At 60.8% G+C, this 57,671-nt stretch carries 50 protein-coding genes and 1 tRNA gene (2 of these 51 running past the window's edge); 24 read left to right on the top strand and 27 right to left on the bottom strand.

The annotated features are described in order from the left end of the window. From J2Z75_RS08825 to J2Z75_RS08800, 6 genes are all read right to left on the bottom strand, one after another. Nucleotides 1-138, bottom strand: the beginning of a protein-coding gene (locus tag J2Z75_RS08825; RefSeq protein ID WP_209850594.1) for an arsenate-mycothiol transferase ArsC. The gene continues 351 nt to the left of window position 1, outside the view; only the first 138 of its 489 coding nucleotides appear in the window; its start codon is at nt 136-138; its stop codon lies off the left edge, out of view. Continuing rightward, entirely contained in the window at nt 135-605 is a 471-nt protein-coding gene (locus tag J2Z75_RS08820) for a UPF0262 family protein (RefSeq protein WP_209850590.1), read from the bottom strand. The genes J2Z75_RS08825 and J2Z75_RS08820 overlap by 4 nt, the downstream gene beginning before the upstream one ends. After that, nucleotides 602-1,906, bottom strand: a complete 1,305-nt coding sequence (gene hisD, locus J2Z75_RS08815) for a histidinol dehydrogenase (protein ID WP_209850587.1) — start codon at nt 1,904-1,906, stop codon at nt 602-604. The genes J2Z75_RS08820 and hisD overlap by 4 nt, the downstream gene beginning before the upstream one ends. Nucleotides 1,907-1,968: 62 nt before the next feature. Then, complete coding sequence (locus J2Z75_RS08810; protein ID WP_209850584.1) at nt 1,969-2,409, bottom strand: DUF2948 family protein; 441 nt, start codon at nt 2,407-2,409, stop codon at nt 1,969-1,971. A gap of 107 nt (nt 2,410-2,516) precedes the next feature. Then, nucleotides 2,517-3,809: a UDP-N-acetylglucosamine 1-carboxyvinyltransferase gene (murA, locus tag J2Z75_RS08805; protein WP_209850581.1), complete on the bottom strand. Its 1,293-nt coding sequence runs from the start codon at nt 3,807-3,809 to the stop codon at nt 2,517-2,519. A 273-nt stretch (nt 3,810-4,082) separates the two neighbouring features. Further along, nucleotides 4,083-4,316: a hypothetical protein gene (locus tag J2Z75_RS08800; RefSeq protein ID WP_209850712.1), complete on the bottom strand. Its 234-nt coding sequence runs from the start codon at nt 4,314-4,316 to the stop codon at nt 4,083-4,085. Between the two features lie 154 nt (nt 4,317-4,470). On the opposite strand from J2Z75_RS08800, the gene J2Z75_RS08795 reads away from it, so the two are divergent. The 4 genes from J2Z75_RS08795 to J2Z75_RS08780 all read left to right on the top strand — a co-directional run bounded on the left by J2Z75_RS08795 (nt 4,471) and on the right by J2Z75_RS08780 (nt 6,078). Beyond that, nucleotides 4,471-4,545: transfer RNA gene (locus tag J2Z75_RS08795), tRNA-Thr, on the top strand. A gap of 210 nt (nt 4,546-4,755) precedes the next feature. Then, nucleotides 4,756-4,938, top strand: coding sequence for a hypothetical protein (locus J2Z75_RS08790; protein WP_209850578.1), 183 nt, complete (start codon nt 4,756-4,758; stop codon nt 4,936-4,938). Nucleotides 4,939-5,153: 215 nt separating this feature from the next. Further along, nucleotides 5,154-5,546, top strand: coding sequence for a hypothetical protein (locus J2Z75_RS08785; RefSeq protein ID WP_209850575.1), 393 nt, complete (start codon nt 5,154-5,156; stop codon nt 5,544-5,546). A 271-nt stretch (nt 5,547-5,817) separates the two neighbouring features. Next, complete coding sequence (locus tag J2Z75_RS08780) at nt 5,818-6,078, top strand: hypothetical protein (RefSeq protein WP_209850572.1); 261 nt, start codon at nt 5,818-5,820, stop codon at nt 6,076-6,078. Between the two features lie 15 nt (nt 6,079-6,093). Here the strand turns inward: J2Z75_RS08780 and pdxA are convergent, their stop codons facing one another. From pdxA to J2Z75_RS08760, 4 genes are all read right to left on the bottom strand, one after another. Beyond that, nucleotides 6,094-7,074 (bottom strand): 4-hydroxythreonine-4-phosphate dehydrogenase PdxA, encoded by a 981-nt coding sequence (gene pdxA / locus J2Z75_RS08775; protein WP_209850569.1) that lies wholly within the window; start codon nt 7,072-7,074, stop codon nt 6,094-6,096. Nucleotides 7,075-7,146: 72 nt separating this feature from the next. Further along, nucleotides 7,147-8,280, bottom strand: coding sequence for an iron-containing alcohol dehydrogenase (locus tag J2Z75_RS08770; RefSeq protein ID WP_209850566.1), 1,134 nt, complete (start codon nt 8,278-8,280; stop codon nt 7,147-7,149). Nucleotides 8,281-8,706: 426 nt separating this feature from the next. Continuing rightward, nucleotides 8,707-9,912 carry a sialidase family protein gene (locus tag J2Z75_RS08765; RefSeq protein WP_209850563.1) on the bottom strand — a complete coding sequence of 402 codons (1,206 nt, stop codon included), beginning with the start codon at nt 9,910-9,912 and terminating at the stop codon, nt 8,707-8,709. An 11-nt stretch (nt 9,913-9,923) separates the two neighbouring features. Continuing rightward, entirely contained in the window at nt 9,924-10,829 is a 906-nt protein-coding gene (locus J2Z75_RS08760; RefSeq protein WP_209850560.1) for a dihydrodipicolinate synthase family protein, read from the bottom strand. A 292-nt stretch (nt 10,830-11,121) separates the two neighbouring features. On the opposite strand from J2Z75_RS08760, the gene J2Z75_RS08755 reads away from it, so the two are divergent. From J2Z75_RS08755 to J2Z75_RS08725, 7 genes are all read left to right on the top strand, one after another. Continuing rightward, nucleotides 11,122-12,774 (top strand): ABC transporter substrate-binding protein, encoded by a 1,653-nt coding sequence (locus J2Z75_RS08755; protein ID WP_209850557.1) that lies wholly within the window; start codon nt 11,122-11,124, stop codon nt 12,772-12,774. A gap of 136 nt (nt 12,775-12,910) precedes the next feature. After that, nucleotides 12,911-13,867 (top strand): ABC transporter permease, encoded by a 957-nt coding sequence (locus J2Z75_RS08750; RefSeq protein ID WP_209850555.1) that lies wholly within the window; start codon nt 12,911-12,913, stop codon nt 13,865-13,867. Nucleotides 13,868-13,869: 2 nt separating this feature from the next. Continuing rightward, nucleotides 13,870-14,829: an ABC transporter permease gene (locus J2Z75_RS08745; protein WP_209850552.1), complete on the top strand. Its 960-nt coding sequence runs from the start codon at nt 13,870-13,872 to the stop codon at nt 14,827-14,829. Then, a complete protein-coding gene (locus tag J2Z75_RS08740; RefSeq protein WP_209850549.1) occupies nt 14,829-15,863 on the top strand; it encodes an ABC transporter ATP-binding protein in 1,035 nt (344 codons plus the stop codon). The genes J2Z75_RS08745 and J2Z75_RS08740 overlap by 1 nt, the downstream gene beginning before the upstream one ends. Continuing rightward, nucleotides 15,863-16,855 (top strand): ABC transporter ATP-binding protein, encoded by a 993-nt coding sequence (locus J2Z75_RS08735; protein WP_209850546.1) that lies wholly within the window; start codon nt 15,863-15,865, stop codon nt 16,853-16,855. Before J2Z75_RS08740 ends, J2Z75_RS08735 begins: the two co-directional genes overlap by 1 nt. Then, nucleotides 16,852-17,955 carry a four-carbon acid sugar kinase family protein gene (locus J2Z75_RS08730; protein WP_209850543.1) on the top strand — a complete coding sequence of 368 codons (1,104 nt, stop codon included), beginning with the start codon at nt 16,852-16,854 and terminating at the stop codon, nt 17,953-17,955. Before J2Z75_RS08735 ends, J2Z75_RS08730 begins: the two co-directional genes overlap by 4 nt. A gap of 5 nt (nt 17,956-17,960) precedes the next feature. Beyond that, on the top strand, nt 17,961-18,719 hold the full coding sequence (locus tag J2Z75_RS08725; RefSeq protein ID WP_209850540.1) for a FadR/GntR family transcriptional regulator: 759 nt from the start codon (nt 17,961-17,963) through the stop codon (nt 18,717-18,719). Between the two features lie 91 nt (nt 18,720-18,810). On the opposite strand, the gene J2Z75_RS08720 is transcribed toward J2Z75_RS08725, so the two are convergent. Next, on the bottom strand, nt 18,811-19,998 hold the full coding sequence (locus tag J2Z75_RS08720; protein ID WP_209850538.1) for a polysaccharide biosynthesis/export family protein: 1,188 nt from the start codon (nt 19,996-19,998) through the stop codon (nt 18,811-18,813). Between the two features lie 413 nt (nt 19,999-20,411). Between J2Z75_RS08720 and J2Z75_RS08715 the strand changes: the two genes are divergently transcribed. From J2Z75_RS08715 to J2Z75_RS08700, 4 genes are all read left to right on the top strand, one after another. Continuing rightward, nucleotides 20,412-27,998 (top strand): type I polyketide synthase, encoded by a 7,587-nt coding sequence (locus tag J2Z75_RS08715; protein WP_209850536.1) that lies wholly within the window; start codon nt 20,412-20,414, stop codon nt 27,996-27,998. After that, nucleotides 27,995-29,410, top strand: a complete 1,416-nt coding sequence (locus J2Z75_RS08710) for an aminotransferase class I/II-fold pyridoxal phosphate-dependent enzyme (RefSeq protein WP_209850534.1) — start codon at nt 27,995-27,997, stop codon at nt 29,408-29,410. The genes J2Z75_RS08715 and J2Z75_RS08710 overlap by 4 nt, the downstream gene beginning before the upstream one ends. Before the next feature lie 57 nt (nt 29,411-29,467). After that, entirely contained in the window at nt 29,468-30,268 is an 801-nt protein-coding gene (locus J2Z75_RS08705; protein WP_209850532.1) for an SDR family oxidoreductase, read from the top strand. A 126-nt stretch (nt 30,269-30,394) separates the two neighbouring features. Continuing rightward, the gene (locus J2Z75_RS08700) at nt 30,395-31,975 is read left to right on the top strand and encodes an LTA synthase family protein (protein ID WP_209850529.1); all 1,581 of its coding nucleotides are present in this window, start codon (nt 30,395-30,397) and stop codon (nt 31,973-31,975) included. On the opposite strand, the gene J2Z75_RS29190 is transcribed toward J2Z75_RS08700, so the two are convergent. After that, entirely contained in the window at nt 31,938-32,213 is a 276-nt protein-coding gene (locus J2Z75_RS29190) for a hypothetical protein (RefSeq protein WP_234937221.1), read from the bottom strand. The genes J2Z75_RS08700 and J2Z75_RS29190 overlap by 38 nt on opposite strands. A gap of 12 nt (nt 32,214-32,225) precedes the next feature. Here J2Z75_RS29190 and J2Z75_RS08695 point away from each other — a divergent pair, with 12 nt between their 5' ends. Next, nucleotides 32,226-33,305 carry a capsular biosynthesis protein gene (locus J2Z75_RS08695; RefSeq protein ID WP_234937220.1) on the top strand — a complete coding sequence of 360 codons (1,080 nt, stop codon included), beginning with the start codon at nt 32,226-32,228 and terminating at the stop codon, nt 33,303-33,305. A gap of 335 nt (nt 33,306-33,640) precedes the next feature. Here the strand turns inward: J2Z75_RS08695 and J2Z75_RS08690 are convergent, their stop codons facing one another. From J2Z75_RS08690 to J2Z75_RS08625, 14 genes are all read right to left on the bottom strand, one after another. Beyond that, nucleotides 33,641-34,015 (bottom strand): hypothetical protein, encoded by a 375-nt coding sequence (locus J2Z75_RS08690; RefSeq protein ID WP_209850521.1) that lies wholly within the window; start codon nt 34,013-34,015, stop codon nt 33,641-33,643. Nucleotides 34,016-34,080: 65 nt separating this feature from the next. Next, the gene (locus J2Z75_RS08685; protein WP_209850518.1) at nt 34,081-35,421 is read right to left on the bottom strand and encodes an RkpR, polysaccharide export protein; all 1,341 of its coding nucleotides are present in this window, start codon (nt 35,419-35,421) and stop codon (nt 34,081-34,083) included. Next, nucleotides 35,422-36,081 (bottom strand): ABC transporter ATP-binding protein, encoded by a 660-nt coding sequence (locus J2Z75_RS08680; protein ID WP_209850515.1) that lies wholly within the window; start codon nt 36,079-36,081, stop codon nt 35,422-35,424. It abuts the gene before it with no gap. Then, complete coding sequence (locus J2Z75_RS08675) at nt 36,078-36,848, bottom strand: ABC transporter permease (RefSeq protein ID WP_209850512.1); 771 nt, start codon at nt 36,846-36,848, stop codon at nt 36,078-36,080. The genes J2Z75_RS08680 and J2Z75_RS08675 overlap by 4 nt, the downstream gene beginning before the upstream one ends. A gap of 164 nt (nt 36,849-37,012) precedes the next feature. Next, complete coding sequence (locus J2Z75_RS08670; protein ID WP_407692747.1) at nt 37,013-38,284, bottom strand: capsular polysaccharide export protein, LipB/KpsS family; 1,272 nt, start codon at nt 38,282-38,284, stop codon at nt 37,013-37,015. Nucleotides 38,285-38,477: 193 nt separating this feature from the next. Next, entirely contained in the window at nt 38,478-39,491 is a 1,014-nt protein-coding gene (locus J2Z75_RS08665) for a KpsF/GutQ family sugar-phosphate isomerase (RefSeq protein WP_209850510.1), read from the bottom strand. Nucleotides 39,492-39,618: 127 nt separating this feature from the next. Continuing rightward, entirely contained in the window at nt 39,619-40,083 is a 465-nt protein-coding gene (locus J2Z75_RS08660) for an RrF2 family transcriptional regulator (protein WP_209850507.1), read from the bottom strand. Between the two features lie 150 nt (nt 40,084-40,233). Then, nucleotides 40,234-40,464 carry a hypothetical protein gene (locus tag J2Z75_RS08655; RefSeq protein ID WP_209850505.1) on the bottom strand — a complete coding sequence of 77 codons (231 nt, stop codon included), beginning with the start codon at nt 40,462-40,464 and terminating at the stop codon, nt 40,234-40,236. Nucleotides 40,465-40,963: 499 nt separating this feature from the next. Further along, a complete protein-coding gene (secD, locus tag J2Z75_RS08650; protein ID WP_209850503.1) occupies nt 40,964-43,495 on the bottom strand; it encodes a protein translocase subunit SecD in 2,532 nt (843 codons plus the stop codon). A 109-nt stretch (nt 43,496-43,604) separates the two neighbouring features. Then, nucleotides 43,605-44,033, bottom strand: coding sequence for a hypothetical protein (locus tag J2Z75_RS08645; RefSeq protein ID WP_209850501.1), 429 nt, complete (start codon nt 44,031-44,033; stop codon nt 43,605-43,607). A 149-nt stretch (nt 44,034-44,182) separates the two neighbouring features. Continuing rightward, entirely contained in the window at nt 44,183-45,793 is a 1,611-nt protein-coding gene (locus tag J2Z75_RS08640; RefSeq protein ID WP_209850499.1) for a 5-guanidino-2-oxopentanoate decarboxylase, read from the bottom strand. Continuing rightward, nucleotides 45,790-46,980, bottom strand: coding sequence for a pyridoxal phosphate-dependent aminotransferase (locus J2Z75_RS08635; protein ID WP_209850496.1), 1,191 nt, complete (start codon nt 46,978-46,980; stop codon nt 45,790-45,792). Before J2Z75_RS08635 ends, J2Z75_RS08640 begins: the two co-directional genes overlap by 4 nt. A 75-nt stretch (nt 46,981-47,055) precedes the next feature. Further along, the gene (locus J2Z75_RS08630) at nt 47,056-47,673 is read right to left on the bottom strand and encodes a TetR family transcriptional regulator C-terminal domain-containing protein (RefSeq protein WP_209850493.1); all 618 of its coding nucleotides are present in this window, start codon (nt 47,671-47,673) and stop codon (nt 47,056-47,058) included. Next, nucleotides 47,670-48,548: a dimethylarginine dimethylaminohydrolase family protein gene (locus J2Z75_RS08625; protein ID WP_209850490.1), complete on the bottom strand. Its 879-nt coding sequence runs from the start codon at nt 48,546-48,548 to the stop codon at nt 47,670-47,672. The genes J2Z75_RS08630 and J2Z75_RS08625 overlap by 4 nt, the downstream gene beginning before the upstream one ends. Before the next feature lie 211 nt (nt 48,549-48,759). On the opposite strand from J2Z75_RS08625, the gene J2Z75_RS08620 reads away from it, so the two are divergent. The 5 genes from J2Z75_RS08620 (at nt 48,760) to J2Z75_RS08600 (ending at nt 53,240) form a co-directional block, all read left to right on the top strand. After that, nucleotides 48,760-49,533 carry an ABC transporter ATP-binding protein gene (locus J2Z75_RS08620; protein ID WP_209850487.1) on the top strand — a complete coding sequence of 258 codons (774 nt, stop codon included), beginning with the start codon at nt 48,760-48,762 and terminating at the stop codon, nt 49,531-49,533. Nucleotides 49,534-49,553: 20 nt separating this feature from the next. After that, complete coding sequence (locus J2Z75_RS08615) at nt 49,554-50,336, top strand: transporter substrate-binding domain-containing protein (protein ID WP_209850484.1); 783 nt, start codon at nt 49,554-49,556, stop codon at nt 50,334-50,336. Between the two features lie 168 nt (nt 50,337-50,504). Next, the gene (locus J2Z75_RS08610) at nt 50,505-51,233 is read left to right on the top strand and encodes an ABC transporter permease (protein ID WP_209850481.1); all 729 of its coding nucleotides are present in this window, start codon (nt 50,505-50,507) and stop codon (nt 51,231-51,233) included. Continuing rightward, nucleotides 51,230-52,069, top strand: coding sequence for an ABC transporter permease (locus J2Z75_RS08605; protein WP_209850478.1), 840 nt, complete (start codon nt 51,230-51,232; stop codon nt 52,067-52,069). The genes J2Z75_RS08610 and J2Z75_RS08605 overlap by 4 nt, the downstream gene beginning before the upstream one ends. A gap of 1 nt (nt 52,070) precedes the next feature. Further along, the gene (locus J2Z75_RS08600; protein WP_209850475.1) at nt 52,071-53,240 is read left to right on the top strand and encodes a M20 aminoacylase family protein; all 1,170 of its coding nucleotides are present in this window, start codon (nt 52,071-52,073) and stop codon (nt 53,238-53,240) included. A gap of 122 nt (nt 53,241-53,362) precedes the next feature. On the opposite strand, the gene J2Z75_RS08595 is transcribed toward J2Z75_RS08600, so the two are convergent. Continuing rightward, the gene (locus tag J2Z75_RS08595) at nt 53,363-53,929 is read right to left on the bottom strand and encodes a transglutaminase-like cysteine peptidase (RefSeq protein WP_209850471.1); all 567 of its coding nucleotides are present in this window, start codon (nt 53,927-53,929) and stop codon (nt 53,363-53,365) included. A 464-nt stretch (nt 53,930-54,393) separates the two neighbouring features. Here J2Z75_RS08595 and J2Z75_RS08590 point away from each other — a divergent pair, with 464 nt between their 5' ends. From J2Z75_RS08590 to J2Z75_RS08580, 3 genes are all read left to right on the top strand, one after another. Next, the gene (locus J2Z75_RS08590; RefSeq protein WP_209850468.1) at nt 54,394-55,812 is read left to right on the top strand and encodes a cytochrome ubiquinol oxidase subunit I; all 1,419 of its coding nucleotides are present in this window, start codon (nt 54,394-54,396) and stop codon (nt 55,810-55,812) included. Continuing rightward, nucleotides 55,802-56,806 (top strand): cytochrome d ubiquinol oxidase subunit II, encoded by a 1,005-nt coding sequence (gene cydB / locus J2Z75_RS08585; RefSeq protein WP_209850465.1) that lies wholly within the window; start codon nt 55,802-55,804, stop codon nt 56,804-56,806. Before J2Z75_RS08590 ends, cydB begins: the two co-directional genes overlap by 11 nt. 598 nt (nt 56,807-57,404) lie before the next feature. Next, nucleotides 57,405-57,671 carry the beginning of a hypothetical protein gene (locus tag J2Z75_RS08580; protein WP_209850462.1) on the top strand. It continues 861 nt past the right edge of the window, so 267 of the gene's 1,128 nt are visible here — the first part of the coding sequence; it begins with the start codon at nt 57,405-57,407; its stop codon lies beyond the right edge, outside the window.

Here is a 57,671-nt window from a genome sequence, read left to right as displayed (position 1 = left end):
GGGCGGCAGCATCGCCCTTGCCAGGACCTCGGCCATCGGCGAACGGATGGCGTTCATCCCGCACATGAACAGCACTGACCTCGGCGATTGCCCGGTCCGCTGCGGCAGGTTGGGGGAAGCAGCGACCGTCACGCTCATCCCCGCCAATAGAGTACGCAGACCAGCGTGAACAGACGCCGCGCCGTATCGAAATCGAGCTTGATCTTGCCCGACAGCCTGTCCATCAGGGTCTGCGAGCCTTCATTGTGGATGCCGCGCCGGCCCATGTCGATCGCCTCGATCTGGCTCGGCGTCGAAGACCGGATCGCCTCGTAATAGCTTTCGCAGATCAGGAAGTAATCCTTGACGATCCGACGGAACGGCGTCAGCGACAGGATATGGGTGGCCACACCGGCGCCCGCTTCTGTGGTAATCGCAAAGACGAGCTTCGAATCGATCAGCGACAGATTGAGCCGGTAGGGACCGCCGGCGTGACCGGCAGGCTCGAAAAAATTCTCTTCGATCAGATCGAAAATCGCCACCGCCCGTTCATGTTCGACATCGGGCGTCGAACGGCCGATGGTCTCATCCAGAACGACATCGCAGAGGCGGTGGCCTGCCATCATCCCTCGCCCCCGAGATTGAGACGGATGGCAACCGAGCGGGCATGGGCTTCCAGGCCTTCGGAACGGGCAAGCGCAATGGCCGCCGGTCCGAGATCGCGCAACTGATCGACACCGAGACGCAGGATCGAGGTGCGCTTCATATAATCGAGTACGCCGAGGCCGGACGAGAATCTGGCCGAACGCGCCGTCGGCAACACATGGTTGGAGCCGCCGACATAGTCGCCGATGACTTCCGGCGTGTGGCGGCCGACGAAGATTGCGCCGGCATTGCGGATTTTCGGGATCATCGCATCGGCGTCGGCAAGGGCGAGTTCCAGATGTTCGGCCGCAATCCGGTTGGCAAGCGGCACCGCCAGATCGAGATCGGGCACCAGTATGACCGCGCCGAAGTCGCGCCAGCTGGCACTTGCGGTTTCCGCCCGCGGCAGCGTGCGCAACTGACGCTCGACGGCTGCCTCGACCGCCGCCGCAAAGGCCGCGTCGTCGGTAATCAGGATCGACTGGGCGCCGACATCGTGCTCGGCCTGCGCCAGCAGATCGGCGGCGATCCAATCCGGATCGTTGTCGCGGTCGGCGATGACGAGCACTTCGGACGGACCGGCGATCATGTCGATGCCGACGGTGCCGAACACCTGGCGCTTGGCGGCGGCGACATAGGCATTGCCCGGCCCCATGATCTTGGCGACCGGAGCGATCGTCGCCGTGCCATAGGCCAAGGCCGCGATCGCCTGCGCGCCGCCGATGCGGTAGATTTCCTCGACGCCCGCCATGCGAGCCGCGGCCAGCACCGCCGGATTGATGACACCGCCATTGGCGGGCACGACCATCACGATGCGCTCGACACCGGCGACCTTGGCCGGCAGGGCATTCATCAGCACCGAGCTTGGATAGCTCGCCGTGCCGCCCGGCACATAGAGGCCAACAGCATCGATCGGCGTCCAGCGGGAGCCGAGGCCGACGCCCATCGAGTCCTCGTAGATATCGTCTTTCGGCCGCTGCCGGGTGTGATGCGCTTCGATGCGCACGGCGGCGACTTTCAGCGCGCCGAGCACTTCGGACGGCACGGCATTGATGGCCGTGTCGATTTCCTCGGGCGTGACGGCCATGCCGGTGACCGCGAAATCAAGCCCGTCGAATTTCCTGGTATACTCGGCAAGAGCCGCATCGCCGCGCAGGCGGACGTCATCGATGATCGTCTTGACGACGGCGTTCACATCGTCCGAAACTTCCCGCTTGGTCGTCAGAAAGGCTGCGAACTGCTCTTCGAAGCCGGGGGTCAGATAATCGAGGCGGATGGCCAATGGGAACGTCCTTATCGGTGGTCGGCAGAAACGCATGGCCGCAGAGGCCAACGGTCAGGAATTCAGGCGCCTGCGGGGTGGCGAGGCTTGAAACCGGTTTCCCATGCGCCGCCGGTATCTGCAAGCTGAACCTCGATACATTCCACATCGAGCATGATCGAGGCGCCGCCCGACAGGACGAACTCGACGGTTCCATCCGGCCCTTCGCCGTTCTGCTCGAACTGGATGGCCAGAAGCGACAAAACCTTGTCATCGTCCTTGCGGTCGAAACCGATGGAGCGCACGGCGGAGACGCGCTTGAAGGCCAGCAGGCTGCGGCGGCGCTCGAAGGACTTGCCGCGGCCTTCGGCCGTCTCCCAGACGAAGCGGTTGATCACCAGCGACAGTTGCCGGGACCGCGGCGCATAGTCGAGGCCGGAAACCTTGAAGACCGCGTCCTGCACATGGGCGGACACGATCTCCAGGTCTTCGGGGTCCAGCGCCATCAGCTTCAAAACGTCCATGCCATCCATCCCTTGCCTGCGCAGCCAAAAGGCTGCCGTCATCATGACACAGGACATAGGACGCCGGCATCGAATCCGCAACTGCAAGCGGTGATGCCAGGGTTGGATCAGTCGCTGACGCGCTCTACCTGAGCACCGCAATTGTTGAGTTTTTCTTCCAGCCGCTCGAAGCCGCGATCGAGGTGATAGACGCGCGATACCATGGTCTCGCCTTCGGCCACCAGGCCGGCGATAACAAGCGATACCGAAGCTCTGAGGTCGGTCGCCATGACCGGTGCACCCTTCAGGCGTTCGACGCCCTCGATCTTCGCCGTCTGGCCCGACAGCGTAATCTTGGCGCCGAGGCGGGCCAGTTCCTGCACGTGCATGAAGCGGTTTTCGAAGATGGTTTCGGTGATGTGCGAAATACCGCTCGCCTTGGTCATCAGGCCCATGAACTGCGCCTGCAGGTCAGTCGGGAAACCCGGGAAGGGGTCGGTCACCACATCCACCGGCTTGATGCCGCCGCCGTTTCGCACGACGCGAAGGCCGGTCTCGGTCTCGGTGATTTCAGCACCGGCGCGGCGGATCGCCTCGATCGCCGTATCGAGCAGCTTGGCATTGGTGCCTTCGAGTACGACATCGCCGCCGGTCATGGCAACGGCCATGGCATAGGTGCCGGTCTCGATGCGGTCCGGCAGGACGCGGTGGCGGGCGCCCGACAGCGAGGTGACGCCCTCAATGGTGATCGTGCTCGTACCGGCGCCGGTGATCTTCGCACCCATGGCGTTCAGGCAGTTGGCGAGATCGACGACCTCCGGCTCGCGCGCGGCATTGCCGATCACCGTCGTGCCATTGGCCAGCGTCGCCGCCATCATCATCACATGGGTGGCGCCGACCGAGACCTTCGGGAAGACGTAGCGCGCGCCGATCAGACCGCCCTTCGGGGCCGTCGCGTTGATATAGCCGCTGTCGATCTCGATATTGGCGCCGAGCGCCGTCAGGCCCTCGATGAACAGGTCGACCGGCCGCGTGCCGATGGCGCAGCCGCCGGGCAGGGAAACGCGGGCCTTGCCTTCACGCGCCAGAAGCGGGCCGATGACCCAGAAGCTGGCGCGCATCTTCGAGACCAGTTCATAAGGTGCGGTCGTATCGACGATGTTGCGCGAGGTGAAATGGATGGTGCGCGAGTAGCCCTCGCCCTGGCGCTCGCGGCGGCCGTTGACGGAGATGTCGGCGCCATGATTGCCGAGGATGCGGATCAGCTGCTCGACGTCGGCCAGATGCGGCACGTTCTCGAGCGTCAGCGTGTCATCGGTCAAAAGCGATGCGATCATGAGCGGAAGTGCTGCGTTCTTGGCCCCGGAAATCGGGATGATGCCGCGAAGCTCGTTGCCGCCGGTAATTCTGATGCGATCCATAGGGTACCTTACGGGCGCTGCCCGCCTTTCCTGACATTCCGGACTTTAAGAGATTGGCGCCTCCATAAAGGATGCGCCGTGAAATGAGAAGCAAATTGCACAATGAATGATGAAGTGCATCCGGACGGATGCGGGAACAACACCGCTACAGTCTGACTTATGGCTCGCCAAGACCTCTGCCATTCCCTTGGATTAAGACATCGGGCGCGAAACAATGCCATTGCCAACCATCGGCGATCCGCCCCCGGATCCGATCGATGGTGCTGACACATATTATTTCGCAGATTCGTCCGTTTTTGCGGCAGGCAGGCCGGATGTTTCGTCGGCCGCGCCCGCGCGCCGCGCCCGGCCCTGCTGTTTTCGCCGCAGGAGGTTGTCGCGCAAGGTCTTTGCCGCCCGTTGCCTGCGGGCTTCGGCCTGCCGCTCGGCCTCATGCCCCGGCTCAAGCATGCCGGATGCTGCAAGCACCGCAGCATCGTTCCGTGTCTGATCGTTCTCATCTTGCATGAAGGCTCAGATACCGCAAAACCGCGCAGTCCGGAAGGGTCGCTTGTCTTTCGGGCGCTCCATCCAACGAAAACTTCGATTTGCGGCTTGCGCTCCGCAACAAGCTATGGCAATAGGCCCTCGCTCGCGCCGGACAAACACCGTGCCGCACGATGCTGCTATAGCTCAGGGGTAGAGCACTCCCTTGGTAAGGGAGAGGCCGAGAGTTCAAATCTCTCTAGCAGCACCATCACTTCCCCCGGAAAACACTCATTTTTTGAGCTTTAAGGCTTTTTGCACCGTCGTTTTGGTACACCAGAGCGACGCATTCAATGTCTGCGGCGGCTTGACTTTTGAGCAAAATAAGAACATAACGTGAACAAACGGGGTGATACAGGCCAGATAAGCCTTACTGTCCTCAACGGCGCGATCACTCCGCCATCCAAGCTTCGAGGTAAACATGAGCCATGTTGATGAAATTACCGCACGGACGCAGGCGGTGCTGGCGCGGTCGCGGGCATTCAGAGAGCGTTCGCAGGCCATGCGGGAAGAACACAAGGCCCTGATCGAGCGCGCCTCGATCAAATCCGGCCAGCTTCACTTCGTGTTTTCCTCTTCCAGTTCGGACAAGGCGAAACATTGAAGGAACGCCGTTAGGGGGTTCCACCGCGCGCTTACGCACCCCTGAGAGGGATCCGCGTGACAACTCCGCTCAAAGCCGCATCTCATTGTCCTGGCCGCATCAGGAAAAACCAGATTCGTACCGCGCAGACTGGCATGATCTGAAGCAACGGTGTTGATTGCGCGCCTGTGCCGGTTTACTTAAACCGCATTGAAATGAGGCTCCGAGTCCCGATAATGGCAATTTCCGATCTGATCCTGCAACTCCAGCATGCCAAAGAACCCAGCAGGGAACTCGATATCTCCATCGGGATCGTCATGGGCTACAAGCGTCATGTGAAGACGGTGGAAAAGGAAGACGGCAGCCAGAAGGAACGGAAAGTCGTGTGGCTCTATCCCAACAATGGCAACGAAAGCAGCCTGCCCGCTTTTACGGCCAAGCTGGACGATGCCTATTTCCTCGCTCAAAGCCTGGTGCCGGGCTGCGTCGGCGGTGTCAGCTGGGATTCGCGCGGTGGAACGGCCAGGATTGATGACGGCCCCTATTTCACGGCCACCACGCCTGCCCTGGCACTGTGCATTGCCGCCTTGAGCGTCAAGCATTTCCAGCAGGATGCGGAATCGAAGTAAAATCTCTGGGCGGATATGGACGCCTGCCGATCGCGTCGGACGGCAGGCGCTGGCTTCGCAAAGAATGCCTCCCGCCTTGTCGTATAGTCGGTGGAAACGGGCGAGAAGAATAATCGCTAACAGGCCGTGCGATCTGGTCGTTTTCTTCGCTGGCCGGCATAGCGCCTGCCGGAAACCCCGCATCAACGACAGCTGATCAGCCGCTGCAACCTTGAATGCACTGCCAATCGCATTACATGCTCCAGAGGAGCGTCCTTGCGGAGTAAACCCGATGAAATCTCTCGTTTTTCTGAGTGCAGCCGCGCTGATGCTGGCATCCTGCACCACGCCGGAGGTCGAGCCGATCCCCGGCAGCATCACCTATGGCGGCCAGCCGCAGACAAAGCTGATGAAATCGCCGATCGGCAGCGTCGTGCACAACTCGTTCCGCACGGTCACGGGCGTTGCTTACGAGACCTACATCCTCCAGCCGGACCGCTCGCTGAAGCTTGTCCGGCGCGAAATCCGCAGTGATTTTTTCGATCAGAACTAGCCGGGCGCCGGTTGATCAGGCGGCCACGTTTCTCGGTGCCGCCGCGACGATCCGCGCGTAGTCGATTGCCGACAGCATGTTGGCGTGGTTGGCCTTGCCTGTACCGGCAATGTCGAAGGCGGTGCCATGATCGACCGAAACACGGTCGATCGGCAGCCCAAGCGAGACGTTGACGGCGGTCTCGAAGGCAACCAGCTTGATCGGGATATGTCCCTGATCGTGATATTGCGCCACCACCAGATCGAAGGCGCCGCCATAGGCGCGGGCATAGACCGTATCGGCGGAAATCGGGCCGACCACGTCGATCCCCTTCGCCCGCGCCAACTCGACGGCCGGGGCCAGAAACTTGGTATCCTCGTCGCCAAACAGGCCGCCCTCGCCGCAATGCGGATTGATGCCGGCAACCGCGATGCGCGCCTTGCGTCCGAGACGCAGGAAATGCCGGTGCCCGGCCTCGATGGTCGCCAGCACCCGCTCGACGGTTGCCCGGTCGATCGCCGTGCGCAGCGACACATGCGTGGACACATGGATGGTGTTCAGCCGCTCGGATGCCAGCAGCATGAACGAGCTTTTCGACCCGGTCAGATGGGCAAGAAGGCCGGTATGTCCGTCGAAATGATGGCCGGCGAGGTTCATCGCCTCCTTGTTGATCGGCGCCGTGACGATGCAATCGACTTCGCCGGACATGGCCAGTTCGACCGCGCGCTTGATGTAGCGCACCGACGCATCGCCGGCGACAGGGCTGACCTTGCCGATATCGGGCAGGCTACCATCGATGGCCACCTCATCGACGGCGATGGCGCCCGAGCCCGGCGTTGCCGAAAACCGCAGTTCCGTTCCCGTCACCCTGTTTGCCCGCTCCAGCGCCTCGACATTGCCGACGACGACGAAGTTTTCCCGGTCGGCTTGCGGCAATGCCGCCAGAGCCTTGACGATGACTTCCGGGCCGACACCGGCCGGATCTCCGAGCGTGACGGCTACGCGCGATGTGCTCATGGCTTGTTGTCCTCCGTGGCGGCCTTGCGGCCTCACCTGCAATCCGGCTCCGCGGCCGCAGGCTTGTTCCAGTCAATATGCGGCTTGGTAGATCGAAAGGATATCGCCCCGGCCAAGATCGCGCGGATTGTTGTCGAGAAGGCGGCGGATGGCGAAGGCGTCGTCGGCCATCACGCCGAGATCCGTTTCAGGCACACCGAGGGCCGAAAGGCGCATCTCGATGCCGAGTCCCGCGCAGAAGCCGAATGCGGCCTCGAATACGGAGGCCTGGTCGGCACCAGCATTGAGATTGAGCGCCTCGATCACCTGCGCGGTCTTTTGCGTGGCAGCAGGCGTGTTGAAGGCAAGCACATGCGGAAAGATCAGCGCATTGGCGGCGCCATGCGCCACATGCCAGCGGGTTCCCAGCGGATAGGCAAGCGCGTGGCCGCCTGCCGTGTTGACCGGGCCGAGACAGAAGCCGCCATAGAGCGAGGCGAGCGACAGCCCTGCCCGCGCTTCGGCATCGGAGCCATCGGCGACCGCCCGGGCGAGATAACGGCCGACCAGCCGCACCCCTTCGATCGCATAGAGATCGATCATCGGATGCGCCTTGCGGTTGGTGAAGGCCTCGACGCAATGGGCCATGGCATCGACACCCGTCGCCGCCGTGGTCGCGGCCGGGACGGTGAAGGTCAGGCCGGGATCGATGACGGCGATGTCGGCGAGCATATGGATGCTTTCGACGGCGAGCTTTGCCTGCGTCAGCGGATCGGTCACCAGCGCGCGAATACCCGCCTCGCTACCCGTGCCGGAAGTTGTCGGCACCTGAGCAAGCCCCGCTCGACGGCGATGCGCAACCTTGCCCGCGCCAACGACATCCCGCAATGTCTGCGCTGAACCGGAGAGAACGGAGGCGAGCTTGGCCAGATCCATGGCGCTCCCGCCGCCGAAGCCGACGATCAGATCGGCCTGCGCCGCATCGGCCGCCGCCAGCACCAGATCCAGATTGTCGGTATCCGGTTCAGGCTTCACCTGCGAGAAAACAGTAACCTCGCCCGGCAATTCGAGAATGCCGACGCGTGACGCATTGAAGGCGTCGGACACCACAAGAACGCGCGCAAAACCCTGGCCCGCCGCCCATTTTCCCAGCCTGCCTGCCACGCCGACGCCGAACTCGATGATCTCCGGGCGAACGATCGTGATGGGTGCGCTCAAGCTGGTCATGGATATGTCCTCGTCGTTTCTGCTCCTGCGTCCGTCGCCGGGCCGCAGCAAACATGTAAATTTGTTACATCCATCTGCCTATCTTGGCAAGAGCGAAGGCAATCGCCATCCTTCTTTTTCTGATTCTCAAACATCCGAAACAATCATGATGAGGGCATGAGAGAGATTATATGTTTGTATTTATTATATCATTCCTAGAGACGATCTTGCCAAACCAGCTTGAATGACGGCTGAAGAACAGTGAGCATGCCGCGACCAGAGATTTGTATAAATCCCGATCCTGCCAACGCATAACCATCCAAAGAGCGACCAACGGAGGCCGATTTGTCAAAAATGCCCCGTATGAACCGAACATTTATCCACTTGTAAAAACCATCCGGTTTTCCAAACAGTGCGGGAAGCGGCCTGACGCTTCTCCGTTGACATTCAAGCCGTGTAACCAGGCTCCAGCCGCACGTATTTTATCGCGCGGCGATAATAGGTGTAGGCGACGTGCAGGGCACCGTCCGGACTTTCGATGATCGACGGATAGGAATATTCGCGGTTGAGCGCGTCCTTGGAATTGTTGGTCAGGCAATAGCCGTCGCCGGTCTCAAGATTGCGGGAAGCGGTAAAGCTTTCCCCGCCGTCGCCGGAAAAAACGAGGCTCATCGGCGCACGCGGAACACCCCATATGGCCTTGGGCCGTCCGTCCCGCAACGCCGTTGCGACCTCGGGCGGAGGCACCTGCGCGCCCTCCTCCGCCTCGATCTCGTCATAGAGCGAATGACGCCGGTCGCTGGACATCAGGGCATTGGAATGATTGTAGATTATTGCAATTCCGCCATCCGACAGCGCGGTCGCCTGGATCGACGAATTGTTGTTCGGCAGCACTGTGGGTTCGGGCGCGCTCCAGTTCATCCCGTCATCAAGCGAAATGCTGCGCAGGATCTGCGTGGCGAACCGGTTGCGGAAGAAGGCCACCATCCGCCCGTTGTCCCGAGCAATGATGTTCATGTGCACGGCACCGATACTGTCAGGCACATCGACCATCTGCCAACTGGTTCCGGCATCGCGCGACAGCAGAACCGCCGCCGTATCGACATCGCCCGTCCAGCGCTGGCCGGGTTCGCCGACACAGCGAAACACTGGCAACAGCCAATGGCCCGACCGATTGACGACGATAGGCTGACGCACGAAAGTGCCGGGGATATCACAGAGTATCTCGACTGCGCCGAATGTGCGGCCGCCATCCGCGGAGATCCGCCGCTTGACGACGGCGCCGTCCTGGTTTCCCGATGTCTGCGAGGTGAAGATCAGCCAGACCTTGCCATCCGGCGCGGTGAAGAGAAGCGGGTTCTGTTCCGATTTCTGCGGATCGTCCGACATTTTTTCCGGGACCGACCACTGCGAGGAACCGGCCGCCAGCCGCGACATGTAGATCGAGATATCGCCCATGCCTTCCATCGTGCCGCCGAACCAGACGCAAGCCAACGAGCCGTCGGGCAGGAAAGCGAGATTGGCGGCGTGATTCTGCACGCAGGGTGACGGCAGATAGGCATCGAAGCGATGCTTTTCTGTGCCGCGCGGCACGACAGCACCATCCATAAGCGACAGAATTTCCTCAGGCTTCAGTCCGGAACCGAATGTCATGGCTTACTCCTTTACGGCAACTGCGCAAACTTGACAGCCAGATCCGCCTGATCTGCTGCGCTCAGCGCCATCAGAGGCGGACGCGGCCGTGCCCAGGCAGAATTGCCGTTCTTCAAACCGACCATCGCCTTGATCGTCGGAATCTGGACGTAGGAATTGGACAGCGATCGATAGGCATTGATGCGCGCCTGCGCCGCGTCGACCTCGTCCGTGCGGGCCGGATCGTTGGCATGGTCATAGACGGTGCGCAGGGAATCGGCGACCAGATTGGACGTTGCCGTAATGCAGCCTGCGCCCCCCGCCTTGATGAGCGGCAACAGCAGAGGATCGGCGCCGGCAAGCACGGAAAAGCCCGGGAAAGCGGCCAGAAGCGCCTGCATATTGGCGAAATCGCCGGCAGAATCCTTGATGCCGACTACCGTATCCGGAAAGGCTTCAATCAGCCGGCCGATCAGCGGCAGGGTCAACGGAATGCCGGAAACCTGGGGGATGTGATAGAGGACAATACGCAGGCGATCGTCGGCGATCGCCTCGATGATCCGCGCATAGGCGGCGAAGAGCCCCTCGTCCGAAACACCCTTGTAGTAAAACGGCGGCAGCATGACGACGCGGGTTACGCCAACCGACAGCGCATGCCGCGTCAGTTCGATCGTATCCGGGATAGCGGCCACGCCGGTACCGGGCATCAGTTGATCGGGCGCAATGCCAGCCTTCAGCGCGGCCTCCAGAATTTCGCGGCGCTCGGTCGAGGAGAAGGAGTTGGCTTCGCCCGTCGTGCCGAGCAGCGCTACGCCGTGACACCCTTCTTCGAGAAGACGCTGACAATGGGCCGTGAACAGGCCGAGATCCGGGGTGTCGTCCGTATTGAGCGGTGTCGTGGCAGCGCTGTAAACGCCGGTTATCCTGTGAATCGTCATTCTGCGAACTCCTCCCGCCGCCGGCCGGCAACTGATGCCGCCGCTGTTCCCGCTTTTTCCTCAATCATGACAAGTTGTCAAGAAAAAATCAGAGGATGGAATTTCCGCAGTAAAATATCCCATTGAAAAATATGAATTTTATTCCGTATCCCTCTATACTCACGAATATTCCAAAGATTTAATGTTGACATATTTACAATATCGATCCAGTGTCCGCCCTCATCATGGCGCGGCAACCTGTCAGGAATCAGACAGACGGAGGGCGCGATGACAGCATCTATTGGAGGATCAGATGTCTAATCAGAACAACATACCCGGCTCGTCGCAGCCGCAGATGACACGCCGCAACGCCCTGAAACTTGGTCTCGGCACGAGCGTGGCTCTCAGCCTGTTCGGCCTGAGCGCCCGCATCGTCATGGCCCAGGAAGGTCAGGTGCTCAAAGTTGCGAACCCCGCCTTCAACCAGGATTGGTCGCCGTTGCGCGGCGGCGGCGTACCGTATCGCTGGAATTCGGCCTGGTGGGCATCGCCAATGTATTTCGACAGCAAGGGTGAATTGCACCCTTACGTCTTTACAAGCTGGGAACCGGATGCGGACAACAAGACCTGGACCTTCAAGATCGACCCGAAGGCAGTCTTTTCGGATGGCAGCAAGATCACCGCTGAAGACGTCAAGGGCTCCTGGAACGTCTCGGCCATGCCGAACACCAAGAACCAGCGCGCCGATCAGGTGCTGAGCAAAGTTGCCGGCTATGCCGATGTCGGCGCCGGCAAGGCCAAGGAAATCTCCGGCATCGCCACCCCGGATGAAGGCACGGTCGTCGTCACCTTGTCCGAATCCGATCCGATCTTCTTCATGCGCCTAGGCAACCATATCGCTCCGATCACCAAGGCTTCGCAGTCTCGCGGTGAAGACGGCGAGGAAATCGCAGACTGGTACACACCGGCGAGCAACGCCGTCTATTCCGGCCCTTTCAAGCTGACCAGCATCGATCTTGACGCCGGCAAGCTTGTCTTCGAGCCCAACGAAAACTTCTTCGGTCCGAAGCCGAAACTCGCCCGTATCGAAATCGACTCGATCGAAGACAACGTCACCGCAACCTCCCTGTTGAAATCGGGCGAATACAACGCCCATACGGAACTCGTCACCTCGACCATCGTGCAGGATCTCGGCGCCAGCTTTGCAGAGGGGCCGCTGATCCCGACCAGCCAGCATTTCTGGTTCAACGCTTCCCGCGCGCCGATGGACGATCCAAAGGTGCGCCAGGCGCTGATCATGGCCGTCGATCGAGAAGGCCTGATGAAGGCCTCCTTCCCGGATGGCCCGCACAAGAAGACGGATCAAGTCTTGAACTCCGTGCCCGGCGCCGACAATTCCGGCTTCGAGCCCTACCCGTACGATCCGGAAGGCGCAAAGAAGCTGCTGGCCGAATCGAGCTATGGCGGCCCTGAGCGTCTGCCGAAGCTCCTCTTCGTCGGCGTTTCCGGGCCGGCGATCGAAGCTGCGGCACAGTTCATCGCAGAGCAATGGCGCCAGAACTTGGGCATCACGGCCGTCGACATGAAGCCGCAGCAGGATGCCTATGCCGGCCCCGACCAGAATGCGGTGCAGATCTTCCGCGACGACGTCGGCACCCGTGTCCCGGATGCGGTCTCCTATCTCGCCGGTTCCATCGCGTCGACATCGTCGAACGCGCAGAACAAGCTCGGCGGATACAAGAACGACAAGGTCGACAGCCTGCTGGCCGAGGCAGCGACGAAGGCGGCGGACGATCCGCAGCGGATCGCGCTGGCTCTGGAGGCCCAGAAGGCGTTCCGCGAGGACTGGAGCTTCATTCCCTGGTACGCGCAGGCCATGTCCCGCTGGGCCACCGACAAGGTGTCCGGCATGGACAAGAATCTCGACTGGCAGGTCGTGGCCCCCTGGGACATCTCGGTCGCCTAAGTCAGCCGACAACCAACTCTGTGCGGAGGTGGAAACACTTCCGCACGGCTTGCGAATGCTGGAGTATGATTGCGGAACTTTGCCGCAGGGCAAGGCTCGAAGCATCATCTTCTGAAACGAACGGTGGGAGACTGCCATGCTGCGCTACATCACGACACGGTTCGTCATCTGGGTTCCGTCCGTCCTTCTCGTCATGCTCGGCGTCTATGCGCTGGCCTACTACGGTGCCGGCGACCCGATCAAGCTCATCTTCCTGCGCGCTCCGGGCGACGTTGCCTACAATCCCGAGCGCATCGAGGCGATCCGCGAAAGCGCTGGCCTCAACCGTCCCTTTCTCGTTCAGTTCGGCAGCTATATCTGGAACCTGCTGCACGGCAATTTCGGCAATTCCCTGAGTTCCGGACGCTCCGTCTGGGCCATGGTTTCCGCCGCAGCGCCGGTTTCCTTCAAGCTGGCGCTCTGTTCCGTCATCCTGACCGCAGTCGTCGCCATTCCCTTGGGGCTAATCGCAGCGCTCAACCAGAACACCCGCACCGACTATGCCATCCTCGGTTCGGCCTTGTTTCTCTGGGCGATCCCGGCCTATGTCGCAGGCCCGATGCTGATGGTCCTGCTCATCATGATCCTGCCCGGTTCGGCCGTGCCTTATGGCTGGGGCGGGGTCTTCGACGTGCGCATTCTTTTGCCGTTATTCGTCCTTTCCTTCCAGCCGATCGCGCTGATCGTGCGCCAGACGCGCGCGGCCGTGATCGAGGTGCTGTCGGAAGATTTCGTCCGCACGGCGCGAGCCAAGGGTGTTCCGGAGGTGATTGTCGCGCTGCGCCATATCCTGCGCCCGGTTTTGACGCCCGTCGTCACCCAACTTGGCCTGATCATGATCACCATCGTCAACGGCGCCATCTTCGTCGAACTCGTCTTCGGTCTGCCCGGCCTTGGCCGTTTGACAGTGCAGGCGCTCATCAACACCGATTACCCGGTCATTCTGGCCATTACATTGATCGGCTCGTTCCTGGTGATGATCTCCAACCTCTCGGTCGATGTGCTCTACCCGCTGCTCGACCCGCGCGCCAACGACACCAGAAGGAGCCGCTGACCATGTCCGTCGTTCCCATGACCAGCACCCCAATCGAGATCGAACCGCCCGTCAGCCTGTGGCGCGACGCCTGGCATCGGCTGCGTCGCAACAGGCTTGCCGTCTTCGGCCTTGCCGTCGCCGTCATCCTCGCCTTCACCGCCCTCTTCGGACCCTACCTGACGCCCTACGACTTCCTGAGCCAGGATCTCAATTCGCGTAACCTGGCGCCGTCGCTGTCGCATCTCTTCGGCACCGACGATCTCGGACGCGACGTTTTCAGCCGCGTGATCTACGGCACGCGGACGGCTTTCCTCGTCGCCATCGTCGTCACCTTCATCGCCGTCCTGATCGGCGTCACGCTCGGCGCCCTGGCGGGCTTCTTCGGCGGCTGGCTTGATCGGATCGTCATGTGGCTGACCGACATGACCATGTCGATCCCGAACCTTTTGCTTGTCGTCGTCATCAACGCCTCGCTCAAGTCGCCGATCTCGATGTGGATGGAGAGCCGTTATCTGGCAACGCTCAATCCCTTTTATCGCGAGACCATCTGGGTGGATTTCCTGTTGGTCTTCGGCTCGATGGCACTGATTTCCTGGCCGCCCTATGCGCGCCTCGTCCGCGCGCAGGTACTGTCGATCCGCTCGCGGCCCTATATCACGGCAGCCCAGGCACTGGGGCTCACCAACCGCATCATCCTGATGCGCTATGTGGTACCGAATGCGCTGGGGCCGCTCATCGTCGCCGTCAGCGCCGGTCTCGGCACCGCCATGGTGCTGGAAAGCGCCTTCTCGTTCCTCGGCGTCGGTGTCAATCCGCCAACCCCGAGCTGGGGCAACATGATCTCCGACGGCCTGCGCGTCTGGCAGCATTATCCGCATCTCTTGGCCGCTCCCGCCGCCGTTCTCGGCCTTGCCTCCGTCGCCTTTTCGTTCCTCGGCGACGGTCTCAACGATGCCCTCAATCCGCGCGGAGCGAAGTGATGATGATGGCCAACGACATCCGCCCCGAACCGACACCCAAGACCCGCGAGCGCCTGCTCGACGTCAAGGGCCTGACGATCGAGATCGAGACCCGCAACGGCCCTGCGACCATCGTCGACGGCATCGACCTGCATGTCGACAAGGGAGAAACCCTCGGCATCGTTGGCGAATCCGGCTGCGGCAAGAGCCTGACCATGCTCAGCATGATGCGCCTGCTGCCCAACAAGATCCGCGTCACCAAAGGCGAGGCCAATTTTGCCGGCCGCGACCTGCAGAAGATGTCGAATAGCGACCTGCGCAAGGTGCGCGGCGGCGAGGTCGGCTTCATCTTCCAGGATCCGATGACCTCGCTCAACCCGGTGATGCGCATCGGCCAGCAGCTGGCCGAACCGCTGATCTATCATCGCGGAATGTCGAAAGCCGAGGCGCGCAAGCGCTCCGGCGAACTGCTGAAGCTGGTCGGCATTCCCGGCGCTGAAGACCGGTTGGACGCCTATCCGCATGAGCTTTCCGGCGGCATGCGCCAGCGCGTCATGATCGCCATCGGCCTTGCGTGCAATCCGCAACTGCTGATCGCCGACGAACCCACCACGGCGCTGGACGTGACGATCCAGGCGCAGATCGTCGATCTGGTGAAGGACCTGCGCGACAAGCTCGGTATGTCCGTCGTCTGGATCACCCACGATCTGGCGCTGATCGCCGGCCTTGTCGATCGCATCAACGTGCTCTACGCCGGCACCGTGGTCGAGGATGCGCCGGTCGATGCGCTGTTTGCCAATCCGAGCCATCCCTATACGCAGGGGCTTCTCGCCTCGATCCCGAAGCTCACCGACGAGCGGTCGACGCGCCTCAGTTCTATCGGCGGCACGCCGCCCGAACCGGGTCGGCGCCCGACGGGCTGCCCATTTGCGCCACGCTGTCCGCTGGCGGAATCCATCTGTCACGAGCGCGTGCCCTCGCTTGAGGGCGTCAGCCAGGGTGGCGCACATCGCGTCGCCTGCTTCGTCGCTCAAAGAAAACTGGAGGCCGCGTGATGGGCGCCCAACCGCTGATGCGCATCGAAAATCTGGTGAAGCATTTCCACGTCCGGCTGGGCGCCTTCGGCGAGCGTGCCGCCACCGTGCATGCGCTTGATGATATCAGCTTCGAAATACTTGAAGGCGAAACCCTGAGCCTTGTCGGCGAATCCGGCTGCGGCAAGTCGACCACCGGCTTCACGCTGCTCAACCTGCACAGGGCGACCGAAGGCAAGGTCATCTATCAGGGCAAGAATATCGTCGAGCTCGATGAAAAGGCGATGCGGCCATACCGGCGGCAGCTTCAAATCGTCTTTCAGGATCCCTATTCGACGCTCAATCCCCGCATGACCGTCGGCGAAGCCGTGGGCGAGCCGATCCTGTTCCACAAGCTCGCCACCAAGGCAGAACTCAAGGACCGAATCGCGACGCTTTTGGCCGATGTCGGCCTGCCGCCGCGCTTTGCCTCGCGCTATCCGCACGAACTGTCCGGCGGCCAGCGCCAGCGCGTGGCGATCGCCCGGGCGCTGGCCTGCCAGCCGAAGTTCATCGTCTGCGACGAGGCAATTTCGGCGCTCGACGTTTCGGTGCAGGCGCAGATCATCAATCTATTCCTCGACCTGCAGCAGAAATACGGACTGACCTATCTGTTCATTGCCCATGACCTTGCGGTGGTTCGCCATATCAGCGACCGCGTCGGCGTCATGTATCTCGGGCGTCTGGCGGAGCTTGCAACGCGCGAGGAGCTGTTCGAGCATCCGCTGCACCCCTATACCAAGGCGCTGCTCTCCGCCGTGCCCGAGGCTGACCCCGCGCACGAGCGGAGCCGCAAGCGGCAGATCCTGCAGGGCGACGTGCCGAGCCCGCTGTCGCCGCCGTCCGGCTGCCGCTTCCATACGCGCTGCCCTATCGCCATGGAAGTCTGTGGCAAGATCGTGCCCGATTGGCGCGAAGCCCGGCCGGGGCACATGGTCGCCTGTCATGCCGTCACCGAGGGCCTGCCTGGATGACATTGCAAGTCGCCATTATCGCTGACGACCTGACAGGCGCGCTTGATACCGGCACACCCTTCGTGGAGGCCGGCCTGAAGGTGGCGGTGGCAATCGACGTGGAGGCACTGTCCGAGGCGCTGGCGCGCGACACTGATGTCGTTGTGGTCAACACTGCGTCGCGTGCGCTTTCGGCCGATCAAGCGTCGGAGCGGATCGAAGCGGCATTTGGTATCCTCAGCTCGGCAAGGCCGCGTATTCTTTTCAAGAAGATCGATTCGCGGCTCAAGGGTAATGTCGCGGCCGAGAGCATGGCCCTTGCCAAGGCCACGGGCCGCAACCGGATCGTCGTAGCACCAGCCATCCCGGATCAGCAGCGCTTTACAGTCGATGGCGCCGTCACCGGCCGCGGTGTGGAAACGCCGTTGCCGATCCGCGCTTTGTTTCCCGCGGCCACCTCGTCGATCGATGTCTACGACGCCAGCATCGATGCCGAGCTGGATGATCTGGTCCGAACCACCGATTGGCCGACGGCGATTGCCGTTGGCGCACGTGGCCTTGGCAGTGCCTTTGCCCGTTCGCTGGCACGATCCACAACCGCTCGCCGGTCGTTCTCGTCGTCGACGGAAACCTTGCTGGCTTTCGGATCACGCGACCCCATCACCGCGGCCCAGATCGAACATCTCTGCGAGAGCCGGCACATCGCTGCCGTCGTGGATGCGGCAGCCGGCGATCTTCCTGCACATTCCATCACGAAGCTTCCCGCTGTGGCGCGATGCTCCGGCGAGGGGACGGCACGGCCGGAATGGGTCGCTGCCCGGTTTGCCGAGGGCATCCGCCAGGCGGTCCAGCGAACCCGCCCGGATATGCTGATGATGGGCGGCGGAGACACCGCGCTTGCCATCCTGAAAACGCTCGGCGTCAGCGTCCTCATCCCGAGCGGCGAAATCGAGGCCGGCATTCCCTGGTTCGAAATTGAAGACGCGGATGGCAGGATGTTCTTCTGTGCCGTCAAATCGGGGGGCTTCGGCAATGTCGATTCTTTGCTAAAACTCGTTCCTGAGAATCTGCTAAGTCAAACGACGTCCAACAGGACAAGGATCGAAAAACAGGCGTGGTGAAGAAAATGGCGCAAGACGCCCCCTCGATCGGAGAGCCCGGCCCAAACGCCAAACCAGAGCGCGTCAAATCGGTGAGGCTGGTCGATCGCGTCTTCGATCAGCTGCGCGAGCGCATCCGTTCCGGCAATTATCCGCCGGACTCTCGCCTGCCGGGTGAACACGAGCTGGCCTCGATCATGGGCGTCTCCCGCCCCATCGTGCGCGATGCACTTGGCCGCCTGCGCGAGGAAGGCATGGTCTATTCGCGGCAGGGAGCGGGCACGTTCGTCAGCGCCCAGGCTTCACCTACGACGCACCTTGCCTATTCCCCGGTTAAAACCATCGCCGATATCCAGCGCTGCTACGAGTTCCGCCTGACGATCGAGCCGGCTGCTGCCTTCTTTGCCGCGCAGAGACGCGACGAGGCCGCCATCCAGAAGATCGCCGCGGCTCTTGCCGATCTGCGCGAGGCGACCAGTCACCAGCTTCACCGCACCGACGCCGATTTCGTTTTCCACAGATGCGTGACCGAAGCGGCCAACAACCACTATTATACGGCCTCGATCGAAGCCCTGAAGCCGCATATCGCTGTCGGCATGCACCTGCATGGTCTATCGCTGATGGGGCCGCGGCTTGGGCTGGAAAAAGTCTTCGAGGAGCACAACGCCATCTATCAGGCGATCGCCGACGGCCGCGCGGACGATGCGCAGAAAGCCATGCGGCTTCATCTCGAAGGCTCCCGCAACCGCTTGTTCGAAGACCGCGTCCTCGATCTCTCCTTCTGATCCCGCGAAAGGAAAAAGCCGGCGCTCCTTTTGGAGCGCCGGCTTTTCGGTACGTCTTGACATAGCCGCAAGGCGTTGCGTCGGTTAAAGACTAATCGCCGAGCCGTTCGATGTTGCGTGCCGCGCTCGCCGCGCTGCTCGCCGCGCCAATCGGCCGGGCGACGATCGACAGGAACTTGACAAAATCGACGGACGGATGGCGCGAAGCGTAGATGACGTCGCGGCTCTTGACCGGGAAGGTCTGGCCAACGATCAGGCTGTCCGGGTGGGTCATGTCGAGACGGTAAACGATCGGGTAACGCCCCTGACTGTCCGGGGCCATGCCCTTATTCAGCATGGCGTTGAAACGCTGAGTGCCAAGCAGGCTCATGACGACATCAGGCTCTTCATAACGGAAAACGAAATAGCCCTTTGCGTCGATCGTTTCGTCATTGCCGCCACCGGCAAGCGCCACGGCCTCAAGCAGGTTCAGATCGTTCGCGCCGAAATCGACGCGCTTGTTGATCTTGGTCGATCCCAGAACCGTGAAGGTGCGCGGATCGCGGGTCACGAAAATCTGGTCGCCAGGCTGGACGTTGACGTTTTCCGACGGATTTTCGATGATCGACTTCAACAGCGCCGTGCCGGTCTTCTTGCCGCGAACCAGCGTGACGTAGGTCTCATACGGTTGTGCGGATGGGCCGCCCGCTTTCGCGATGACCTCGTTGATCGTTTCGCTGACCAGGCTGAGCGGCACGACGGAGGAGTGGCCGACGGCACCCGAAACGGTGACGTTGCGCGATGCAGTCGCCATGCTGGTGACGATCACGTCCGGTTCCACAGCCTTCTTTACCAGCGCATCGAGAATGGTCTGGCGCGCCTGCTCCAGCGTCTTGCCGGCGAACTGGACCGGGCCGACATAGGGGATCGAGGCCATGCCATTGGGTTGAACCACGAGGTCCAGGTTGGTCTGCTTGGAATCTGTTGTGGAAAACAGCCCGTCACTGCCGGCTTCGAAGATCGTTACCTTTAGCGCGTCACCCACACCGATAACGACGCGGCCGACGCCGCCACCGATACCAAACCTGCGATTGAGTGCGCTTGCCACATAATCCGAAACAAGCCGAGCCGAACGCGCATCGACATCGATTACATCGTAAGCGACCGTATTTTGCCGGCCGAGTTCCTGCCCTGAACGGCCTGCATCCTTTGTGATCGCGGAAGAGAGCGGGCCTTCGCCCGGAACTGCCTGACATCCCGTCAGAAGGGCGCAAATCAGGATTGCATTCAAACGGTTCAATTAAAGCACTCCGAAATCGACCCCATAGTGGTATTTGCAATACCATCGGCGCCGCTGCATTCTAACAACCGGAATCCCGATCGCCCTTTGAAAAGCACAATCATTGTCCCACAACAAGCCATTCAGGGTCACATCCGCTCAAATAATTTGCAGTGCGCCTTTCTGGCAATAGGTTCTCCACAAGGGTTACGGTGTGTTTCCATAAGTGTTTTGGACTGCCATGCACCCCGTGTATGTTCGCATAACAGGGTTGAAAGCTAGTGAACATGAGTTAAAAGGACGCTAATATAGCTGGCGTCGAAGCGATGACGGAACGATCCACGGATCGGGAGAAGAGGTTCTGATTGCTTTTTCGCGTATCAAGTGCGATCAGCTAAAGACAACCCACAGCAGTTTAGAGCGTTCGATAAAATATGACAGTTGAAATCATAGGGCGCGCATGTCTCGCCCCGGGGGCAAATTCGCCGCAGGCGTTGTTTCGAGTTTTGCGCCAGGGCAAATGCACCGTAACGCGCATTCCATCCGACCGTTGGGATCTTGCCCGCTTTTGGCATCCAGTCATTGGCAACCCGGGTAAGACCTATTCCTTCGCCGCCGGCGTGCTCGATAGTATCTACGATTTCGACCCGGCTGCCTTCGGCATGTCGCAGCGCGAAGCCATGTACATGGATCCGCAGCAGCGAGTCCTGTTGCAGCTGGCTTGGCGTGCGCTTGAAGATGCGAATATCTCGATCCCCTCGCTGCATGGTGAAAATGTCGGCGTCTACGTCGGCGCATCGAGCCTCGACCATGCGAACCTGACTGTCGAGGATCCCGCTGCGGCCGGGCCTTATTTCATGACCGGAAACACGCTCTCGATCGTTTCCAACCGCATTTCGCACATTTTCGGCCTGAGCGGCCCGAGCATGACCGTCGATACCGCCTGCTCCTCGTCGCTGGTCGCGCTCGATCAGGCGATGCGGGCGCTGAACGCAGGCGAAATCGACACCGCCATCGTCGGCGGCGTCAACGTGCTTGCGCACCCGCTTCCCTTCGTCGGCTTCGCACAGGCCCGCATGCTCTCGCCCGAGGGCCTTTGCCGCGCCTATGACAATGACGGCGCCGGCTACGTGCGCGCCGAAGGCGGCGTCGTCTTCGTTCTGCGCCGCTCCGACCGGGCACGGCAGGAAAAGGACCGCAGCTACGCCAAGATCGTCGCAACCGGCGTCAACTCGGCCGGGCGCACCAACGGCATTTCACTGCCATCGCGCGAGGCTCAGGCCAATCTGCTGCGCTCCATCTACGAAGGCAACAATATCGATTCCAACCAGGTCGCCTTCGTCGAAGGCCACGGCACCGGCACCAAGGTGGGCGACCCCTCCGAGGTCTGGTCGATCGGCACGGTTATCGGCGCCAACCGGCGTGCGCCGGTGCCGATCGGTTCGATCAAGTCGAATATCGGCCATACGGAGCCGGCGTCCGGCCTGTTTGGCATGCTCAAGGCAGTCATGGCGCTTGAGAACAACTACCTGCCGGCATCGCTGCATTTCGACACGCCGAACGAGAACATCGATTTCGACGGATTGAACGTCCGCGTCACGGCGAACCCGATCGAACTCCTGCGCGGCAAGCGCGCGCGCCTTGCCGGTATCAATTCCTTCGGCTTTGGCGGTGCCAATGCCCACGTCGTCATCAGCGATCCGGACCCCATTCAGGACGAACGGAACCGCAACAACGCCACCGGGCATGTCTTCATGGCCAGCGCCCATACGGTCAACAGCCTCGAGGAGCTGCTGAAGTCGTATAAGTCGACCTTCGCCAAGGCCTCCAAGGACGAAGCGCGGGCCGTGATTGCCGCTTCCGGCGCCAACCGCACCCAGATGCGCCACCGCTTTGCCGCGCGCAGCGACCATCCTGAAGACATCATCCGCGCCATTGCCAGCCATCTCGAAAAGCCGGCGTCCGATATCGGCGAAACCGGCGAAGCGGTGACGAAGAATGCAAAGGTTGCCTTCGTCTTTTCCGGAAACGGTTCGCAGTGGGCCGGCATGGGTGTCGAGGCCTTCCGCGAAAACCTGCATTTCCGCCAGTGCTTCACGTCCGTGAGCGCACTGTTCAAATTCCATTCGGATATCGTGCTGACGGACCTGCTCACCGATCCCGATCTGGACAAGAAACTTTCGGATACCAAGTTCGCCCAGCCGCTGCTGTTTGCCGTTCAGGCGGCGCTGTCGGATTCGCTCGTGGCCATGGGCATCAAGCCGACGGCGGTCTTCGGCCATTCCGTCGGCGAAATCGCCGCCGCCTATGCTGCGGGAGCCCTGTCACTCGTCGACGCCGTTTCGATCGTCGCCAAACGCTCGCTGCACCAGGACCTCCTGGCCGGCCAGGGCACCATGGCGGCAGCAATGCTTGGAGAAGAAGCTGCAAACGCTTTTGCCAAGGCGCGCGGCCTCGAGCATGTCTGTGTCGCAGCCATCAACGCCCATAACTCGGTGACGATCTCTGGCCCGGCGCATGAGGTGTCCGCTTTCCGCGACGCGGCTCGCAAGGCGAAAATCCCCGTCCAGATTCTCGACATCAACTATCCGTTCCATCATCCGATCATCGACCGCGCCAAGAAGGCCTTCCTTGCCGATATCCCGGACATCGCGCCGCGCAAATCGGAGTTGGCCTATCTGTCCACGGTCACCGGCGGACGGATGGATGGCACGCAGCTTGACCCGGACTATTGGTGGAAGAACGTCCGCGAGCCGGTTCGCTTCCAGGCCGCCACCGAAGCTGCCATCGAACTCGGCTGCAGCCTGTTCATCGAAATCTCGCCGCGTCCGATCCTGTCGTCCTATCTGAAGGAAACGGTCAAGCAGGCGTCCATCCCCGGCATGGTCGTTCCGACCTTGCTGCGCGACGCCGGCGAAAAAGGCCAGGATCCCGTCTCGCGCGCCATGGCGCGTGCGATTGCCCACGGGGCCGCCTTCGACGAGGCACGCCTGTTCGGCAAGCGCAACGCCTTCGTCCGCCTGCCGAACCTGCCGTTCGAGCAGAGCGAACTACGCCCGCCGTCAACGAGCGATGCAACAGATCTGTTCGGGCGCGGCTCCAAGACCCCTTACACGCTTGCGGGCTGGCGCGCGGATCTCAACAGCGGCAGCTGGAAGAACCACGTCGACGCACATCTTTTCCCCGATCTCGCGGAACATGTCGTCGATGGCAAAGCCATCCTGCCGGGCAGCGGCTTCGTCGAGATCGCCATCTCCGCCGCGCAGCAATATTATGGCACGTCAGAGGTCGACATCACCAATCTGGAGATTGTGCGGCCGCTGGAGCTCGCCGACAACCGGATGATGGAGCTCTCGACCATCCTGTCTCCGGAAACCGGAGACATCGAAATCCGCTCGCGCGAGCGTCTCTCGGAAGACGATTGGGCGGTGCATGCGGTGGCACGCAGCCGCAAGCCGATCCCTGCGGACGAGGTTGCCGTCGGCAATTTCTTTGCCGGCCTCGAAAAAACGGCAACGGTGACGCCCGCGAAAGCCTACGAGACTGCGCGTCAGTTTGGTCTCGACTACGGTCCGCGCTTCCAGCTGATGTCCAAGGCCGTCTCCTATGGAGACCGGTTCATCGATGTCGAGTTGAAGGACCCGGAACAGGCGGGCAACCCCTTCGTTTCCTACAGCCTCAATCCCATTTCCGTGGATGCGACCTTCCACGGTCTGGTTGCGCTGTTTGACCGCTTTACGGGCGAATTCGGTGGCGCCCCTTATATTCCGGTGCGCTTCGGGTCGGTGCGTGTCATCAATTCGGGCATGACCGTCAAGCGGGCGCTGGTCGAGATCGAGCGCATCAGCCCCAACTCGATCAAGGCAAAATTCCGTTTCTTCGGCAAGGGCGGCGAGGTCATCGCAGCCTTCGACGATTGCCGTTTCCGCCGGACCTATCTGCGCCAGCACAAGACGCTGGACATGCTGTCCTTCCATTATGAGGCTGTCCCCTCCGATCGTATTGCGCCGCTTGCGACGCTGGGGCGCTCGAATGCCCTGCCCTTGCCGCTGATTGCCGCCACGGAAGAGAACGGCATCGACAACACCACGCTTCTGTTCAACGCAGCGGTCTACCGCGCCTGCCACGAAATCGCGCTCAAGCTCGGCAGGGGAACCGCCAAGATTGACACCCGGTCGCTTCCCGGCGACTTCGCCTTTCGCTGCTTCCTGGCCAACTGCCTCTACGTCCTGGAAGATGCCGGCCTATGCGAACACAAGGCTGGCAGCTGGAAAATCGCAACCGATTTCTCGCTTCCGCCAGTTGGTGATATCCTCAAGGAACTCTACGGCGAACGTTCCGAGCGCGCCGTCGAGGCGGTGTTGATCAACAATTCCTACGTGGAAGCGCTCGATCGCATCGATACTCTCTTTGCCTCCGAGACCTCGGGCAATGACGGTGAAACGACGATCAAGCCGCAAAGCTTCATCAGCGATGCGACGCTTGATCACCAGACCGTTCATTCCGAATCCACCCGTCAAAGAATGGATCTGGTTCTGGCTGCGGTCGAAAAGGCGCTGGCAAGCGAAAACGGCAAAACCGATCTGCGGATCGTCGAAGCCGGCACGGTATCCGCCGGTTTCACCCGCAAGCTCGCGACGCTGGCTGCGAAATACAATGCCGGCCTGATCGTCGTCGAACCGCGCGAGAATGCCCAGCGCAATCTGGAAATCGCCTTCGAGGAAGACGCGCATGTGCGCGTCCTGAAAAAGGATGCCTTCGCGACGCTTCCGGCCTTCGATCTGGTCGTCAGCGCTTCGGATACGATTTTCACGCTGATCGACGAAGACGGTGCCATACGTAATGCTTTGCGCGTCTGCCTGCAGGAAAACGGCGCTCTTGTTGCCGCAACCAATGCACCGACCGTGTTCAGCGACTTTGCTTTCGGGCTGACCGAGGGGTGGTTTGCTCGCACCCAGGCCGTCGAATTCCCCATCGGCAAGCTGGCAACAGTGACGCAATGGCAGAAGGACCTGACCGATCTCGGTTTGCGCAATATTTCTGTCGAAGACCGCGAATTGTCGCATGGCAACATCATCATTGTCGAAGCGCAAGGCGGTCAATTTGCCGATATCGCGCAAACGGCAGATGCACAGCCTGCGGACATTTCGAGCCCGGTGCTTGTCCTGCACGAAGGCAGCGCCTCAAGCCTGCATAGCGCATTGCCCTCCGGCAAGGACGCGATCCAGGCACCGCTCATCCCGGTTCAATTGACCGGCGATTTCGATACCGACAAGGATAAGATCGCGGAAGCTATCGAAGGGCTCAACGAGAAACCGGTACGCGCAATCTACCTGTCGTCCGCGACCTCCGCTGACCGCAGCCAGGATTCGGCCGTTCTGCAAAATCGGGTACTCGCGCTGAGCGCATTTGCGGAGGCCCTGCGCCAGTATTATTCCAATGTGGAGCCTGCCGCCGATCACCGTCCGCGTCTTCTCATCGTAGCGCCGGGCGGCGCGCCGGTGACGGGGGCTTCGCGCGACAGGAATGTCTCTGGTTCAAGCATCAACAGTGGCTTGTGGGCATTCGCCCGTGTGCTGCAGAACGAATATGATTTCCTCGATATCCACTCGCTCGATTTCACGGGTCCGAAGTCCGGTGTCGGCAACCAGCTTGCCGCGGCGATCTCGATGCTCGGCAACGAAAGCGAAAACCGCGAATGGCTGCTTGATGGAACGAGCGGCATCCTCTCGGAAATCCGCGCCGTCCCAGGGCCTGTCGATCAGAGCCTGCGCAAGACCACCAATTTCAAGGCCGCGACCATTCGCCAGCGCGTCAGTTCGCAGGTCGGGAGCATTGCCTGGGAAGAATCTGAAATTCCGCAGGCAGGCCCGGACGATGTCGTCGTTGCGGTCGCCGCGACCGGTCTGAACTTCCGCGATGTTATGTGGGCAATGGGCCTTCTTCCGGAAGAAGCGCTGGAGGACGGCTTTGCCGGAGCGACGATCGGCATGGAGCTTTCCGGCCACGTTGTGGCCATCGGCAGCGGCGTCAAGGACCTTTCGGTCGGCGATGCCGTGATGGCGATTGCGCCAGCGGCGTTCTCCACCCATGCCGTCGTTTCACGCTCGGGTGTCGCCAGGCTGCCGGAAACCGTCAGCCCCGTTGCCGCGGCAACCGTGCCGGTTGCCTTCCTCACCGCCTATTACGCAATGATGGAACTCGGCCGCATCCGCGCCGGTGAAACCATCCTGATCCACGGTGCTGCCGGCGGCGTCGGTTTGGCAGCTCTGCAGGTCGCCAAGCTTGCCGGCGCCAAGGTGATCGCCACGGCGGGAACGCGCGAAAAACGCCGCTTCCTGAAGATGCTCGGCGCCGATCACGTCTTTGATTCCCGCTCGCTCGCCTTCGTCAACGACATCCTCGGCGTTACCGGCGGTGAAGGCGTGGATCTGGTCCTGAATTCGCTGTTTGCGGAAGCCATGGAGCAGAGCCTGTCGCTGGTGAAGCCATTCGGCCGCTTCCTGGAACTGGGAAAACGCGACTACTATGCCGACAGCAAGATCGGCCTGCGGCCGTTCCGCCGCAACATCAGCTATTTCGGCATCGATGCCGACCAGCTGCTGGTCAACGCTCCGGATCTGACGAAGCGTATTTTCACGGAAATCGGGGCGCTGTTCGAAGAGGGCAAGCTTGTGCCCCTGCCCTACCGCGCGTTTGGTTTCGACGAAATCGGCAACGCCTTCCGCCTGATGCAGAATGCCGGCCACATCGGCAAGATCGTCGTCCTCCCGCCCGTTTCCGGACGCGATGAAGTCGCCCACCGGCCGGCCGGCCGGATGTCGGTCGATAGCCTGGGCGTGCATCTGGTCGTTGGCGGTATCGGCGGGTTTGGTCTCGCTGCCGCCAACTGGCTCGTCGACAAGGGCGCGCGCAACATCGCGCTCGCGACGCGCCGCGGCATTGCCGACATCGAAACCCTCGAGACTATCAAACGCTGGGAAAGCAAGGGGGTTTCGGCGACCGTTCATGCCTGCGACGTGACCGATGAAGCGGCGGCAGACATGCTGCTGAAGACGCTCCGGCAGATCGGGCCGGTGAAAACCGTCATTCACGCGGCGATGGTTCTCGACGATGCGCTGATCAACAATCTCAGCCGCGAACGCAACCGTCCGGTCATCGACGTGAAGGTCAAGGGCGCCGCCGTTCTCGACCGGTTGACGCGCAGCGATACCCTCGATCATTTCATCATGTTCTCGTCGGCAACGACGCTGGTCGGCAATCCCGGCCAGGCCAACTATGTCGCTGCCAACGGCTATCTCGAAGGCCTTGCCCGTGCACGCCGGCTGGAAGGTCTGCCGGGCCTGGCGATCGGCTTCGGCGCCATTGCCGACAAGGGCTATCTGGCACAGAACACAGACGTCAACGATCTGCTCTCCAAGCGTATCGGCAAGACCGCGCTGAAGGCAAAGTCCGCCCTCAATCAGGTCGAGAGCTACATCCGCTCCGATCCGGGCACGGTCGATGCCGCCGTGGCGATGATTTCCGAGTTTGATTGGGCGGCTGCGCGCAATCTGCCGGTTGTTCGCAATGCATTGTTCGAGGTTATCCTGCGAACGGCCGACCAGCATTCCTCGGGCAGCGATGGCAAGGCCATGGATCTCGTGGCGATGATCGAGGGAAAATCGCCGCAGGAGGGCGAAGATATCCTTTATGATCTGGTCGCAAGCGAAATCGCCGCTATCCTGCGCGTGTCGAAGGATACGATTTCGCGCAGCAAGATCCTGAAGGAAATCGGTCTCGACAGCCTGATGGCGGTGGAACTCGGGATCAGCTTCCAGCAGAATACCGGCTTCGACATGCCATTGAGCGGCGTTGCCGACAATACGACTGTCGGCGATGTCGCGCGCAAGCTTTATGACAAGGTCAGCAAGCGCGATAATGGCGGCGAAGATGACAGCGAGCCGGCCGACAACAAGATCGTCAACGAGCTCACCCAGCGCCATACCGGCAACGGCACGGAGAAGGCAGTTAGCCTATGAGCAAGGACGAGGAACGTCACAACGTCTCGAAAATGAACAGCAGCCTGAAGGAAAACCTGCTGGACCGAATGCGCAACGCGCATCAGTCTTCCGAGCGTAACCGCATGGCTCGCTCGGAGCGCGATGTTCCTCCCCCGGTCAGGCGCAAGCAGACCAGGTTCGAGGATCTGCCGGAATACAAGCAGGTTCAGACGCAGAAGGCCGCGAGCGAGCAGCTGGGCATCGAAAACCCTTTTTACCGGGCTCACCAGACCGCGGCCGGAGCGACGACCGTTATCGACGGACGCAAACTGATCAATTTCGCGTCCTATGATTATCTCGGCCTCAACCGGCACCCGCATGTGCTTGCCCAGGCACGCGACACCATCAACACCTTCGGCATCTCGGCATCTGCCAGCCGGCTGGTAGCGGGCGAACGCCCGGCGCACGCCGAACTGGAAGAGCGCATCGCCGCCTTCTACGGCGTCGAGGCCTCCGTCTGCTTCGTCAGCGGCTATCTGACCAATGTCGCGGCGATCAGTTGCCTCATGGGTCCGAAGGACCTCGTGGTGCATGACGAGTTCATCCACAACAGTGCGCTTGCCGGCATCAAGCTGTCCGGCGCCACGCGCCGCCTCTTCAAGCACAATGATGCGAACGACCTCGAACATGTGCTGCGCACGGTAGCCGGCGATTATCGCCGCATTCTGGTGATCGTCGAAGGCGTCTATTCGATGGACGGCGATATTGCCAACCTGCCGGCGATCATGAAGCTGAAGACAGAATACGGTTTCTGGCTGATGGTCGACGAAGCCCATTCGCTCGGCATCCTCGGAAAGCGCGGCAAGGGCACATTCGAGCATTTCGGCATCGATCCGCGTCAGGTCGATATCTGGATGGGAACGCTCTCCAAGACGACGTCGAGCTGCGGCGGCTATATCGCCGGTAGCGCCGCTCTGGCGGCGGTACTCAAGGCAACCGCCGGCGGCTTCGTCTACAGCGTCGGCCTTGCGCCGGTGCTGACGGCGTCCGCGATCGCAAGCCTCGATATTCTGGAAAGCGAACCGGAACGTGTGGCGGCATTGAAGCGGAATGGCGCGCTGTTCCTGAAGCTTGCCCAAGAAGCCGGTCTCGATACGGGCTTGAGCGCCGGTTTCTCGGTGGTTCCGGTGCTGGTCGGGGATTCGCTGCGCGCTGTACAGCTGTCGAACGATCTTCTTGCCGCCGGCATCAACGCCCTGCCGATCATTCACCCGGCAGTGCCGGAGGGCATGGCGCGTTTGCGGTTCTTCATTACCAGCGAGCACACGGAAGAGCAGATCCGTCAGACCGTGGCGGTGACGGCGGAAAAGCTGAAGGATCTCGCAGAGCGAAATTTCGGTCTTGCATCGATCGATATCCAGCAGATGATGAAGATGCTCGCCTCCCGATAGGATTGGCAGCTCCCGAGCCGCCACACGAATTTCCATGAACCGAACCGGTCTTGCGGCATGACTCATGTGATCATTACGGGCGGCTCGAGCGGGATCGGGCTGGCACTTGCCCGGATTTATGCTTTCCGGGGCGCCCGTGTTTCCCTTCTTGCACGAACGCTATCGGTGCTCGAGGCAGTACAAGACGAGCTTGCCAAAGGCCATGGCCCGGGCGCTGTCCGCATCGAAAGCGCTGACGTTGCCGACGAAAGCCAGACGGTGGCGGCAATCCGCAGATGCGAGGATGCCTTCGGCGCCTGTGACATCCTGATCACCTCCGCGGGCGTTGTCGAACCCGGACCGTTCGAGACGCTTTCATCCGATGCATTCGACCGCCAGCTCCACACAAACTTCTCTGGCAGTGTTCACGCGGTACGAGCAGTCTACGCGGGCATGAAAGAGCGGCGTGCCGGCAGGATCATGCTGATTTCCTCCGGCGCCGGGCTCATCGGCATTTACGGCTACACCGCCTATTCCGCCTCAAAATTCGCCTTGCATGGTTTTGCGGAGGCGCTGCGCTCGGAAGCCACGCCGCACGGCGTCCGCATCTCCGTCTGCTTCCCGCCCGATACCGAAACGCCGCAGTTCGCCCGCGAATTGGAACACCGCCCGCCTGAAGCGTCGGTGATCATGGGACGTGTTTCTCCCTGGCCCTCGGAAGCTGTCGCAGGCCGCATCGTCCGCGCCATCGACAGAGGTGATTTCGAGGTATTTTTCGGCTGGACGCTGCTTGCGCTGGGGCGGTTCGGCTCGACGGTGAAGCCCTTTCTCAACTGGTGGTTCGACCGTGCCATCCGGCGAATCAGCCGCGGCCCCTGAACGGGCACAGTCTGCTTGTATCTGCCACAAATAGGATTTAAGTGTCGCTCTGTCGCGGCGATGCATGACGAGTCGGCGACGGATGAAAATCATGAAGGTATCCGTTTGGCGTTGACGTCGCTCCACATGCATGACCATCCCGTAACGCTGACTGTCTTCTGCTACGCCTTGGCTTGCGCTGTCATCCTGTTCACGGATAAATTTGCCTTGCCCAAACGCGAACGCCGGAAAAACCGGCCGCCGTCGAGCCGCAGGCGCGCAGCCGTGGATATTCTGGCGCGGCTTCCAATCATTGCTCTGGTCTTTGCGGGATTCTTCTCAATTTCCTGGCGCCCACTCTATGGCGGCGCCGGTGCTATGAGCTTCTTCGTCATCTTTACCGGCATATCGCGGGCGAAGTATAAATTCATTCGCGAACCGCTGGTCTTTTCCGATATCGCCCTGGTTGCCGACGTCTTCAAATACAAGTCGATCTTCTACGCGAACTCACTCAACATCGTCTTCTGGGCGGTCGCCTTCTTGTATGTGTTCGGTGTCTCGGCTCTCTACATGTATTTCGAACCGAGCATCCTGCCGTCCAGTCACAAGCTGGGCTGGATCGTGCTTATGATCCTGATTGCCGATCTTCCCTGGATCCTGCTATTCTACGGTCCGGTCAACCGGCCGGTGGCGGACTTCGTGCAGCAACTGGTCGGCAAGCCGAACGTCAAGGTAAGCACAATCCGCTTCGGCACTTTTGCTTCCGTGGTCTTCCATTTCATCCTCTGGCTCGGCCGCCGGCGTGAGAAGATCGTTGCAGACCTGTCCGAGCGCTTTTTTGCCGCGGTGAAGGATCTGATCGGGCATGATGCTGACAACAAGGCGCCGCTCGTCGTCGTCTGGCAATCGGAATCCTTTCTCGATATGCGCCATTGCGGCGTGGGCAAGCTCAAGCTGCCGACGATCGACCGGCTGCAGAAACTCGCAGTGCAATGGGGCCGCCTCTCGACCGTCTTCGAGGGCGGCTATACGCTGCGAACGGAGTTCGCGGTGCTGAGCGGCCTTGTCCCCGACGATCTCCACATTGATGCAAGTTATCCCTATCTGCGCGCCAGCCATTATACCAACGTGGTCTGGCCGACGAAGCTGAAGAATGCGGGCTGGAGCACGCATTTCATGCATCCCTATGACCGGACGTTCTTCCTTCGTCACAAGGCCATGCCGCAGCTCGGCTTCGAGAAGATGACCATGCTCGATGAATTCGAGCATGATACAACACGCGACGGTCCCTATGTCTCGGATGCCGCGTTGACCCGCAAGGTTATCGCGGATGTGGAAAACCAGACGGATACAAAGGGCAGTTTTCTTTTCGTCGCGTCGATGGCCAATCATGGGCCATGGGAGCCCAATCGCGTCGCGGGAATGACGGATCCCATCGAGATATACCTCGATATCCTCCAGCAGTCCGATAAGGCACTGGGCGAACTGGTTGATCATCTGAACAGGCTCGACCGCCCTGTGTGGCTGGTTTTCTACGGCGACCACGCCCCGCTGCTGAAATCCTTCGCCGACCCCTTCCCCGATCCCCGCACGGACTATTTCATCGTGCCCCTGGCGGCGGCGCGCAAAGCGCATCACGCCCCCACATTTCCGCGCAATGAAGAACCCTGGAAGTTGCTGGAAGCAATGCTCAAGCATGCCAACCTGCAAAAGGATGATCTGCGATAGTGCCGGCGCTGTTCCCCAAGGGTCTGTGACGATGGCTTTGCAAAATATGCCGGAGCGGCGCGTCTTCCTTTTCCTGCAGGGGCCATCCTCGCCGATCTTTGCGAAGATCGCCGATCGGCTTGAGGCGAAAGGCTATCGCTGCCTGAGGATCAACCTCAATGCAGGCGACCAGATCTTCTGGCGGCGCAAGGGTGGACACAATTATCGTGGCCGCGGTGGAACCGACTGGCGCGATCATGTCGCCTCCTTCATGGATCGGCATGCTGTTACCGACCTTGTGCTGCTGGGCGAAGAGCGCGCCTATCATCGAGTTGCGGTCGACGCTGCCAGGGGCTGCAATGTGGAGGTCACCGTTGTCGAAATGGGTTACCTGCGGCCGGACTGGTTGACCGTCGAGCGCGACGGCATGTCATCCAATTCCCACTTTCCTGCAGACCCCCGGCAGATCGTCGATGCCGCCCGCACACTTCCCGAGCCGGATTGGAAAAAACGCTATGCGCAAAGTTTTGCCGCCGAAGCTGGCTATGACCTCCTCTACAATCTGCCGAACGTCTTCCTGTGGTTCCTCTTCCCGCACTACCGTCGCCATGCCCTCTTCCATCCGCTGACCGAATATGCTGGCTGGGTTGTGCGTCTGGCCGGCAGCAAGAGAAGAAGCGCGGCCGCAACGGCCCTTGTCGAGAATCTGCTTGCCGGCAACGCCCCGTTTTTCGTTTTCCCACTGCAGTTGCAAACCGACTTTCAGCTGCGCGCCCATTCGCCCTACAACGACCAGCGCGAGGCGATCAGTCAGATCCTGACCTCCTTTGCAGGCAATGCACCGCGCGCAGCGCAACTCGTCGTCAAGATACATCCCCTCGACAACGGCCTGATCAATTGGCGAGCCTATGTCGAGGATCTGGCGGCCCGGCTTGATATAAGCCAACGCGTGCGGTTGCTTGACGGCGGCGACCTGAACGCGTTGCTCCGAAAAGGGACGGGCATTGTCACGGTCAACTCCACCGTCGGGCTGCATGCCTTGCAGCTGGGCAAGCCGGTCAAGGTGTTGGGAGAGGCGGTTTTCGACATCGCGGGGCTCAGCGATCAAACGGGGCTCGATCAGTTCTGGAGCGACCCGGTGCCGCCGGAGGAGCCGCTGCGCACGGCTTTTTTCCGCCTGCTCGCGGCGGCAATCCAGGTAAAAGGAAACTTATATTCCGCTGCCGGTACGGATGCCGGCGCGGATGCGATTGCGGAAAGGCTACACACGCGCTCGGTCAATCAACCCGGCGCGTTCATTGATCCGCCTCCGAGAAAAAAACCTTCGAAAATCACGCCTCGTCGTCACTGATGGGCTCTACAAGGCCCCGGGCTTCCATTTCATCCTGCGACAAGCGGCGCTTTCTTGCCCGCCTCCATGTGACGCTGCGCTTGACAAGCGTTGCGGGGGTACCGGCCAGAACGACACCGCTTTCGCTGAATGCCTTGTTGACGAAGGACTTGGCAACAACGACGACAGGTGCTGCGCGATTGAGCCGACGGCCGTCTCTTTTCCGGATCAGCGAATGGGAATCGCTTGTACGTATCTCGATCCCGCGAGAAAACAGGTAGCAGCGCCCGATCGTAACATCACAGCGCTCCATGCAGAGAACATAGACCGATTCGAAAGTCGTGCCTCGCCGATGGTCACCGCCTGGTTGCAGCCTTTTTGACCATAAGTTGACCTGTCAAACGGCCATTTTCGCCGATCAGGATGCGGTTTCCCTCGCCGTGAACGGTGATGTGGCCGGTAAAAGAGGATGTCTTCGGCAACTCGATCCGGTTCCGGCTCCCGTAGAGGCGGATCGTCGCAATCATCCCGCCCTTTCCCTCGACGACATTGTCGTGCCCCCAATCGAGCCTGATGGCGAAAGGTCTTAAAAAACGGACTCGCGGCAGCGACTTGATAAATCTGCCTGCTCTCATAAAAAAAATCATTATCGAATACCGTGCACGCCTCGTTCGAACCAGATGCTCATATCTATGGAAAAAAAGCCATGGGCTGCTGTTCGGAACAGTCATGTGCGACGGCCAGTCAGCAACATCCGCCTGGCCGTATGTATCTATGCGCAATTTTCCGGCAAAACTCAGGTCCGGTCGCGGATATTGTAATAGCCCATCACGAACACGGCCCATGCAAACAGCAGACCCAGTGCCACGAGGAACGAATTAAGGAACCGCGCCGGGTACTGAGCCATCTGGGAGAGCGACGGCTCCAGGAAGACGGCAAGATAACGCTGCTTGTTACCCGCATCAATGCGGGCCTTTTCCAGGCTGCCCAAGGATGCCGTATAGGCACGCTCAGCAAATTCGCGCTCTGTCTCCAGCGCCTCAAACTTCTGGATTCGGCCGGCAACATCGCCGCTAGCTCCCGATTCGGATTGCGCCCCTGCGTTTCCGCTCCCGAGCCGCTGACGTTCGGATGAGAGCTGCTCTTCCACGCTGGCTATGCGTGCCTTGAGTACGCGAATGCGAGGGGTGTCTTCGCCCATCTGCGATTTTGCCGTTGCGAGGTCGGCATTCATCTGGACGAGCTGTGCCTCCAATCCACCAATGAGCTGCGCCGCCAGCTTCGCTCCTTCGACGGGATCAACCTCCTGCGAAACATCGCGATATTCGCGCACTGCCGCTCGTGCCTTGGCAAGGCGGCTCTCTGCGAGATGCATTTCATCCTGCGCGGACTTAAGAACACCGTCGCGGGCCGATGCGGACAGGTTGTTGACCAGCGCATCGCTCTCCTCAAGGATGAACTTGGCAATGTCTTGCGCCTGCTGCGGGTCGAATGCCTTGACCTGCAGCTGCATGATTCCCGAAGCATGATCGTAGTTCACGTCGATCATATTGCGCCAATAGGAGAGCTTGTCTTCCACGGGCAGGCCCGCAGCCATTCCATAGAAATAGTCCAAACCGCGCGCAGCGTAAATTTTGTCGAGATCGAACTTCTTCTCCGCGTCGGCCAGCATTCTTTCACTGCCGATGAAATCCATCAGGATATAGCTGTCGGAGCCTGTATTGCCCGTCGATGCCTGGGTGAACATGCCGAGGATATCGGATGAACCCGTGGCCTCGATGCTGCGCACAGAGAAGGACGCAGAGCTATGATACTGATCGGAGGCGATAAACATCATATAAAGCGATGCAAGCGCCGCAGGGATCGCTACGAACGCCACGAAGCTGACCATGATCATGGCGTGACGCAACCGGATTGAACCCAGCCAACTGCGCTTGTTCACTTCCTGCGTGATGATCTTCTGGAATTTGTTGGGCGCCTCCGGTTTTGCCCTTGGCGCAAGCATGCGGTCGTCGTTTCCCAGCAGCCCTTCAAGGAGATGCACGCTTTTCGACTTGACCACGTCCTGATTGGTGAGCCGGTCTACAGCGATATCCTTTCGCGCAGCACTCGGGGCTGCATTCCTGATGATCGCCATCTACCGTTCCTTCATATTGCCATTGTGGGCGCGGATTGCGTCCTCAATATCGTCATAATAAGTTAATTTGCCATTTTCCATAACCAGCCCGCAATCACAATAATCGCGAATGGTTGATGTGCTGTGAGAAACCATGATCACATCGGAATCCTGCAACCTGCTATCGAATACAACGCGGCACTTTTTCTTGAAATTCACATCGCCGACGGCAGTGATTTCATCAACGAGATAGTAATCGAAATTCACGCCCATGCTCAATCCGAAGGCGAGCCTGGCCTTCATGCCCGACGAATAAGTCCTAACCGGCGCCTTGAAGAAAGGTCCGAGTTCCGCGAAGTCTTCGACATAGTCTATCAGTTCACGCGTATCGACGCCGTAAATGCGCGCGACGAAACGAACGTTTTGTTCGCCGGTCATCGTCCCTTGGAAGCTTCCCTGAAACCCGAGCGGCCAAGAAACCTTTCCCTGCCGAATGATCTTGCCACTGTCCAGCCTGATCGTCCCGGCGATGAGACGGAGCAAAGTCGATTTGCCTGCGCCGTTGCGACCAAGCAGCCCAATGCTCTTCCCCCGCGGCAAGACAAGAGAGACGCGGTCGATAATCGGCTTGTGAATGCCTTTGGTTCGCGCGAACTTCGTCGCCTGCTCAAGCCTGATCATTCATTTCTCAACAGAGTGGAAGACGCAGAGAACAATAGCATTCCAAAAAACAATGTCAAAAATGCGAACATGTGGGCATAGGACATATCGAGCCCTATGGCCCTGTATTCGTCGTAAAATCCCGTCCTGAAACGCATGATCAAATGAGTGAGCGGATTGAGAAGAATAATTTCGCGATAGGGATGCGGAATAGCATCCGGCAGGAAGAAGATGCCGGAGATCAACATGAGCGGTCTGTTGACGATGTTGAAAACCTTCTCGTAAAGCGGATACTTGACGAACATGACATTGTTGATCAGCCCGACCCCCAGACCCAGTACGCTCCCGACGAAAGCTGCTTCCAGGATCGGCGGCCATGACAGCTCCGGCGGCACCCGCATCCAGACAACGATCACACCGAGAATGACGACGGCAACCATGGCCGTCGTGCCGAATTGCAGGAAATAGCGCGCGACGACCGTATCGATGGGCGCGACGCTAGGATAGTTGAGCAACGACTTGTTCGCCCTGACCGCACCGTTCAGATAGGATGTCATCGCCTGGTAGAACTGAAAGGCGACATACCCCGTTGCAAAGAACAGCGGGAAACTGACGCCGAGCGCCGGCGCCCGAGCAATCGCTTGAAAGGCGATCGTCAGCAGCAGCACATGCGCCGCGGGGTCGAGCAACGCCCAGACGTAACCACCAGGCTTGCTGCCGAACCGTGCCGCTATTTCGCGGATCAGCAAGGCGGCAACGACCCGCGCATGTGTGTAGACGTGTCCCAACGAAACTGCTCTTTCTCACTTCAAGACGCAAACAGCGCCAATTGGAGTCCATTGATGCCATGGGTACTCAATCTTGCTTGCGCCTGTCCGGTCCCCGCAGCTTGCGCTCCGTTTCAAGGTAACATTCTATAGTGCCTATTTTCAGGCAAATGTCACGAAACCCGCTATCTGTCGAACGGATACAGGACACGTCCGATCAACCTGAACTTCGGATTGGAAAGCTCGCGGAAGAACTGAATGGGATCCGCCCGATAGTTCTCCGCGTCACGGCCATGCCCGATCCTCGCGATCACCGGCGAAACCAGCGGCGTCAGCAAATGCCGCCAACCGAGTATGCCGTAGGGACCCCATGCCTGCCATTGTGGGCCCGACGGCTGGCGTGGATCGCCGAGAGCCTTCGGCGTGGAGAAATAAAGCCTGATTCCATCGACCGTTTCCTCAAAAGACACTTCCTTGCCCGTACCGGGATCGAAATAACGCGGATAGAGGAGATAAGCACCGGCAAATAATGCCTCGATCGTCAAGGCGCGGCCGCGGCGCGGATTGGGCTGGCGATCATCTGTCAGCCCCCAGCCCGCATAAAAGGGGCATCCATAGGCGGTGACTTTTATGCCCCGCAACAACGCCTCGAAGCCAGCGAGCGATGTGATCGTATAGACATGATCGATCGTCTCGAAAGCGTGAGCCATCGGCAGCGGTTGCGTGAGGACAGTACAGAGATGACCAACATCCTGCGGATTCGACTGAGCCAGGCGAACCCGGCTGAGGATGTCCGGGTGTGGCTTGTAGATGATCTGTGCGCCCGGATTTTCCTGCGCTGCAAGCCGGACCAGATCGTTGTTGGTAATCGCGGGCAGGCAGCCGAACTGGATGGAGGCGTCATCCTCGACCTGGCCGATCACCAGCACGCGCTTGCCGGATTTCGGGCCATAGAGGCTTTCAATGTCCGCTTTGGCATTGCTGTTGTACTTGCTGACGCCAGTCTCCAGCAAAAAGCGGATGCCCGCTGCTGCGCGTCCCAAAAGCTCGGGCGCGCTGTCGAAATCGTAGGTGGCGAGCAAGCGCTCGAGGTCCGACGGTTCCCGGCAGTCGAAATAGGCGGTTCCCGTGTCGAGAGCGAGGGAAAGCGGTGGCGTCCGGCTGGCATTGGCTTCCACCGAGCGGATGAAGCCGTCTTCGATGAAGAAAACCGGAATGCCGTGCTTTAACGCAAAATCACGCAACCCGTCCGGCGCCCTCAGGCTCCAGACAAATATTTGCGGATTTTCCTCCCGTAGAATCCTGGCCGCCCAGACCTCCTCAAATTCATTCTCCCGCGTATACATCGGCACGAACGTAAAGGCATGCTTCGGAAAATAACGCCGGAAAACAGCCCGCTTCCAACCGTTGATGTGGAAAGCGAAAGTCGGGATTGCGTCGGGCACAACGCCGGACACCGCAGGCTTTGCATCATTTGTCCGGTCGGGACCCGGAGGTGAATACTCGTGTAGGTTAGGCAAGGCTATCTGCTCGCAAAGCCGTTTTTCCAGTTCCACTTGCCACGAGCGGCGCGATATCAAAATACGCCGTCGTACCGCGCGGCAACGTGAGATGTGCCGTCACGCGTTCATCCGGCGCAGACAGATCCGCTCAGGCAACGCCTGCGCGCAGCAAGTCGTGGATATGCAGTATACCACTCGGCAAATCGAACTCATCGACCAAAAACAGCACGGTCACCTTCTGCGACTGCATGATTTCCATTGCCGCGCTTGCCAGTACACTGCTCTTGATAACCCTGGGATGGTGCGACATCACCGAGTCTACAGTTTCGAGAAGCAGATCGTGAGACATATGGCGGCGCAAATCGCCATCGGTAATTACGCCGACAAGTTTGCCGGAGGCGTCGGTAACTCCAACGACGCCGAAACCTTTGGACGACATCTGGATAACCGCGTCGCCCATCGGACTGCCGAGCGGCAGCAAAGGAATTGCTTCGCCATCATGCGCAAGCTCGTGGACGAGAAGCAGCTGCGAACCGAGCTTGCCGCCCGGATGAAACGTCTTGAAGTCCTGTGCCGAGAAGCCGCGCCTCTCAAGAAGCGCTATTGCCAGCGCGTCGCCCACAGCCAGCTGCAGCATCGCCGACGTCGTCGGCGCCAATCCGTGCGGGCATGCCTCCTGAACCTTCGGCAGAGTGATGGCGACAGTGGAATTGCGTGCAAGCACGCTTTCGGAGTTAGATGTGACCGCGACGATCGGAACGCTGAAGCGCTTGGCATAGGTCAGCATATTTCCGAGTTCGACCGTCTCTCCGGACCAGGAAAGAAGAATGAGCAGATCATCCGACGTGATCATGCCGAGATCGCCATGGCTGGCTTCCGTCGGATGTACGAAATAGGCGGAGGTCCCGGTCGATGCCATGGTTGCGGCGATCTTGCGGCCAATATGCCCGCTCTTGCCGATACCGGAAACGACCACGCGGCCGCGGCCGCGCGCGATCAGTTCGACGGCATCGACAAGACTGCGCGAAAGGATTTGATCGGCGGCAAAACAGGCAGCAAGCGCATTGATCCCATCGACGGCCGTGGCGATGGATCGTCCGATCGATTCAAACACGGTACGTTCTTCAGCGGTGTTCATATCGACTTGCCTGAGACCCATCATTGCCACTCCAAAACCATCATTGCGTATCCGGTTACAGCCGGAGCGCTTTCAGATCAAACCAAAACGGCTAAATTGCGCACTTTCCCGGCAATTCCGGCAAATCAGCACCATAAATGGCTTCCCGGAGTCAGCTGGCACGCTTTGGGACAAGTTCGTCTTCAGAAAGGATCGGCTGGCCGGGATTGCTGACGAAGGCTTCCAGCGTCATCGTGTCGAGAATATCAGCGATGGCATCGCGAACCGTCGTCATCGAGCGACGAACCTCGCAGGTGTCCGGATCGTTGCAATCATCACAGACCTCATAGGCCGTGCGGCTGGCACAGCGGATCGGCGCCAGCGGGCCGTCCAACGTGCGGACGACCTGGCCAATGCGGATTTCCGACGCGGGACGCGACAAGGAATAGCCGCCGCCCGGCCCCTTCTTCGAACGCAGGATGCCGGCGTTGCGCAATTCCAGGAGAATCGTGTCGAGAAACTTCTTCGGGATATTGTTGCGGCTTGCAATCTCGGTAATGAAAGCGGTCTCGCCCGGATCAAGCCGGGCCAAGTCGACCAACGCCTTCAATCCGTATTTTCCTTTTTTCGTCAGCATCGCAGTTCGCTCTTTTCACAAATAGGCGCTGAAAACGGCGCCTATTTGCCGATTGCCATTGTATAACCCGGCATATCACATGAGAAGCCGTGCCAATATACCGATTTAGTGAAAAGATGGCCGAACTGCGGTTTTCGCGCATATTTATGCTTACGCCGCAGCGTATGCCATCGATGTGTCTGCGGATTGCAACACGGGCCGCCGAACACTCTGCGAAACCATCAACTGACGTACCGCGGCCCTCGCCTCATCGGCTGAGCGGAAGTACCGCGAATCCAGATCCCAGACGGAATACTTCACTGCGACGAACTTCAACCTGTCCGCATCCGGGACGACGACACCGACGGCTTCTCCGCCGAACTCTATAACTTGCTTGTTCATGGAATAACGCTCCCGCCGCGCCCAGACGCGGATCATTCAAAATCGTGCATAAATTCAAAGAAGGACTGCCTGGATTCACATTCGCCAGAAGATGCGAATGCAATGGTCTTTCGTTGCGCGACAATAGGAACGCATGCCTTGGAAAGCAGCGATGCGGGCATTGTCAGACATGGCTCTCTCCTTCGGCAAAGGCCCGGTCGGATGCTTTCCGGGCGGGGTTACAAGCTTCCGTTCTGCTTCATCCAGCAGCGGACAATCACAAAATAGAGTAGACCACCAATTTAGTCAACTAAAATTGGCGTTATGCGAAAAATAATACTCTTTCGTTCGCCATTTTGGTCAAATGAAGCAGAAGATATTCGATAACTGCGACATCTTAGAACGACGATCTAATTCAGAGCGCCGCCCCGCGTTTGTTCGCAGACGATATGTAGCCCCTTCATGGGACAAAAAAAGGGCAGCCGAAGCCGCCCTTTCAATTTCGCTGCATCGCGGCTGATCAGCTCTTGGCCAGTTCGGTCCCCGGAGCGCGGGTCGCCTCGCGGTCCTTCCACCAGCGGCTGAGGAAGAGCAGGATCGGCCCGCCGATATAGATCGACGACGTCGTTGCGACGATGACGCCGAAGATCATCGGCCAGGCGAAGCTCTTCACCGCATCGCCACCCCAGATCGCCATCGGTACAAGCGAAAGCGCCGTTGCCATCGAGGTAAAGATGCATCGTGCCAGCACCTGGTTGATCGACATGTCGATCAGGTCGGAAAACGGCATCGACTTGTACTTGCGCAGGTTTTCACGCATGCGGTCATAGACCACGACCTTGTCGTTCACCGAATAGCCGATCATCGTCAGAAGGGCGGCGATGGCCGTCAGGTTGAAGTCGATGCCGGTCAGCGCGAAGAAGCCGATCGTCTTGGTGATGTCGAGCAAGAGTACTGCGATTGCGCCGACGGCAAAGTGCCATTCGAACCGCCACCAGATGTAAAGCAGGATCGCCAGCATCGCGAGCGCCACGGCAAGAAAGCCCGAGCGGGCAAGTTCGGCCGAGATCGTCGGGCCGACGACTTCTGTACGCTCGAAGCTCACATCCGGAATGACCTGGACCACGCCTTCCTTGATCTTGTTCAAGGCAACGGTTTGCTCCTGTTCGCCGCCCGGCTGACGCTGGACGCGGATCAGCACGGATTGATTCTGGCCGAACTCCTGCAACGCCACTTCGCCAAGGTTCAGCTCTTCGAGTTCGCCGCGAAGCTTCGGCAGATCGAGCACGGATTTCGAAGTCGCCTCCACCTGGATGCCGCCGACGAAGTCGATGCCGTAATGCAGGCCCGGCGTGAAGAACAGAATCACCGAGCTGATCGACAGGAATGCCGACATGCCGATGGCGACAAAGCGCCCCTTCATGAAGGAAATCTTCGGCAGATGCGGCACGCCGCCGAACAGCGACGGGATTTCCAGCTTCTTCATCTTTCGGCGAACAACCACTTCGCGCATCGCCAGACGGACGACGGTGATCGAGGTGAACATCGAGATGACGATGCCGAGCATCATGGTGATGGCGAAACCGCGAACCGGGCCTGTGCCGAACATGAACAGGAGGATGGTGCCGGACAGGGTAGTGACGTTACTGTCGATGATGGTGGCATAGGCCTTGTTGAAGCCAATATCGAGCGCCTTCATCGCCCCTGCCCCGCCTTCCGTTTCCTCTCGGATACGGGCGTTGATCAGGATGTTGGCGTCCACCGCCATGCCGATACCGAGGATGATACCGGCGATACCGGGAAGCGTCAGCGTCGAGCCGAGCATGCCGAGTACGCCGATGGTCAGGATGGTGTGCAGCAGCAGGCCGAGATTGGCGATCATGCCCCAGGCGCCGTAGAGCAGAACCATCAGCGTGACGACGAGAGCAAAGCCGGCAAGACCGGTATAGATGCCCATGCGGATGGAGTCGGAACCGAGATTCGGACCGACGGAGCGTTCCTCGATGATGGTCAGCGGTGCCGGCAGGGCGCCGGAGCGCAAGAGCGCCGAAAGAACCGTTGCTTCCTGGGCGGTGAAGTTGCCACTGATCTGGCCCTGGCCACCGGGGATCGGTTCGTTGATACGCGGCGCCGTCAGGACCTTTCCATCCAGCACGATGGCGAAAGGCAGACCGACATTGTCGCGGGTGATTTCGGCGAACTGGCGTGCGCCCTGGCTGTCGAAAGTGAACGAAACGATCGGCTCGTTGGTCTGCTGGTTGAAGCCGGCCTTGGCATCGGCGAGGCGCTCGCCCGAAATCGCCACGCGGCTTTCGACCGCATATTTGGCACCGTCATTGGCACCCGGCAGGATGTCGACGCCGCGCGGCGGTGTCGTCGTGTTCGGATCGACCGAGGTGTCGACCATATGGAAGCTCATCTGCGCCGTCGAGCCGAGCAACTGACGCAGGCGCGTCGGGTCCTGCAGGCCCGGCAACTGGACGAGAATACGGTCCGAGCCGACGCGCTGGATCAGCGGTTCGGCAACGCCGACCTGATCGACGCGGCGGCGGATGATTTCAAGACTCTGATCGACGGCAGCGGTCATCCGATCGCTCAGACCCGCCTCCGTGAGTTTCACCGTGATCGTGTCGTCGACCGTCGAGACTTCGATATCGGAGTTTGCACTGCCGAAACCGAGCGTACCAACCGGGGCTGCAAGCTCCTGGATCTTCGGCATGACCTTGTCGCGATCCGCCTGATCGGCGATCTTGACGGCAATCGCGTCGCCGGCGATGCGGGCCGAGGATGTCGGCAACCGCTCGGCGCGAAGCGCACCGCGAATATCATCGAGAAGCGTGTTGAGACGAGCCTGACGCAGGCCGGCCGCATCGACTTGCAGAACAAGATGGGACCCGCCCTTCAGGTCGAGCCCGAGCGTGACCGGCTTGACCGGGAGGAAAGAGGCATATTGCTGCTGGATGGCCGCCGGCAGAATATTGGGAAGCGCCGCGAGTATCCCGAAGAGGGTAATCGCGACATAGGCCAGAACGGCCCATTTCGAAGTGCGCATGTTGATGTTCCATTATAGCCCACGTCCATCCGGCAAAGCCGAGGATCGCGGGTGTGATGCGTCAAGGAAAATTGCGCCGACGCGCAAGGGCTGCCTGCAAGGACAGCAATCAGGCGTCAAGCACCGGAGGCCCGCGAACACGGACAACATCGCCGCGTCCGCCTAGGGCGACGGCTTGAGAAAAAGCCGCGACGGGCATGCCGCCGTAGGATACCGCCACCATCAAGACTGCGGCAGGCAGGACGAAGGGACCGGGTCCTCCGGGAGAAGCCTTGCCATCCGCGCGATCCGTGGTGAACCGCAGATCGGCCACCGGAAACGCGCGCATGACATGCCGCGAGAGGGTCGTATCGGAGGTGCCGCTCTCGGGAACCGCGAAGTTGCCGGCGCTCTGCTGCGTCGAGAACCGCGACGTGAACCCTTGCGCCGAGGCGACGAACTGCATCGCAAGCGCGGCAGCCAGAATCCAGAGCACGGCAAAAAGCCTGCCTGCCTGACTGCGATCGATGCTGTTGCCGTTCATGCCCATTGAGGACATCGTCCTTCCCGTTGGCGGGCTGCTTGCACTGCAGATCACCGAACTGCACGCCGATTCAGCGCGCAAGCGGCCCTAAGAACCATCGCCCGCCGCCAAAGTCAAATCTTACCATCAGACATACCCGTTGAACATCCTGATCGGCAGCGGGCTCAAGCCGTCACGCCCGCGGTCCGCGTCTGGTGGATTTCGATCAGCGATGGACCGCCGCGTTTGCGGGCCTCGGTCAGTGCCGCCGCGAGATCGCCGGCTTTCGAGAGCCGCACCGCCGGCACGCCATAGGCTCCGGCTGCCAGCAGGAAATCCGGCGCGGACGGTTTGACGCCCTCCGGCGTGATGCCGGACTCGACCATGTAGGCCTCGATCTCCTGATAGCCATCATTGTTCCAGACCAGGAAAATAACATTGGCATTGATATCGGCGGCAGATCCCAATTCCGCCAGCGAAAACTGGATGCCGCCGTCGCCGACAAGGCAGATGACCGGCTTGTCCGGATCGGCCACGGCCGCACCGACAGCCGCCGGCGGCGCATAGCCGAGCGCACCGAAACCGGTTGCGGAGTTGAACCAGGACTTTGCCCTCGGCGCATCGCAATAGAGGTTGCCGGCATAGACAGCTTGCGTGGAATCGCCGACGATCACGCAGTCCGGCAGGGCCTGATAGATCGCGTCGATCACCGCGATTTCGGCCCGCATCTTTGCGGTCAGTTCGGCCATCGCTGCCTTGCGCGTGGCCGCCGCCCGTTCCTTGGCCTTCTCTGCCGGCTTGGCCGTGAGGAACACGAGAATGCCGGAGACCGCAGCCTTGGCGCCCGACAGGATCGACAGCGCCGCATGCGGCCCGCGCGCCAGCTGTGCCGCGTCGATATCGGTGCGGATCAGATTGCCGAGGATCGGAAAGCCACCGTCGGCGTACATGTCATAGTCGGTCTGGCCCATTTCCGTGCCGAGCGCGATCACCAGATCGGCATCGGAGACCAGCGAGCGTACGGCCTTGAGGCTGGGACTTGCGGGAACCCGCAGCGGGTGACCCGCGAGCATGCCGCGCGCATTAACGGTCATGACGACAGGTGCGCCGATGCGCTCGGCCAGTTCCTGGATCTCCGCTTCAGCCGTGATGGCACCGCCACCGCAGATGATCACAGGGCGGCGGGCATCACCGCAGAGAATGGCCGCCTTCTGCAAAGTCTCGGCATCGGCCCTTGGCCGTGTCGCCGTCGCTTTTCTGAGCGGTGGTGCAGCAATCTGCGCCGTCATGACATCGGTCGGAATTTCGATATGCACCGGCCCCGGCCGGCCGGAGGTGAGGATGGCGAAGGCGCGCTCAACGACGGGCGCCAGATCGGCCGGGTTGAGCAGCGTCTGCGAATAGAGCGCCAGCGTCTTGATCATGCCGTGCTGGTCCGGCAGTTCATGCAGCAAGCCCCGGCCATGGCCGAGCGAATCGCGCCGGTTGACGCCGGAAATCACCAGCATCGGGATCGAATCCTGCCGCGCCTGCGCCATCGCGGTGATGGTGTTGGTCAGCCCCGGGCCGGTGATGACCAGCGCCACGCCCGGCTTGCCGCTGACGCGGGCATAGCCGTCTGCCATGAAGCCCGCTCCTTGCTCGTGGCGCGGCGTCACATGGCGGATCTTCGAGGCGGCAAGGCCGCGATAGAGTTCGACCGTGTGCACGCCGGGAATGCCGAAGACGACTTCGACGCCGTTGGCTTCGAGCAGATCGACCAGCACTTCGCCGACGGTTTTCATAGCCTCGCTCATGCCCGGCGCTCCTTTGGCGTCAGAAGCCGGATCGCAAGCTTGGTGATCCGGGCGCAGGCTTCCTGGATCACGGTGTCCGGTACAGTCAGGCTGACACGCACGAAAGAGGCTGCCTCCACGCCGAAGGACGATCCCGGCATCACCGCGACATGTTCCTGTTCCAGCAGCATCCAGGCAAAGGCCTCGCCCGTCAGGCCGGTGCCTGCCACATCGATAAGGGTAAACATGCCGGCTTCGGGCGGCAGCGGCACGATCCCCGGCACATTCGAGAGCCCCTCGACGATCAGGTCGGCCCGGGTCTTGTAGGAGGTGCGCATGGCAGCGGACGTGCCGATATCATGCGTCAGCGCATAAGCGGTCATGTCGGCGATGAAGGGCTGGACGCCGAATAGCATGGTTTCCGATACCGGCAACAGACGGCTGGCGAACTCCACCGGGCCGACGGCCCAGCCGCTGCGGAAACCGGGAGCGGCATGCGACTTGGAGATCGATGACACCACAACCGTACGCTCGGCCAGTTCAGGATCGTCAAAGGGCGAGGCGAACGGGCCGTTGAAGATCAGTTCTTCATAGACTTCGTCGCAGACGATCCAGAGATCGTGCTTCCGGCAGATGTCGCCGATTGCCTTGATCTCGTCCGCCGTCAGCACGGCACCGGTCGGATTGTGCGGCGTGTTGAGCAAAAGCACCCGGCATTTCGGCGTGATCGCCTTTTCGAGATCAGCCGCCTGCATGTGAAACCCATGCTCCGGCTTCAACGGCACCGTCACCCGATGCGCGCCGGTCGACTGGATGACCCCGTCATAAGTGGCATAGAGCGGGTCGCCGACCAGGACGCCATCGCCTGCCTCGACGAGCCCGAGCATCACGGCGAACAGTGCCGTCTGCGTGCCGGGAAAGCACAGCACGTTTTCGGCCGTGACATCGGCACGGCGCCTGGTGTAGCGGGCGGTCAGCGCATTGACCACCGATGGCTCGCCGCGGCCGTTGGAATAGCGGTAGCGCCCTGCATTCATCGCCCGCTGAGCCTCGGCGATCAGTAGGGGATCCGTCGGCATGTCCGGTTCACCGATGGTTAGCTGGATGACGTCGGTTCCACTTGCCTGCATCTGCCGTGCGCGAATATGCAATGCCCATTTCTCGGAACCGAGATCGGCCAGTCGGTCGGTGATCGATGAGTAACGCATGGCTATCTCCTGCCCTTAAACTAAATTGTTGCGGCATCCTTGGCGCGTGCCTGCGCGTGCGCGGTGCCTGTGTCTTTAATCCCTGCCAAGCGACAGGCCGAGCAGCGCCTCGATCGACGACAGCGCGATCGCCACCAGTTCGGCCTCTTCGAAAAGCTCGCCGGCAAGGCAGCCTTCCAGCCACAGGCCGTCGATCATGCCGTTGATGGCGATCGCGTGACGGCGGCAGTCGCCTTCATCGGCGGGGCGTCCCTCCGACCTTAGAAAATCGCCGATCAGCCCCTGCAGATCGTTGCGGAAGCCGAGATAGCCTTCGCGGTGGATGGCGGCAAGCTCCTGATCCAGCCGGACCTGGCTGATGAACGAGGCCCAGAGCGACAGGCTGCGGCCGTTGGCGACCGGAGCCGTAAGATTGAGCGTGATAAACTGCCGCAGCCGCGTTTGCGGATCGCCGGCGATATCGGCTGCCTTGGCGGCGAAGGTGGCGAGAACCGAACGATAGGCCTCCTCGACCATCTGGTCCTTGGAATCGAAATAGTGCCGCACCAGCCCCGCCGTCACGCCGGCCCGGATGGCGATCTGGCGCACCGTGGCACCCTTCAGACCAAGCTCGGCGATCGTATCGAGGGTCGCCTCGATCAATTCCTGCCGCCGCTCCCCCTCCGGCGCGCGATGGAACGTCCGGCGGTTCATGCGGCTCGCCGCAGAACCGGCCGAGTCAGGCAGGTCGGGCCGCCCTCGCAGGCGATGCACAGCGCATCGGCCTCGAAGGTCTCGACCTTGCAGCCGGCCGCTTCCATCGCCGCCTTGGTCTTGGGAAAGCCGGCGACCATGATCACTTCGTTCGGCCGGACCGGCAGCACGTTAAGGCTGAGGCCGTTGCTGGCATGGAATTCGTCGGCGGGCGCCTCGATCAGGGTGATGCCCCATTCCTTGAGCAGTTGGTAGAACGAGGCCGGCAGCAGCGGCGCAAAGACGAGCGCCAGATCACGCGACAGCGGGCTCATCACCGACATCAGATGCAGGCAGGCTTCCTCGCCATGCCAGAGCGGCAGATCGTAGCCGAGTACGGTGATGCCATGCGGATCGAGCATTTCGGTCAGCTGCGATATGCCCTCCTCGTTGGTGCGCACGCCGCGGCCGACGACCAGAGTCTCGGCATCGAGCCAGATGCAGTCGCCGCCCTCGACCGTGCCGGGCGAAACGATACGACCGAGGATCGGGATGCCGGCCTTCTTGTAGGCGGCCTCATGCAGCGCCGTTTCCTTTTCGCGCAGCGGCTTGCCCATGCGCAGGAGAATGGCGCCATGGTTGGACATCAGCGACGGATCATGGGTGAACATGGCATCGGCCAGGCCGTCGCCCTTGTCCTCCAGCCAGAGGATTTCGGCACCGGACTTTTCCACAAGGCGCGCGAATTCCGCATATTGCCGCACGGCCTTCTCGCCGTCGAAGGTCGGGCCGTAATGCCATTTCGCAGGATCGGCGGAGGCAAGGCTTTCGCCCGGCCGGCGCATCAGCACGCGCGTCAGATTGGCCGACATCTCCTGCGAACCATAAGCCGTCATCGTCTACTCCTGCTGTAAATTTGATCATGTGGCGGGGCTGCCAGAAAAAGCAGCGTTGATGCTATTATACGGTTGAATAATTTCCACACAAGTGCAACGATGGCTTTCATGGAACAGCGTGACAGGCAAAAATGCCGCACGACAGACAAATCAGGGGAACTGTTTTCATGCGTTCAGATTTGGCGACCTGTCTCGACGGGACAGATTTTTCATGACGGAACCAGCCCAGGCGATTGCGGTCACTGACCTCCACAAACGTTTCGGGCCGCTCGAAGTGCTCAAGGGCGTTTCACTGACCGCCAACGAAGGCGACGTCATCGCCATCATCGGCGGCAGCGGCTCTGGCAAGTCGACCTTCCTGCGCTGCATCAACATGCTGGAACTGCCGACCTCCGGCTCGGTGACCATCCATGGCGAAACGATCGCCATGAAGAATGACGGCCATGGCGGCCTGATGCCTTCGGACCGCAAACAGGTGCAGCGCCTGCGCACCCAGCTCGGCATGGTGTTCCAGAGCTTCAATCTCTGGCAGCACATGACCATTCTCCAGAATGTCACCGAAGTTCCGATTCATGTTCTCGGCAAATCGAAGGACGAGGCGATCGAGACCGGCGAAGCGCTGCTGCGCCGCGTCGGCCTGTTCGAGAAACGCGATGCCTATCCGGCCTTCCTGTCCGGCGGCCAGCAGCAGCGCGCGGCAATTGCGAGAGCGCTGGCGATCCAGCCTCTGGTCATGCTGTTCGACGAGCCCACCTCGGCGCTCGATCCGCAGCTCGTCGGCGAAGTGCTGACCGTCATTGGCGACCTCGCCCGGGAAAAGCGGACGATGATCCTCGTCACCCACGAAATGAAGTTCGCCCGCAAGGTCGCCAACCACATCGTCTTCCTGGCCGAAGGCGTCATCGACGAACAGGGAACGCCGGACGAGATTTTCGGCAATCCCCGTTCGGAACGCCTGAAGAAATTCATCAGCTCCATCCACTAAAACCAAAAAAGGGAAACAGCATGAAAAAGACGCTCAAGACTATCGCCCTGTCGCTCGCCCTAGGTATTGCCGCTGTCGGCGCCGCTTCGGCCGAACCGGTCAAGGTCGGCTTCGCCGCAGAACCCTATCCGCCCTTCACCTCGCCGGATGCCTCCGGCAACTGGGAAGGCTGGGAAGTGGAGTTCCAGAAGGCCATCTGTGCCGAAGCCAAGCTCGACTGCGTGATCACACCCGTCGCCTGGGATGGTATCATTCCGGCGCTCACCTCGAAAAAGATCGACATGATCATTGGCTCGATGACGATCACAGAGGATCGCCTGAAGACCATCGATTTCTCCGATAAATACTACAACACCCCGACCGGCGTCATCGGCGCTAAGGGTGTCGAACTCAAGCCGACACCGGAAGGTCTGGCTGGCAAAGCGATCGGCGTTCAGGTTTCGACCGTTCACCAGGTATACGCGACCAAGCATTTCGCGCCGGCTGGAGCCGAGGTCAAGGAATACCAGACCCAGGATGAAGCCAACCAGGATCTCGCCGCCGGTCGTCTCGACGCAGTTCAGGCCGACACCATCGCGCTTGATGCTTTCCTGCAGAGCGACCAAGGCAAGGAATGCTGCGACTACAAGGGTGACGTCGCGCAGGATGTTGCCGTTCTGGGACCGGGCGTCGGCATTGGCATCCGCAAGGGTGAGGACGAGCTGAAAGGCAAGCTCAACGCCGCGATCAAGGCGATCCGCGCCAACGGCACCTACGACACCTTCTCGAAGAAATATTTCGACTTCAACATCTATGGCGAGTGATGGGATGCGATGAGGCGGCCAGCAAAGGCCCCTCATCCGCCCTATCGGGCACCTTCTCCCCGTCGAGACGGGGAGAAGGGACAAGCGGCAATCTCCGTCATCCCCTCTCCCCGCCTGCGGGGAGAGGGTTAGGGTGAGGGGCCAACGCAAAGATAAAGATCGAGGTCCATGGCCGATCCTGTATCCTTCATCAACTGGAGCCTGCTGGCACTCGAACCGCCCGGATGGGGCGGTGTCCTCCTGCGCGGCCTCCTAAATTCGATCGAGATCGCCATCGGCGGATATACGTTCGGCCTCGTTCTCGGCATCGGCGGCGCTTGCGGCAAGCTCTACGGCGGCCCGATCACGCGCGACCTGATGGAATGCTACACGACGATCGTGCGCGCCGTACCGGAACTGGTTCTGATCCTGCTTCTCTACTACGCGGGCACCGACGCCCTCAACTATGTCCTCGCTCTCGTGGGGATCGGGCAGGTCGACATCAGCGGGCTGGTTGCCGGTATTTTCGTCATCGGCGTGGTGCAGGGCGCCTATACGACCGAGGTACTGCGCGGTGCCATCAAGGCCGTGCCCGCCGGACAGATCGAAGCGGCGCGCGCCTATGGCATGTCACCTTACAAGGTGATGACCCGCGTGACCCTGCCGGCGATGCTGCCCTATGCCATTCCCGGCCTGTCCAATCTCTGGCTGATCGCCACCAAGGACACGGCCCTTCTCGCCGTCGTCGGCTTCTCCGAACTGACGCTGGTCACCCGCCAGGCAGCGGGAACCACCAAGGCTTATCTGCTGTTCTATTGCGCCGCCGGAGTGCTTTACCTGGCGCTGACGCTGGTTTCGGATTTCCTCATCAGGATCATCGAGCGCCGGGCGCGGCGCGGCTTCGTGGAGCAGTCATGACCGACACGACGCCCCCCGATGTCACGACACATGCGATGGCGTTCACGCCGGAAGACCTTCCGACGCTACGCAGCTTCTTCAAACCGCACCGCATCGTTCTCCTGCTCATCGCCGCTGCGCTTATCTTCTGCATCGTCTGGTTCATGCGCTGGGACTGGCTGCCGCAATACCTGCCCAGGCTCGGCCACGGCATCCTGATCACGCTCGCCATGCTGTTCAGCACCGCGATCCTGGGCTTTCTTCTGGCCGTGCCGCTCGGCCTTGTTCAGGTGACCGGCCCCTGGCCGTTGAAGGCGCTCGCAAAAGGCTTCTGCACCGTCATTCGCGGCACGCCACTCTTGCTGCAGCTCTGGCTTCTTTACTACGGGCTTGGCTCGCTGTTTCCGCAATTTCCAGCCATCCGGCAATCCTTCCTGTGGCCATATCTGCGCGAATCCTGGCCGTACGGCGTCGCGGCGCTAACCATTTCCTTTGCGGCCTATGAGGGCGAGGTGATGCGCGGCGCTTTTGCCGGTGTCCCGGCAGGCGAAATCGAAGCGGCGCGTGCCTATGGCATGAACCGCTGGACATTGTTTCGCCGCATCTGGCTACCGCGCGCCATCCATCGCGCCCTGCCGACACTGACCGGCGAAACTGTGCTGCAGTTGAAGTCGACGCCGCTGGTGGCCACCATCACCGTCATCGACGTCTATTCCGTCATTTCCAAGGTGCGGCAGGATACCTTCATCACCTACGAGCCGCTGTTGCTGCTAGCGATGATCTACATGTGCCTGACAGGCATTCTTGTCATAACCTTCCGCTACCTTGAAAATCGCATACCAACCCGTGGTGCCTGACATGACCTTGAACGTGAACCTGACCAATTCCATGCCGGAACTGGTCGCCATCCGCCGTGACCTGCATGCCCATCCGGAACTGGGGCTTGAGGAGGTCCGCACCTCCAGTTTCGTTGCCACCTGTCTTGAGAGCCTCGGCTACACCGTGACGCGCGGGCTGGCCAGGACCGGGCTCGTTGCCACGCTGAAGAACGGTACAAGCAGCCGCTCGATCGGTATCCGCGCCGATATGGATGCCCTGCCGATCTTCGAGGAAACCGGCCTCGACTATGCGTCGAAAACCCCCGGCCTGATGCACGCCTGCGGCCATGACGGCCACACGACGATGCTTCTGGGGGCCGCCCGCGCCATTGCCGAGCGCAAGAATTTCGACGGCACCGTTCACCTGATCTTCCAGCCGGCCGAGGAGAATTTCGGCGGTGCCAAGATCATGATGGACGAAGGCCTGTTCGATCGATTCCCCTGCGACGCCGTCTTTGCGCTCCACAACGAGCCCGGCCTGCCCTTCGGCCAGTTCGCCTTCAGGGAAGGTCCGATCATGGCGGCCGTCGACGAGGCGAGGATCACCGTCCACGGCCTTGGCGGCCACGGCGCCGAGCCACAGGAAACCGCCGACCCGATCGTCTGCGGCGCTTCGATCGTCATGGCGCTGCAATCGATCGTGTCGCGCAACATTCATCCGATGGACCCGACCGTCATCACCGTCGGCTCTTTCCACAGCGGCTCCGCCAGCAACATCATTCCCGAACGCGCCGAGATCGTCGTCGGCATCCGCTCCTTCGACCCCAAGGTGCGCGACGAACTGGAGCGCCGCATCCGCCTCGTTGCGGAAAACCAGGCGCAAAGCTTCGGCATGAGAGCGACCGTCGATTATCAACGCAGCTATGACGCGACGATCAACCACAAGGCGGAAACCGATTTCGTGCGTGATCTCGCCGTACGCTTCGCCGGCGCGGAGAAAGTCGTGGATCTCGAACGCCCGTTCATGGGCAGCGAGGACTTCGCCTATATGCTGAAGGACAGGCCGGGCACCTATTTCTTCCTCGGCTCCAGCGTGACCGGCACCGAAAAGTCGCTGCATCATCCCGGCTACAATTTCAACGACGACCTCCTGCCGATCGGCGCCGCCTTCTGGACGGAGCTGGCCGAAGCCTATCTCGCCCGGGCCTGACAGTTTCCAAAACGAAAAAAGGCCGCAGGAAGGGACATTCCTGCGGCAAGTCGGGACAGTCTTCAGGCAAACTTTGGCTGCAGGTAAACTTGGATATCAGGCGAACCTGATCGTCGAAACGATCAGTCGAAGTAGCGCACGTTGCTGAGCGCGGCAAAGCTGTAGCCGGTATCGCGGCGCTTCATCACCGAGGCCTGACGGTGATCGAGCACGAACTCGCCGCTCGACGTGGTGATCACCAGAACCGAATGGCTGCGGCCTTCCGGCGTCACGACGCTGGCGACGCGCAGGGCGCCTGCCGGCAGACCGGCACGGATCAGATGGCTGCGCTTCATCATCGCATAGTCGTCGCTGGCGCCCGACAGTGGGGTCAACGACAGGAATTCGCGGCGTGCCCGGATATCCGGCATCACCCGATTGACGGTGCGGTTGACAGACGCGAGTACGGTCCGCAACTTGCTCGTATAGGCAACGACGTTGCGGCTCGAGGTGCGGCATTCGTTGCCATATTGCAGGCAGAACAGCTGGTAGGAAAGCTTGGCGCGCTCGCTGAACTCGACATTGCGCACCGGCATGGTAGCGCTGATGGAGCGGGCGGCGGAAGAAATGCTCATGGCCTGCGACGGTGCGACTGCCGTAGCGGCGATACCGATCGACATGGCGATCGCAACAAAAATTCGTTTCAACATAACCCTGTCCCTGGTTCCGTTCCGCTCGCCTGCCCCTGTCCGGGCAGCGTCGGTTTTTTGTGTGCCGGATTCATTCCGGGCGCCGGGGAAAGCATCATGCAGCGGAACCGGTTGGCCGGCTTCGTTCTCCGATGAGAGGACCATAGTCGGGACAGTTTGCGGGCCGCTTAAATCGATATCTACAATTTTACGCAATTCGCACTTTTAACAAAATCCGATTCAAATCAGCCGACAAGTTGATGAAAAGGCGAACCGCCTCGCCGCGTGATCTGCCGGATTCAACTTTGCCGCACGCGGGCGATTGTCGCAGTGTGACATTATGGTTGCAGCGATGTCATTGACCTTTCGCGCAAGTACAGCAGATTAAGTCGCAGGGTTCAGGCGCCGAGGATATCCGTTAAGGCCGGGGACAGGCCACAATGGATGGAGAGACCGCAAGGCGACCCCCCTGAAAGGATTGTGCCGTGTTCGAGAGCCTTGACGCGACGTTGCTCGCCCGTATCCAGTTTGCCTTCACCGTGTCGTTTCACATTATCTTCCCCGCCTTCTCCATCGGCCTTGCGAGCTATCTCGCGGTGCTGGAGGCGCTGTGGCTGTGGAAGAAGGATCAGGTCTACATGGACCTGTTCAATTTCTGGAAGACGATCTTTGCCGTCGCCTTCGGCATGGGCGTCGTCTCGGGCATCGTCATGTCCTACCAGTTCGGCACCAACTGGAGCGTCTTTTCCGACAAGGCCGGGCCGGTCATCGGACCGCTGATGGGTTACGAAGTACTGACCGCCTTCTTCCTGGAAGCCGGCTTCCTTGGCGTCATGCTGTTCGGCCTCCACCGTGTCGGCCCGAAACTGCATTTCCTTGCCACATTCATGGTCGCCTTCGGCACGCTGATCTCGGCCACCTGGATCCTTGCAGTAAATTCCTGGATGCAGACGCCCGCCGGCTTCGGCATGAACGAGGCGGGACAGTTCATTCCGCTCGACTGGTGGAAGGTGATCTTCAACCCGTCCTTCCCCTACCGCCTGGTGCATATGGTGCTTGCCGCCTACCTTACCACGGCCTTCGTCGTCGGCGCGGTCGGGGCCTGGCACCTCCTGAAGAACACCGCACCCCGACGTTCGCGCACCATGTTCTCGATGGCGATGTGGATGGCGACGATCGTCGCGCCGATCCAGATTCTTGCCGGCGACTTCCATGGCCTGAACACGCTGGAGCACCAGCCCGCCAAGGTCATGGCGATGGAGGGACACTACCAGAGCCATCCGGACGGCGCGCCGCTGATCCTGTTCGGCATTCCCAACACCGCCGAAAAACGCATCGACTACGCAATCGAGATTCCCAAACTCTCCAGCCTCATCCTGAAACACGACCTGAACGCGCCTTTGGCCGGTCTCGACACTATTCCCGACAATCTTCATCCACCCGTCGCGGTGGTGTTCTGGTCGTTCCGCGTCATGGTCGGCATCGGCTTCGCCATGCTCGGCATTGGCCTCTGGAGTCTTTGGTGTCGGTATCGCGGCACGCTCGACAGCAGCGACTGGCTGCACCGCGCCGCCGTCTTGATGGGCCCTGCCGGTTTCGTCGCCGTACTCGCCGGCTGGATCACCACGGAAGTCGGCCGCCAGCCCTATACGATCTACGGCCAGCTTTTGACGGCGGATTCCATCTCGCCGGTCGCGACCCCCGCCGTCGCCGCCTCGCTGATCGCCTTCATCATCGTCTATTTTCTCGTGTTCGGCGCCGGCACCTTCTACATCCTGCGCCTGATGAAGCGCCTGCCCCGCGATCCGATGCCCGATCTCGAAGACGGACCGATCAGAACCGCAGGCATCACCCCCGGCCCAGCCTCCGGACACACGCATGGGAGCGCGCATCATGGCCATTGATCTTCCCTTCATCTGGGCCGCCATCATCGCCTTCGCGGTGCTTGCCTATGTCATCCTCGACGGCTTCGATCTCGGCATCGGCATCTTGTTTCCCTTCTTTCCGGAAAAGCGCGACCGCGATGTGATGATGAACTCCGTCGCTCCCGTCTGGGACGGCAACGAGACCTGGCTGGTGCTGGGCGGCGGCGGCCTGCTTGCCGTCTTCCCGCTCGCCTATTCGATCATCCTGCCCGCCCTTTACGCGCCGATCATCGCCATGCTGCTCGGCCTGATCTTCCGCGGCGTCGCCTTCGAATATCGTTGGCGCACCAAGCGCGGCGAGTTCCTGTGGAACTGGGCCTTTGCCGGCGGCTCGATGCTTGCCGCCTTTTCGCAAGGCATCGCGCTGGGCGCACTGGTGCAGGGTATCAACGTGGTCGATCGCGCCTATGCGGGCAACTGGTGGGACTGGCTGACGCCGTTTTCCGTGGCCACCGGTTTTGCCATCCTGATCGGCTACGCCCTGCTCGGCTCGACATGGCTGATCATGAAGACCACCGGAGACCTCGCCGAAAAGGCGCGCTGGATCGCGCTGCGCACCTGCTTTGCCACCATCGCAGCCATGGGGATCGTCAGCCTGTGGACGCCGTTCCTCCGGCCCATCTATCTGGAACGCTGGTTCAGTTGGCCGACCGCCATCTTCAGCGTCGTCGTACCGGTTCTGGTGCTGGGCTGCTTCGCGCTGCTTCTCACAGGCATTCGCGGCAAGCGCGATGCGCAGCCGTTCCTGGCGGCTCTCAGCCTGTTCGTGCTCGGCTTTGCCGGCATCGGCATCAGCTTCTATCCCTTCATGGTGCCGCCGTCGGTGACCATCTGGGATGCCGCGGCGCCGGATTCCAGCCTTTCCTTCCTGCTGTGGGGTGCTCTCTTCCTCGTGCCGATCATCCTGATCTATACCGTCTATGCCTATTGGGTGTTCCGCGGAAAGGTCGATCCCGAGGAGGGCTACCACTGATGGCAACACAGAACAGCCTGCCGAAAAAGCTCCTGTGGTTCGTCGGCCTCTGGTTGCTGGGCGTGCTCACGGTCACCCTTGTCGGCTTTGCCATCAAGCTCTCGCTCGGCGCCTAGAGCGCTTCATATTCAAACGGAAGCATTCTGCCGGAAGGAATTTCGGCCAGGACCAAGGCGGTTGGCGAAGAGCGCAGCAGAAGCTGCGGTCGAGACGGCAGCCGCCGGTAATGGCCGAAATTCATCCGGCCCAAAGGGTTGGCTGAAACCGGCCGTCCGCAGCGTCGGCCGGCTTGTACGATGGGCCTGGCATCGCCCTGCGCCGACCTTCTCGCGGCCCGGCCGGTTTGAGCCAACAGAATTGCTTCCTTTTGAAGATGAAACGCTCTAGTGCGCCGGGCCAAACCTCTCCGAATGCAAAGCCTCGCTCAAGTTTCCCGCGTTATTTCTAAAGCACACATCAGCAGGCAATGGCTTCCAGCGGGAGACAGGACCGCACCCTCCTCCGCGCAGAAGGTACTTGCCTGCTGATGTGACCATTTTCCGATTGCGCTGCTCGCGGTGGCGTTTCGGCAAAGACCGCTGATGTCACGAGGCACGCCATGACCAAACTCTCGATCTGCATTCCCGTGGAAACCGCCGCGCAGGATGCCCTGCCGCTCGTGACGGTGCTTCTGGAAAACCAAAACGCGGACATAGAGATCGTCATCGCAAAACCTGCCGATATCGCGCTCTCGGACGCACTTCTCAGCCTTGCAGCCGAGGAAGCCCGCGTGACGGTCGCCGACGCCCCTGCGGACATCACCCGCCAGCTTCTCTGGCGCCACGCGGCAACGGCCGCCAAGGGCGAGTGGGTGACGCTGGTCAAT

Origin of the sequence: Rhizobium herbae, assembly GCF_017873135.1 — a bacterium.
GTDB classification, from domain to species: Bacteria; Pseudomonadota; Alphaproteobacteria; order Rhizobiales; family Rhizobiaceae; genus Pararhizobium; species Pararhizobium herbae.
The sequence above is the reverse complement of the archived record's forward strand: the minus strand, read 5'-3'. Positions and strand labels throughout refer to the sequence as shown.

Bases quoted from the DNA above. Each gene is read 5' to 3' on its own strand.
- J2Z75_RS08810 (WP_209850584.1), bottom strand. From the start codon at position 2,409: ATGGACGTTTTGAAGCTGATGGCGCTGGACCCCGAAGACCTGGAGATC.
- J2Z75_RS08740 (WP_209850549.1), top strand. From the start codon at position 14,829: ATGATGATGGCCAACGACATCCGCCCCGAACCGACACCCAAGACCCGC.
- J2Z75_RS08730 (WP_209850543.1), top strand. From the start codon at position 16,852: ATGACATTGCAAGTCGCCATTATCGCTGACGACCTGACAGGCGCGCTT.
- J2Z75_RS08700 (WP_209850529.1), top strand. From the start codon at position 30,395: ATGCATGACCATCCCGTAACGCTGACTGTCTTCTGCTACGCCTTGGCT.
- J2Z75_RS08820 (WP_209850590.1), bottom strand. From the start codon at position 605: ATGATGGCAGGCCACCGCCTCTGCGATGTCGTTCTGGATGAGACCATC.
- J2Z75_RS08680 (WP_209850515.1), bottom strand. From the start codon at position 36,081: ATGATCAGGCTTGAGCAGGCGACGAAGTTCGCGCGAACCAAAGGCATT.
- J2Z75_RS08785 (WP_209850575.1), top strand. From the start codon at position 5,154: ATGGCAATTTCCGATCTGATCCTGCAACTCCAGCATGCCAAAGAACCC.
- J2Z75_RS08745 (WP_209850552.1), top strand. From the start codon at position 13,870: ATGTCCGTCGTTCCCATGACCAGCACCCCAATCGAGATCGAACCGCCC.
- J2Z75_RS08620 (WP_209850487.1), top strand. From the start codon at position 48,760: ATGACGGAACCAGCCCAGGCGATTGCGGTCACTGACCTCCACAAACGT.
- J2Z75_RS08705 (WP_209850532.1), top strand. From the start codon at position 29,468: ATGACTCATGTGATCATTACGGGCGGCTCGAGCGGGATCGGGCTGGCA.
- murA (WP_209850581.1), bottom strand. From the start codon at position 3,809: ATGGATCGCATCAGAATTACCGGCGGCAACGAGCTTCGCGGCATCATC.
- J2Z75_RS08640 (WP_209850499.1), bottom strand. From the start codon at position 45,793: ATGAGCGAGGCTATGAAAACCGTCGGCGAAGTGCTGGTCGATCTGCTC.
- J2Z75_RS08600 (WP_209850475.1), top strand. From the start codon at position 52,071: ATGACCTTGAACGTGAACCTGACCAATTCCATGCCGGAACTGGTCGCC.
- J2Z75_RS08790 (WP_209850578.1), top strand. From the start codon at position 4,756: ATGAGCCATGTTGATGAAATTACCGCACGGACGCAGGCGGTGCTGGCG.
- J2Z75_RS08780 (WP_209850572.1), top strand. From the start codon at position 5,818: ATGAAATCTCTCGTTTTTCTGAGTGCAGCCGCGCTGATGCTGGCATCC.
- J2Z75_RS08610 (WP_209850481.1), top strand. From the start codon at position 50,505: ATGGCCGATCCTGTATCCTTCATCAACTGGAGCCTGCTGGCACTCGAA.
- J2Z75_RS08685 (WP_209850518.1), bottom strand. From the start codon at position 35,421: ATGGCGATCATCAGGAATGCAGCCCCGAGTGCTGCGCGAAAGGATATC.
- J2Z75_RS08695 (WP_234937220.1), top strand. From the start codon at position 32,226: ATGGATCGGCATGCTGTTACCGACCTTGTGCTGCTGGGCGAAGAGCGC.
- J2Z75_RS08630 (WP_209850493.1), bottom strand. From the start codon at position 47,673: ATGAACCGCCGGACGTTCCATCGCGCGCCGGAGGGGGAGCGGCGGCAG.
- J2Z75_RS08750 (WP_209850555.1), top strand. From the start codon at position 12,911: ATGCTGCGCTACATCACGACACGGTTCGTCATCTGGGTTCCGTCCGTC.
- J2Z75_RS08760 (WP_209850560.1), bottom strand. From the start codon at position 10,829: ATGACGATTCACAGGATAACCGGCGTTTACAGCGCTGCCACGACACCG.
- J2Z75_RS08725 (WP_209850540.1), top strand. From the start codon at position 17,961: ATGGCGCAAGACGCCCCCTCGATCGGAGAGCCCGGCCCAAACGCCAAA.
- J2Z75_RS08595 (WP_209850471.1), bottom strand. From the start codon at position 53,929: ATGTTGAAACGAATTTTTGTTGCGATCGCCATGTCGATCGGTATCGCC.
- J2Z75_RS08715 (WP_209850536.1), top strand. From the start codon at position 20,412: ATGACAGTTGAAATCATAGGGCGCGCATGTCTCGCCCCGGGGGCAAAT.
- J2Z75_RS08800 (WP_209850712.1), bottom strand. From the start codon at position 4,316: ATGCAAGATGAGAACGATCAGACACGGAACGATGCTGCGGTGCTTGCA.
- J2Z75_RS08645 (WP_209850501.1), bottom strand. From the start codon at position 44,033: ATGTCCTCAATGGGCATGAACGGCAACAGCATCGATCGCAGTCAGGCA.
- cydB (WP_209850465.1), top strand. From the start codon at position 55,802: ATGGCCATTGATCTTCCCTTCATCTGGGCCGCCATCATCGCCTTCGCG.
- J2Z75_RS08605 (WP_209850478.1), top strand. From the start codon at position 51,230: ATGACCGACACGACGCCCCCCGATGTCACGACACATGCGATGGCGTTC.
- J2Z75_RS08755 (WP_209850557.1), top strand. From the start codon at position 11,122: ATGTCTAATCAGAACAACATACCCGGCTCGTCGCAGCCGCAGATGACA.
- J2Z75_RS08690 (WP_209850521.1), bottom strand. From the start codon at position 34,015: ATGACTGTTCCGAACAGCAGCCCATGGCTTTTTTTCCATAGATATGAG.
- secD (WP_209850503.1), bottom strand. From the start codon at position 43,495: ATGCGCACTTCGAAATGGGCCGTTCTGGCCTATGTCGCGATTACCCTC.
- J2Z75_RS29190 (WP_234937221.1), bottom strand. From the start codon at position 32,213: ATGATCGCGCCAGTCGGTTCCACCGCGGCCACGATAATTGTGTCCACC.
- J2Z75_RS08615 (WP_209850484.1), top strand. From the start codon at position 49,554: ATGAAAAAGACGCTCAAGACTATCGCCCTGTCGCTCGCCCTAGGTATT.
- J2Z75_RS08625 (WP_209850490.1), bottom strand. From the start codon at position 48,548: ATGACGGCTTATGGTTCGCAGGAGATGTCGGCCAATCTGACGCGCGTG.
- J2Z75_RS08665 (WP_209850510.1), bottom strand. From the start codon at position 39,491: ATGATGGGTCTCAGGCAAGTCGATATGAACACCGCTGAAGAACGTACC.
- J2Z75_RS08660 (WP_209850507.1), bottom strand. From the start codon at position 40,083: ATGCTGACGAAAAAAGGAAAATACGGATTGAAGGCGTTGGTCGACTTG.
- J2Z75_RS08710 (WP_209850534.1), top strand. From the start codon at position 27,995: ATGAGCAAGGACGAGGAACGTCACAACGTCTCGAAAATGAACAGCAGC.
- J2Z75_RS08735 (WP_209850546.1), top strand. From the start codon at position 15,863: ATGGGCGCCCAACCGCTGATGCGCATCGAAAATCTGGTGAAGCATTTC.
- J2Z75_RS08655 (WP_209850505.1), bottom strand. From the start codon at position 40,464: ATGAACAAGCAAGTTATAGAGTTCGGCGGAGAAGCCGTCGGTGTCGTC.
- J2Z75_RS08635 (WP_209850496.1), bottom strand. From the start codon at position 46,980: ATGCGTTACTCATCGATCACCGACCGACTGGCCGATCTCGGTTCCGAG.
- J2Z75_RS08770 (WP_209850566.1), bottom strand. From the start codon at position 8,280: ATGACCAGCTTGAGCGCACCCATCACGATCGTTCGCCCGGAGATCATC.
- J2Z75_RS08765 (WP_209850563.1), bottom strand. From the start codon at position 9,912: ATGACATTCGGTTCCGGACTGAAGCCTGAGGAAATTCTGTCGCTTATG.
- pdxA (WP_209850569.1), bottom strand. From the start codon at position 7,074: ATGAGCACATCGCGCGTAGCCGTCACGCTCGGAGATCCGGCCGGTGTC.